The 57,114-nt window shown below is 63.2% G+C and carries 49 protein-coding genes, 1 tRNA gene and 2 pseudogenes (1 of these 52 only partly in view); 29 read left to right on the plus strand and 23 right to left on the minus strand.

Annotation, left to right across the window (positions count from 1 at the left end):
* Positions 1-122 precede the first annotated feature (122 nt).
* Positions 123-199: transfer RNA gene (locus N181_RS05930), tRNA-Met, on the plus strand.
* Positions 200-588: 389 nt separating this feature from the next.
* On the opposite strand, the gene N181_RS05935 is transcribed toward N181_RS05930, so the two are convergent.
* Entirely contained in the window at positions 589-1,290 is a 702-nt protein-coding gene (locus N181_RS05935) for a TetR/AcrR family transcriptional regulator (protein ID WP_141322299.1), read from the minus strand.
* 56 nt (positions 1,291-1,346) lie between these two features.
* Between N181_RS05935 and N181_RS05940 the strand changes: the two genes are divergently transcribed.
* The gene (locus N181_RS05940) at positions 1,347-1,499 is read left to right on the plus strand and encodes an SDR family NAD(P)-dependent oxidoreductase (protein WP_014329940.1); all 153 of its coding nucleotides are present in this window, start codon (positions 1,347-1,349) and stop codon (positions 1,497-1,499) included.
* Between the two features lie 277 nt (positions 1,500-1,776).
* The gene (locus N181_RS05945) at positions 1,777-3,060 is read left to right on the plus strand and encodes an aspartate aminotransferase family protein (protein ID WP_037401401.1); all 1,284 of its coding nucleotides are present in this window, start codon (positions 1,777-1,779) and stop codon (positions 3,058-3,060) included.
* A gap of 139 nt (positions 3,061-3,199) precedes the next feature.
* On the opposite strand, the gene N181_RS05950 is transcribed toward N181_RS05945, so the two are convergent.
* The 5 genes and pseudogenes from N181_RS05950 to N181_RS05970 all read right to left on the minus strand — a co-directional run bounded on the left by N181_RS05950 (position 3,200) and on the right by N181_RS05970 (position 7,434).
* Positions 3,200-4,447: a sensor histidine kinase gene (locus tag N181_RS05950; RefSeq protein ID WP_037401398.1), complete on the minus strand. Its 1,248-nt coding sequence runs from the start codon at positions 4,445-4,447 to the stop codon at positions 3,200-3,202.
* Between the two features lie 68 nt (positions 4,448-4,515).
* A pseudogene (locus N181_RS35330) lies at positions 4,516-5,145 on the minus strand (winged helix-turn-helix domain-containing protein); the annotation flags it as partial.
* A 106-nt stretch (positions 5,146-5,251) separates the two neighbouring features.
* Positions 5,252-5,803 carry a Spy/CpxP family protein refolding chaperone gene (locus N181_RS05960; RefSeq protein ID WP_037462585.1) on the minus strand — a complete coding sequence of 184 codons (552 nt, stop codon included), beginning with the start codon at positions 5,801-5,803 and terminating at the stop codon, positions 5,252-5,254.
* A 144-nt stretch (positions 5,804-5,947) separates the two neighbouring features.
* Positions 5,948-6,715 carry a pyrroline-5-carboxylate reductase gene (locus N181_RS05965; RefSeq protein ID WP_037401384.1) on the minus strand — a complete coding sequence of 256 codons (768 nt, stop codon included), beginning with the start codon at positions 6,713-6,715 and terminating at the stop codon, positions 5,948-5,950.
* Positions 6,715-7,434, minus strand: coding sequence for a GntR family transcriptional regulator (locus N181_RS05970; protein WP_037401380.1), 720 nt, complete (start codon positions 7,432-7,434; stop codon positions 6,715-6,717). The genes N181_RS05965 and N181_RS05970 overlap by 1 nt, the downstream gene beginning before the upstream one ends.
* Before the next feature lie 172 nt (positions 7,435-7,606).
* Here N181_RS05970 and N181_RS05975 point away from each other — a divergent pair, with 172 nt between their 5' ends.
* From N181_RS05975 to N181_RS06020, 10 genes and pseudogenes are all read left to right on the plus strand, one after another.
* A complete protein-coding gene (locus N181_RS05975; protein ID WP_037401376.1) occupies positions 7,607-8,440 on the plus strand; it encodes a substrate-binding periplasmic protein in 834 nt (277 codons plus the stop codon).
* Between the two features lie 73 nt (positions 8,441-8,513).
* Positions 8,514-9,293 (plus strand): amino acid ABC transporter ATP-binding protein, encoded by a 780-nt coding sequence (locus N181_RS05980; protein ID WP_037401373.1) that lies wholly within the window; start codon positions 8,514-8,516, stop codon positions 9,291-9,293.
* A 9-nt stretch (positions 9,294-9,302) separates the two neighbouring features.
* The gene (locus tag N181_RS05985) at positions 9,303-9,965 is read left to right on the plus strand and encodes an amino acid ABC transporter permease (RefSeq protein ID WP_037401371.1); all 663 of its coding nucleotides are present in this window, start codon (positions 9,303-9,305) and stop codon (positions 9,963-9,965) included.
* Between the two features lie 11 nt (positions 9,966-9,976).
* Positions 9,977-10,642, plus strand: a complete 666-nt coding sequence (locus N181_RS05990; protein ID WP_037401368.1) for an amino acid ABC transporter permease — start codon at positions 9,977-9,979, stop codon at positions 10,640-10,642.
* A 27-nt stretch (positions 10,643-10,669) separates the two neighbouring features.
* On the plus strand, positions 10,670-11,548 hold the full coding sequence (gene dapA, locus N181_RS05995) for a 4-hydroxy-tetrahydrodipicolinate synthase (RefSeq protein ID WP_037401366.1): 879 nt from the start codon (positions 10,670-10,672) through the stop codon (positions 11,546-11,548).
* 74 nt (positions 11,549-11,622) lie between these two features.
* The gene (locus N181_RS06000; protein WP_037401363.1) at positions 11,623-12,870 is read left to right on the plus strand and encodes an NAD(P)/FAD-dependent oxidoreductase; all 1,248 of its coding nucleotides are present in this window, start codon (positions 11,623-11,625) and stop codon (positions 12,868-12,870) included.
* Positions 12,871-12,911: 41 nt separating this feature from the next.
* A pseudogene (locus N181_RS06005) lies at positions 12,912-14,387 on the plus strand (aldehyde dehydrogenase family protein).
* Positions 14,384-15,430, plus strand: a complete 1,047-nt coding sequence (locus N181_RS06010; RefSeq protein WP_037401358.1) for a proline racemase family protein — start codon at positions 14,384-14,386, stop codon at positions 15,428-15,430. The pseudogene N181_RS06005 and the gene N181_RS06010 overlap by 4 nt, the downstream one beginning before the upstream one ends.
* A 12-nt stretch (positions 15,431-15,442) precedes the next feature.
* Positions 15,443-16,204 (plus strand): SDR family NAD(P)-dependent oxidoreductase, encoded by a 762-nt coding sequence (locus N181_RS06015; RefSeq protein WP_037401354.1) that lies wholly within the window; start codon positions 15,443-15,445, stop codon positions 16,202-16,204.
* 20 nt (positions 16,205-16,224) lie between these two features.
* On the plus strand, positions 16,225-16,980 hold the full coding sequence (locus N181_RS06020) for an SDR family NAD(P)-dependent oxidoreductase (protein ID WP_037401353.1): 756 nt from the start codon (positions 16,225-16,227) through the stop codon (positions 16,978-16,980).
* 58 nt (positions 16,981-17,038) lie between these two features.
* Here N181_RS06020 and N181_RS06025 read toward each other — a convergent pair whose 3' ends face one another.
* Positions 17,039-17,620 (minus strand): TetR/AcrR family transcriptional regulator, encoded by a 582-nt coding sequence (locus tag N181_RS06025; RefSeq protein ID WP_014329922.1) that lies wholly within the window; start codon positions 17,618-17,620, stop codon positions 17,039-17,041.
* Between the two features lie 110 nt (positions 17,621-17,730).
* Here N181_RS06025 and N181_RS06030 point away from each other — a divergent pair, with 110 nt between their 5' ends.
* Positions 17,731-18,765: a saccharopine dehydrogenase family protein gene (locus tag N181_RS06030; protein WP_037401351.1), complete on the plus strand. Its 1,035-nt coding sequence runs from the start codon at positions 17,731-17,733 to the stop codon at positions 18,763-18,765.
* A 21-nt stretch (positions 18,766-18,786) separates the two neighbouring features.
* Here the strand turns inward: N181_RS06030 and N181_RS06035 are convergent, their stop codons facing one another.
* Entirely contained in the window at positions 18,787-20,784 is a 1,998-nt protein-coding gene (locus tag N181_RS06035) for a putative bifunctional diguanylate cyclase/phosphodiesterase (RefSeq protein WP_037401387.1), read from the minus strand.
* Between the two features lie 310 nt (positions 20,785-21,094).
* On the opposite strand from N181_RS06035, the gene N181_RS06040 reads away from it, so the two are divergent.
* Positions 21,095-22,138 carry a class I SAM-dependent methyltransferase gene (locus N181_RS06040; RefSeq protein ID WP_037401349.1) on the plus strand — a complete coding sequence of 348 codons (1,044 nt, stop codon included), beginning with the start codon at positions 21,095-21,097 and terminating at the stop codon, positions 22,136-22,138.
* A 187-nt stretch (positions 22,139-22,325) separates the two neighbouring features.
* Here the strand turns inward: N181_RS06040 and N181_RS06045 are convergent, their stop codons facing one another.
* The 5 genes from N181_RS06045 to N181_RS06065 all read right to left on the minus strand — a co-directional run bounded on the left by N181_RS06045 (position 22,326) and on the right by N181_RS06065 (position 31,398).
* Positions 22,326-23,318 carry a tetratricopeptide repeat protein gene (locus N181_RS06045; protein WP_234818756.1) on the minus strand — a complete coding sequence of 331 codons (993 nt, stop codon included), beginning with the start codon at positions 23,316-23,318 and terminating at the stop codon, positions 22,326-22,328.
* 554 nt (positions 23,319-23,872) lie between these two features.
* A complete protein-coding gene (locus N181_RS06050; protein WP_014329916.1) occupies positions 23,873-25,210 on the minus strand; it encodes an HlyD family type I secretion periplasmic adaptor subunit in 1,338 nt (445 codons plus the stop codon).
* A gap of 7 nt (positions 25,211-25,217) precedes the next feature.
* Positions 25,218-27,551: a type I secretion system permease/ATPase gene (locus tag N181_RS06055; protein ID WP_037401343.1), complete on the minus strand. Its 2,334-nt coding sequence runs from the start codon at positions 27,549-27,551 to the stop codon at positions 25,218-25,220.
* 20 nt (positions 27,552-27,571) lie between these two features.
* On the minus strand, positions 27,572-29,575 hold the full coding sequence (locus tag N181_RS06060; protein ID WP_037401342.1) for a hypothetical protein: 2,004 nt from the start codon (positions 29,573-29,575) through the stop codon (positions 27,572-27,574).
* 101 nt (positions 29,576-29,676) lie between these two features.
* A complete protein-coding gene (locus N181_RS06065; RefSeq protein WP_060563296.1) occupies positions 29,677-31,398 on the minus strand; it encodes a hypothetical protein in 1,722 nt (573 codons plus the stop codon).
* Positions 31,399-31,906: 508 nt separating this feature from the next.
* Between N181_RS06065 and N181_RS06070 the strand changes: the two genes are divergently transcribed.
* Both N181_RS06070 and N181_RS06075 read left to right on the plus strand, forming a co-directional pair.
* Positions 31,907-32,434: a hypothetical protein gene (locus tag N181_RS06070; protein ID WP_014329911.1), complete on the plus strand. Its 528-nt coding sequence runs from the start codon at positions 31,907-31,909 to the stop codon at positions 32,432-32,434.
* A 1,329-nt stretch (positions 32,435-33,763) separates the two neighbouring features.
* Positions 33,764-34,540 (plus strand): helix-turn-helix transcriptional regulator, encoded by a 777-nt coding sequence (locus tag N181_RS06075; RefSeq protein ID WP_014329910.1) that lies wholly within the window; start codon positions 33,764-33,766, stop codon positions 34,538-34,540.
* 68 nt (positions 34,541-34,608) lie between these two features.
* Here the strand turns inward: N181_RS06075 and hppD are convergent, their stop codons facing one another.
* Positions 34,609-35,727, minus strand: a complete 1,119-nt coding sequence (gene hppD / locus N181_RS06080; protein WP_014329909.1) for a 4-hydroxyphenylpyruvate dioxygenase — start codon at positions 35,725-35,727, stop codon at positions 34,609-34,611.
* Between the two features lie 131 nt (positions 35,728-35,858).
* Here hppD and N181_RS06085 point away from each other — a divergent pair, with 131 nt between their 5' ends.
* Positions 35,859-36,338, plus strand: coding sequence for an Lrp/AsnC family transcriptional regulator (locus N181_RS06085; RefSeq protein ID WP_014329908.1), 480 nt, complete (start codon positions 35,859-35,861; stop codon positions 36,336-36,338).
* A 15-nt stretch (positions 36,339-36,353) separates the two neighbouring features.
* Here the strand turns inward: N181_RS06085 and N181_RS06090 are convergent, their stop codons facing one another.
* A complete protein-coding gene (locus N181_RS06090; RefSeq protein WP_086018606.1) occupies positions 36,354-36,812 on the minus strand; it encodes a MarR family winged helix-turn-helix transcriptional regulator in 459 nt (152 codons plus the stop codon).
* Positions 36,813-36,891: 79 nt separating this feature from the next.
* Here N181_RS06090 and hmgA point away from each other — a divergent pair, with 79 nt between their 5' ends.
* The 5 genes from hmgA to N181_RS06115 all read left to right on the plus strand — a co-directional run bounded on the left by hmgA (position 36,892) and on the right by N181_RS06115 (position 42,487).
* Positions 36,892-38,250: a homogentisate 1,2-dioxygenase gene (gene hmgA / locus N181_RS06095; RefSeq protein WP_037394095.1), complete on the plus strand. Its 1,359-nt coding sequence runs from the start codon at positions 36,892-36,894 to the stop codon at positions 38,248-38,250.
* Between the two features lie 78 nt (positions 38,251-38,328).
* Positions 38,329-39,345, plus strand: a complete 1,017-nt coding sequence (locus N181_RS06100) for a fumarylacetoacetate hydrolase family protein (protein ID WP_037394016.1) — start codon at positions 38,329-38,331, stop codon at positions 39,343-39,345.
* Positions 39,345-40,013 (plus strand): maleylacetoacetate isomerase, encoded by a 669-nt coding sequence (maiA, locus tag N181_RS06105; protein ID WP_050984023.1) that lies wholly within the window; start codon positions 39,345-39,347, stop codon positions 40,011-40,013. Before N181_RS06100 ends, maiA begins: the two co-directional genes overlap by 1 nt.
* Positions 40,014-40,158: 145 nt before the next feature.
* Positions 40,159-41,043 carry a formyltetrahydrofolate deformylase gene (gene purU, locus N181_RS06110; protein ID WP_060563297.1) on the plus strand — a complete coding sequence of 295 codons (885 nt, stop codon included), beginning with the start codon at positions 40,159-40,161 and terminating at the stop codon, positions 41,041-41,043.
* A 262-nt stretch (positions 41,044-41,305) separates the two neighbouring features.
* Entirely contained in the window at positions 41,306-42,487 is a 1,182-nt protein-coding gene (locus N181_RS06115) for an acetyl-CoA C-acyltransferase (protein ID WP_037394022.1), read from the plus strand.
* 207 nt (positions 42,488-42,694) lie between these two features.
* On the opposite strand, the gene lpdA is transcribed toward N181_RS06115, so the two are convergent.
* The 5 genes from lpdA to N181_RS06140 form a co-directional block, all read right to left on the minus strand.
* Positions 42,695-44,089 carry a dihydrolipoyl dehydrogenase gene (gene lpdA / locus N181_RS06120; protein WP_037394025.1) on the minus strand — a complete coding sequence of 465 codons (1,395 nt, stop codon included), beginning with the start codon at positions 44,087-44,089 and terminating at the stop codon, positions 42,695-42,697.
* Between the two features lie 4 nt (positions 44,090-44,093).
* On the minus strand, positions 44,094-45,374 hold the full coding sequence (locus N181_RS06125; protein WP_037394027.1) for a dihydrolipoamide acetyltransferase family protein: 1,281 nt from the start codon (positions 45,372-45,374) through the stop codon (positions 44,094-44,096).
* A 4-nt stretch (positions 45,375-45,378) separates the two neighbouring features.
* The gene (locus N181_RS06130) at positions 45,379-46,392 is read right to left on the minus strand and encodes an alpha-ketoacid dehydrogenase subunit beta (protein ID WP_037394030.1); all 1,014 of its coding nucleotides are present in this window, start codon (positions 46,390-46,392) and stop codon (positions 45,379-45,381) included.
* 1 nt (position 46,393) lies between these two features.
* Positions 46,394-47,626 (minus strand): 3-methyl-2-oxobutanoate dehydrogenase (2-methylpropanoyl-transferring) subunit alpha, encoded by a 1,233-nt coding sequence (locus N181_RS06135; RefSeq protein ID WP_060563298.1) that lies wholly within the window; start codon positions 47,624-47,626, stop codon positions 46,394-46,396.
* Positions 47,627-47,977: 351 nt separating this feature from the next.
* Entirely contained in the window at positions 47,978-49,309 is a 1,332-nt protein-coding gene (locus N181_RS06140; RefSeq protein WP_037394033.1) for an NAD(P)/FAD-dependent oxidoreductase, read from the minus strand.
* Positions 49,310-49,674: 365 nt separating this feature from the next.
* Between N181_RS06140 and N181_RS06145 the strand changes: the two genes are divergently transcribed.
* Together N181_RS06145 and N181_RS06150 are read left to right on the plus strand one after the other, a co-directional pair.
* A complete protein-coding gene (locus N181_RS06145) occupies positions 49,675-50,412 on the plus strand; it encodes an SDR family oxidoreductase (protein ID WP_037394036.1) in 738 nt (245 codons plus the stop codon).
* Between the two features lie 45 nt (positions 50,413-50,457).
* Complete coding sequence (locus tag N181_RS06150) at positions 50,458-50,868, plus strand: winged helix-turn-helix domain-containing protein (protein WP_050984025.1); 411 nt, start codon at positions 50,458-50,460, stop codon at positions 50,866-50,868.
* Here the strand turns inward: N181_RS06150 and modC are convergent.
* The 3 genes from modC to modA all read right to left on the minus strand — a co-directional run bounded on the left by modC (position 50,865) and on the right by modA (position 53,525).
* Positions 50,865-51,932 (minus strand): molybdenum ABC transporter ATP-binding protein, encoded by a 1,068-nt coding sequence (gene modC / locus N181_RS06155; RefSeq protein WP_037394039.1) that lies wholly within the window; start codon positions 51,930-51,932, stop codon positions 50,865-50,867. The genes N181_RS06150 and modC overlap by 4 nt on opposite strands.
* Positions 51,929-52,621 (minus strand): molybdate ABC transporter permease subunit, encoded by a 693-nt coding sequence (modB, locus tag N181_RS06160; RefSeq protein ID WP_174839372.1) that lies wholly within the window; start codon positions 52,619-52,621, stop codon positions 51,929-51,931. The genes modC and modB overlap by 4 nt, the downstream gene beginning before the upstream one ends.
* A 100-nt stretch (positions 52,622-52,721) precedes the next feature.
* Positions 52,722-53,525 carry a molybdate ABC transporter substrate-binding protein gene (gene modA / locus N181_RS06165; RefSeq protein ID WP_037394104.1) on the minus strand — a complete coding sequence of 268 codons (804 nt, stop codon included), beginning with the start codon at positions 53,523-53,525 and terminating at the stop codon, positions 52,722-52,724.
* A 195-nt stretch (positions 53,526-53,720) separates the two neighbouring features.
* Here modA and ung point away from each other — a divergent pair, with 195 nt between their 5' ends.
* From ung to N181_RS06185, 4 genes are all read left to right on the plus strand, one after another.
* Positions 53,721-54,446 carry a uracil-DNA glycosylase gene (gene ung, locus N181_RS06170; RefSeq protein ID WP_037394042.1) on the plus strand — a complete coding sequence of 242 codons (726 nt, stop codon included), beginning with the start codon at positions 53,721-53,723 and terminating at the stop codon, positions 54,444-54,446.
* A 90-nt stretch (positions 54,447-54,536) separates the two neighbouring features.
* A complete protein-coding gene (gene cobF / locus N181_RS06175) occupies positions 54,537-55,307 on the plus strand; it encodes a precorrin-6A synthase (deacetylating) (RefSeq protein ID WP_037394044.1) in 771 nt (256 codons plus the stop codon).
* 122 nt (positions 55,308-55,429) lie between these two features.
* Positions 55,430-56,794 carry a precorrin-3B synthase gene (cobG, locus tag N181_RS06180; protein WP_037394047.1) on the plus strand — a complete coding sequence of 455 codons (1,365 nt, stop codon included), beginning with the start codon at positions 55,430-55,432 and terminating at the stop codon, positions 56,792-56,794.
* A gap of 2 nt (positions 56,795-56,796) precedes the next feature.
* Positions 56,797-57,114: the 5' portion of a precorrin-8X methylmutase gene (locus N181_RS06185; RefSeq protein WP_037394049.1), read on the plus strand. The gene runs 315 nt beyond the window's last position; the window shows 318 of its 633 coding nt (coding positions 1-318); it begins with the start codon at positions 56,797-56,799; the stop codon falls past the right edge of the window.

Genomic DNA, 57,114 nt, shown 5'->3' on the forward strand with positions numbered 1-57,114 from the left:
AACGCGGCCCTCATGCTTTAAAGCAACAACGCGGGGTGCCGAGCCCCCGCCGGACCGCAGGCCAAGGCCGAGGACCGGCAAACAAAAAACCACCGGGCCCCCAGACCCGGACACACGGATAACGCGGGGTGGAGCAGCCCGGTAGCTCGTCAGGCTCATAACCTGAAGGCCGCAGGTTCAAATCCTGCCCCCGCAACCAAATCCAAAAACAAATAGGCCCGCTCGGATCACCCCGGCGGGCCTTTTGCTTTTGCCGGCCGTCGTCTCCAGTCCCCCGCACTCGGTCGTCGGTCGCGGCGCAAGGTCAAGCGGGCATCGCCACATCGTCAACGGCTTTCGATGCATATAGCATTCAAAGGGACGGAGGCGTTGTGCAAGTACCTAAAGCACGTCGCATTCAATCGTATTCATGCAACGTGCCTTAGATCTTTGTTTTTGCGCATGTCGTTGTCCCAAAACCGCTACGCATTTTCGGGCGACATCCTCTACAGCGCCGCGCGTCCAACCGGACGCGCTAAGGTCGCTGTAGCACTTTGAAATACTGCATGATTTTGTCCTTAAATCGATTCCGATTTCAGGAATCATGCGCTAGCGCGTCGTGCTCGCAATTCCTGCGATCACCTTCGCCAAGGTCTTTTCCAAGTCAGGGCGTTGCTCTGGGCATTTGGCAACGGATACGGCACATTCGCGAATGGCGCCGTTGATAACGACGGCATAGAGAGACGCGCTTTGCCTGTCGTGGCCGGATGCCGCGAGGTCGTCCGCGAACATTTCCTTGAACGTGCCGGAGGCGACCCCGACCACAGGTTGGAGGAGCGGACTGAGCGCAGGGGTGAGCAACATGTAGAAGCGGCCGACCTTGGGTTCGGCGCATATCGAAAACAACGCCCGGGCAGGGGCGAGAATTCTGGCGCCGGTCTCTGTTTCCGCATCGCGCAGTTGTGTTCCAAGCGCGATGACGCGCTGTGAGATCAACCTGTAGACGTCCCGAAGCATTTCGTCGATGCCGCCGGGAAAATAGGAATAGACGGTCGTCTTGGACGCGCCGACCAGCTTGGCGACGGCTTCGACGGAGCAGGCGGCAAGGTCGCCTTCGTCGAAGAGGGTGAGAACCGAATCCAGCAGTTCCTGGCGCGACCGCAGACGGTTCTTTTCGCGAAGACTCATGGGTTTGGATTGTGTCATTGACACCTTATAGACCGGCCTCAGGGTTGAGGAAAGGCTGGTGCGCATTTGCAATAAATGAACAAATAGTTCAGAAAAACTATTGTTAGTCTTGTTATCTGGCAATCGTTCACTTATGGTGCTCGCTGCAAAATGCCGATAAACGGCATACAGGGGACAGAATGAACACGTTGCGCCTGGCGGGTAAAACCGCCTTGATAACCGGTGCCGGCCAGGGCATCGGCGCGGCAATCGTCGCTCTCTTCGCCGCCAAGGGGGCAAATGTCATGGTCGCGACGCGAACGGAGAGCCGCGGCCGAGACGTGGTACCGTGACGGCGGTCTTTGCCATCCTGTTCTGCGCCGTGCTCGGCCACCGCCAGATTGATTTCAGTTCCCGCATGCTTGGGCTGCACGGCGCAAACGGCACCCGGCTGTCTACGACACCGTGTCGCGCGACTTTGGTACAGTCGCCTGACGATCATCGAACGTGCGGCCGTGCCCTCCGAACGAGATGGGCACGGCCGGCAAGAACATTGCGAGGTATATGCATGTCAGGTTTTACGGGCGTAACACCCCGCACCCCCAAGCTCTGGTGTCGGAAGGACGCGAGATGAGCGGCACTCAGGAAATCCTTGCGCGCCGCGAAAAGCTGCTCGGCAGCAACGTCTCGACCTTCTACGAGAAGCCGGTTCACCTGGTGAAAGGCGAGGGCGTCTGGCTGTGGGACGCCGACGGCCGTCGATATCTCGACTGCTACAACAACGTGCCGCATGTCGGTCATTGCCACCCGCGCGTGGTCGAGGCGATCGCCCGGCAGGCTTCAACGCTGAACACGCACACGCGCTATCTGCACGAGGGCATCCTCGACTACGTCGAACGGCTGACCGGAACGTTCGACAGGCATCTCGATACCGCCATCCTCACCTGCACGGGCAGCGAGGCCAATGACATCGCGCTCCGCATGGCGCAGGCGGTTACCGGAAACACCGGCGTGATCGCGACGAACCATACCTATCACGGCAACACTGCGGCCGTATCGCAGCTTTCCACGCGCATGCCGCCGGTCGGCGGCTACGGCGGACATGTTCGCCACGTCCCGGCACCGGACAGCTACCGGCCGCTTGGCGGCGCGCCGGGTTCGGCCTTCACCGACGCCTGGGCGGCGGCGCTCGAAGAGGCAATCGGCTCGCTGCAGGAATCGCCGTTCGGCTTCTCGGCGCTGATCATTGATCCCTTTTTTGCCAATGAAGGCTTCCCCGAACTGCCGGACGAATTGCTTGCGCGGGTCTCGGCCGTCGTGCGGAAGGCCGGCGGCCTCCTCATCTGCGACGAAGTGCAGCCTGGTTTCGGGCGCACCGGCACGCACATGTGGGGTCACCAGCGAGCCGGGATCGTTCCCGACATCGTGACGCTCGGTAAACCCATGGGCAACGGCCATCCCATCGGCGGCGTGGTTGCGAACGCCGACACGCTCAACGCCTTCCGCAAGGCCTTCCGCTACTTCAACACCTTCGGCGGAAATCCGGTTTCCTGCGCGGCGGCCATGGCGGTGCTGGACGTGCTGGAGGACGAGAACCTCATGGAAAACGCCCGGACCGTTGGAGCGCATGCCCGCTTCGGGCTGGAAAGGCTCGCAGAAAGGCACGGCCTGATCGGTGACGTGCGCGGCAGCGGACTCTTCTTCGGCTGCGAACTGGTGCTCGACCTGCCCGAAAAGACGCCGGCGAGCCATCTGGCGACGCGGGTCGTCAACGAAATGCGTGAGCGCGGCGTACTGATGGGCAAGCTGGGCATTCACCAGAATGCCACCAAGATCCGCCCGCCCATGCCTTTCAGCCGCGACAACGCCGATCTCATGCTGTCGACGCTCGACGACGTGCTCACGGGACTCTGATGGCCGTTTTGCCGATCTGGGTTTTGCCGACGAAGCCGAGACCGGTGGACTGCACGATCTCATGGCCGAGGCTGTGACGGCAGCAAAGCAGCGATCACTGGAGCTTGGACAGTAGACGGGCGGCCGGATCGCGTTGAAATCAGGCCGAGCGAAGTGGAAGCTTCACAACGAAGCAGGCGCCGCCGCCCAACTGCGATTCGTAGCGGACCGCGCCACCGTGGCGCTCGGCGATCTGGCGCACCAGCGCCAGCCCCAAGCCCCACCCGCCCGCGGCTTCGCTGCGTCCCGAGGGTCGATAGAAGGGCTCGAAAACGCGGGCGCTCTCGCTCTCCGGGACGCCGGGGCCGTGGTCGCGGACCGTGAGTTCCACCGCACCGCCAACCCGCGCTACAGTGGCGGAGACAGGCGGGCGGCCGTGGCGGAGCGCGTTCTGCATGAGATTGCGCACGAGCCTGCCGAGCAGGCGTGCATCGCCTTTAATGATCGCCGGCGTGCCGGAGACCTCGACCCCGTTGCGCGCCCCTTCTTCCGCGACCAGGGCCAGAAGGTCGACCAACTCGGGCGCATCGAGCTTCTCGACATGGTCGAGCCTGCTCGCCAGCAGGATCTCCTCGACCAGCGTGTCCAGCTCGGCGAGGTTGCGGACGATCTCCTCCTTGCGCTTCTCGTCGGGCGCCTGCTCATAGAGGTCGATCGCGACGCGCAGGCGCGCAAGCGGCGAGCGCAATTCGTGACTGGCATTGGCGAGCAGGGCGCGGTGCGACTTGATCAGCCGCTCGACATGATCGGCCGCCGTGTTGAAGCTCTTCGCCACCGCCGCCACCTCGTCGCGGCCGCCCGCCGGCACGCGGGCCACGAAATCGCCCCGCCCCCAGGCATCGACGCCCGCGCGTAGCCGCTCCAGACGGCGCGTCAGGTGGCGCACCACCGGATAGGCGGCGAGCCCGATGACGCCGGCGATCAACGCCAGGTAGGCGAGCGGATTGCGACCGGCCGGCCGGAAAGGCCGCGCCATCCGCGCTGCGACTGCGCGACCGTCGGGCAACTCCGTCACCATGGTGTGAACGTCGCCTCTGTCGTGGCGCCAGCGCCGCTCGAGAATGTCGCGCGGTAGCGGCCGTCCGGCGCCGGCGATCAGCCGGCCGCGCGGATCGTATACCGCTATGTCGGCATCGAAGGTCCGTGAAAACCGCTCCAGCGTCGCCTCGACCGACCGCCGGTCCATGTCGGCCGGAATGAGCGCCGCGACGAACCGCGCGCGTTGGCTCCGCCAACTCAAATCCTCCTCGCCCTGTCCCAGCCACACGAAGGCGGCGCTGGCGACGGCGACGGCGGCTAGGCTCGCCAGCAGCGTCAGGTAGATTTTCAGGAACAGCCGGCTGCGCATCGCTCTGGATCTCTGCTTGGATGCATGTCGTTATCCCAAAACCGCTGCACACTTTTGGGCGACATGCTTTATCTCTCGTCGTCCTGGAAGCGGGCGAAGACATAGCCGGCGCCGCGCACGGTGATGATCCGCCGCGGATGCTTGGGATCGCTCTCGATTACCGCCCTGATGCGCGAGACATGGACGTCGATTGAACGGTCGAAGGCTTCCAGTTCCTCGCCCTTGACCGCGTCCATCAACTGCTCGCGCGACAGCGTGCGGCCGGGATTTTCGGCAAGCGCCACCAGCAGGTCGAATTGGTAGCTGGTCAGTGCACATTCGCGGCCATCGATCCTCACCGAGCGGGATCCCGGATCGATCTCCAGCCGTCCGAAGCGCAGCACGCGCGAAACCGTGGCGCTACCGCTGCGACGGCGCAGGATCGCCTTAAGCCGCGCCAGCAATTCACGCGGATTGAAGGGTTTCGGCAGATAGTCGTCGGCTCCGAGCTCCAGCCCGACGATGCGGTCCGTCTCTTCGCCCTTGGCCGTAAGCATGAGGATCGGCACATCCGAGACCGCGCGCATGCGCCGGCAAGTCTCGAAGCCGTCGAGATCGGGGAGCATGACGTCGAGAATTACAGCATCCGGGGCACGGCGGCTAAGGTCGGTGAGGCCCGCCGTAGACGTCGCCGCGGTCTGGACCGTGTAGCCGTTTCCTACAGCTTTGCGCGTCTTATCAGAGGCGCGAAGCTGTTGAAGCGCTGCATGTTTTTATCCTTGAATCGGCTAGGATCTAAGGAAACATGCAGCAGCCGACTCAGTCTTACCACCGGCCGCGGCCCCTGCGCTCCTTCAAATGTTCGACGAGCTTGACGCGCTGCTCCGGCGTCAGCACTTCGGCGGCGTCGAGGAGCGCAGTCATCATCTTGCGCGAGGCCTCGTCGATGGCTGTGATGCGCTCGCCGCGCAGCTTCTCGGCGGCGGCGCGGTCGATGGTCGCCGCGCCGAGGAGTTCGATCACCTCCTCGCGCGTTTCGCGGAAGTCCCGGAAAGTCGGCCTGATCTCAGTTCGCGCCTTGTCGATGATGTCCCAAAGCTTGTCTTCCTGCTCGGGCGTCGCGTCGAGTTCGTCGAGCATGGAGCCGATCCGCCGTTCCATAGAGCCGCCACCTCCCATATGCGCGTGCATGATATGGCCGCCCATGCCGAAGCGGCCCATGCCGAAGCCGAAATCGTCGCTGCGCGCGGCTGCAAAGCCGACCGCGCTGACAACCCCGACGGCTGCGAGCCCGCCGATGGCGGCGCGCCGCCCCCATCCTTTCGGAGCGGGTTCGCCGGCGGTCGGGCTCGACAGGTTCTTGTCCTCGTTTTCCATGATCAGTCTCCTTTCACTCCGGCAGCACATGCTGCAATGGAGGAAAGCTAACAGGGCAACGTTTCGAGCCTTCCGGGTGAATGTAAAGAAATGTAAAGCCGAGCCCGTTCAGGACGCTCGTCGAGCAGGCGGTCGACTGACGCGCTATCGTCTTACGCGGCGTAGCACGGCTTCAAGGGCATTCGTCAGCGCTCGGCTTCCGCCGCCGCGCTCGAAATCGTCGAACACCTGCTCGTTCAAGCCGCCGGGGGTCGAGAACTCGCGCCTCAAGGCATCGAGGGGCGTTGCCTCGGCCCTGACCGCCGTCTGTGCCAGGCTGGCAAAGAGCGGCGCCAGGTAGGCGCGGACCTTCTCGCGGGCGACGCCCTTCTCGGCCACCCAGCCGGTCGCCCGGTCGAGAATACCGAAATAGGTCCCCATCAGCGCGCTGGCGACGGCGAGGAGGTCGTATTCCTCTTTCGTCTCGCATTCCACCGCGCTGCCGAGCGCCGCAAAGATGGCGGCAATGTCGGGATTGGGCGGGTAGATGGCGGTCACACCCGCGCGTTCGGCGACGAAGGGCAGAGGGATTGCCTGGCTCAACCGCACGTCTTCCCGGATCCAGGCCAGGAGCTTGGAACGATCGGTTGCCGCGATGACGCTGACGACCGTTTGGCCTGCCCGGAAGACGAGCGCCGTGACCACTTCCTCGGCGATCTGCGGCCGGATGGCAAGAAACAGCACGTCGGCGGCATCGACCACGTCCTGGTTGTCCCTGGCGATTCGCACCGACGGAAACCGGCCCGCGAGCCGGGCGGCGATCTCCCGATTGCGCGGCGAGACGACGATCTCCGCGACCCCGAGACTGGTGCCGACGATGCCTGTCACCATTGCCTCGGTGATCGCACCTGTGCCGACAAAACCGATCCGCATCATTCTGCCGCCTTGCGTCGCCCGAGCGAGACATCCGTCGTGTAGTTCTCGCGCATGAAGTTGATGAAGTTCTGCTGGAACTGCCGCGTGTGCGCATGCGCCAGTTCGTCGGCGAGATCGACATTCTTCGTCCGGATCGCCTCGAGCATCAGGTTGTGCTCGTCGGTCAGCAGATAGCCTTCATGCGTGCGCTCCAGATACTCGAAGTGCAGATGCAGCATGCGCTGGCCCTGATTGAGCAGGCGCTCGTAAAACGACGCCAGATAGGGATTCCGGCCGGCGTGAGCGATCGCCATATGGAACTGCTTGTTGGCTTCCGACATCCTTAGGTGATCGCCGGTATTGACGGCCGTCTCGAACTCCTTCTGTCGCCTGGCGATCGCCTTCAGGTCCGCCTCGGTGCGCAATTCTGCGGCAAGGCGGGTGTTCATGCGCTGGGCGATGTCCAGCGCCTCGACATATTTCGGGAAGGTGGCCACCTCGATCGGCGCGACGATCGTGCTGCGGTTGGACAGGGTCACGACAAGATCCTCGCCCGCGAGCCTGATCAAGGCCTCGCGAACCGGCGAGCGGGACATGTCGAAGCGTTCGGCGAGCGTGCTCTCGTCCAGGAGCTGGCCGGGAGCAAGCGTCAGTGACAGGATTTCGTTGCGCAGCGTCTCGTAGACGTTTTTCCAGCCAGTGCCCCTGGCTCGTTTCGTTTCAATTTCGTCAGACACTTGGCTCGCTTTCTCCGATGCTGACCCATAGGGCCAGAAAATCGCGACCTCGACAATGTAAATTTTCCTCTTGACTTTGTCGACACGTAGACGACAAAGAAAGACTAAGATCGGCTCAAGCCGACGAGAGGAACCGCGCGCGACGCGCGCCCGTCAAACAGAGGAAATGACGATGCTTTCGAAGATGCTTTCGCCCGTCCTGCGGGCGCTGCCTGCGCTTGCCCTGATCACCGGTCTTTCAATCACCGCCGCATCTGCCCAGGCTGCCGAAGGCTACTGGCAGGGCGTGCAGAAGGCGGGAGTGCTTCGTTGCGGCGCCGCCGTCGCTCCGCCTTACGTCATGCGCGACCCGGCGAGCGGCGAATACTCGGGCTTCTTTGCCGATCTCTGCCGCGAGTTCGCCGATGTCCTGAAGGTCAAGCCGGAATTCGTCGATACGACCTGGGACAACATCGTCGCCGGGCTGCAGGCCGGAAAATGGGATCTCTCGCTGGCGCTGAACAGGACACCGGCGCGCGCCATGGCGGTGCAGTTTTCCGTTCCGGCGATGGAGTACCAGATCTCGCTTGCCTACAATAAGGAGAACCCGAAGATCCCGGCCGGCGCGACCTCGGTCGCGGACATCGACAACAAGGACCTGACCTTGGCGGTCATGTCGGGGACCGCCCAGGACAAGGCGATCACGGCGGCCGTGAAGAACGCAACGATCCTGCGGCTGCCGGGCAATGACGAGACGCGCCTCGCGGTGGTCTCCAGACGGGCCGACATCCTCGTCGATGCCTCCGACACCAACCAGCTCTTCACCCAGTCGAATCCCGATTGGGCGGTCGCACTGAACCCGACGCCGGCATTGGCGAAGCAGGGCGTCGCCTTCGGCCTGCCGCATCAGTTGTCGGCATCTGACGTTGAAGTGGTCAACATATTTCTTGAGGAAAAGGTCGCGACCGGCCACGTGGAGGAACTGATCCGCAAGGCGGTCAATGAAGTGCTGAAGAGCGCGCAATGACGACAGTCTGGCCGGGTGCGGTGAACGGTTGCCCGGCCACTCTCATCCCTTCTTTTGACTAGCGAGATCGGCGATGACCATGTCCTTCAGTGCCCCACTTGTCAAAATCCAGTCCCTTCACAAGAGCTATGGACCACATATCCAGGTCCTCAAAGGGCTCGACATCGAAATGAAGCCCGGCGAAAGAGTCGTCGTTATCGGCCCCAGCGGCGGCGGCAAGAGTACGCTGCTGCGCGTCATGATGGGGCTCGAGAAGATCGATAGCGGCTCGATCAGCTTCGGCGGCAAGCCCTATATCTCGTCGGAGAGCGCCGACAGGAAAACCGAGATCGACACGGAGGTTCGCCGCTCGATCGGCATGGTGTTCCAGCACTACACGCTGTTCCCGCATCTCTCCGTCATCCAGAACCTGATTCTGGCGCCCTGCAAGGTCAGGGGCGAAAGCAGGGCCAGCGCCACCAAGCGTGCCCAGGCGCTGCTCGAGCGCTTCGGGCTTGGCGCCAAGGCGAATGCCTATCCGGCGCAGCTTTCCGGCGGGCAGAAGCAGCGCGTGGCGATCGCCCGCGCGCTGATGCTCGATCCGAAACTGATGCTGTTCGACGAGGTGACGTCGGCGCTCGATCCCGAACTCGTCGCCGAGGTCGAGCAGGTGATCCTACAGCTTGCCGCGCAGAGCATGCCGATGATGATCGTCACGCACGACATGTGGTTCGCCAAGAACATCGCCTCGCGCGTCATCTTCTGCGCCGGCGGCGTGGTCGTCGAGGATGGACCGCCCGAGCAGGTGCTTGGTGCGCCGAAGGAAGAGCGCACCCGCGATTTCATCGACCGCGTCTTCCATATCCGGCACTAGGAGGGGGTGATGGGATATTCGTTCGACTTCCAGTCCGTCTCCTTCGGGCCGCTCTGGGAAGGGCTGATCGTCACGCTTGAGCTGACGGTTGCCGCCAATCTGATCGGCGTCGTGCTCGGCTTTCCGCTGGCGCTTCTCATCATGAGCCGGTTTGCGCCGGTCCGGCTGCCGGCCATGCTGTTCGTGGAATTCTTCCGCTGTACGCCGGCGATCGTCCAGATCGTCTGGTTCTTCTACTGCGTGCCGATGCTCTTCAATGTCTTCCTCGGCTCGATGACGATGGGCATCCTGGCGCTCGGCCTCAATCTGATGGCCTTTAACGCCGAAGCCTATCGTGCCGCCATCCAGGCCGTGCCGCGCGAGCAGCTCGATGCCGGCATCGCGCTTGGTCTCAATCCGCTGCAGCGCACCCTTTACATCGTGCTGCCGACCGCGGTCCGGGCCTCGATACCCGTCCTGCTCACCAACGGCATCGGCATCTTCCAGCAGACGGCGCTGGTCGCGATCGTCGCTGTCCAGGATCTCATGTACCAGGCGAAGTCGCTGGCAACGGAGACCTACAGGCCGATCGAGACCTTCACCATCGTCGCGCTCGTCTACTTCGCCGTCTCCTTCCCCGTCAGCCAGGTCGTCGGCTTCCTGGAACGCCGCCGCCAACTGATGATGAGCTGAGGAGAAGACCCATGGCTCTCGATTTCTCCATCATCCTTCGCTTCCAGGAGGCGCTGGCGCTCGGTCTCTGGACCACGGTCAAGCTGACGCTGATCTGCGTCGTCCTCGGCTGCAGCCTCGGCTTCTTCATTGGGCTTGCCCGGACATCGCGCAGCACCCTGTTGCGTGCCGTCTCCAGCGTTTATGTCGAGTTCTTCCGCGGCACGCCGGTGCTCGTCCAGCTGTTCTGGATCTTCTTCTGCCTGCCGCTGATCCTCGGCGTCGAGCTCTCCAACCTCACCTCCGGTGTCATTGCACTCACGCTCTACATGGGCGCGATCACCAGCGAGACCTTCCGGGCGTCGCTGAAGTCGATCGGGCCGGAGCAGCTCGACGCCTGCGTCGCGCTCGGCCTGCCGCGCCGCGTCCAGGTGACGAACGTCATCCTGCCGCAGGCGGTGCTGCGCGCCATTCCGACGCTGCTGTCGAACTGCGTCAGCCTGTTCAAGGAAAGTGCGCTCGTTTCCGCCGTCGGCATGGCCGACCTGATGTTCGTTGGCCAGAACATCTCCAACAATACGGCGCGCCCTATCGAGGTGCTGACGGTCGTCGCCCTCATCTACTTCCTCATCGCCTTTCCGCTCACGCGTGCGGTGACGCTCGTCGAGCGGCGCGTGCTTGCCAAGCTGGCGATCTGAACCGAATTCTTGCAAAGGAGACATTCCATGAAACTCTCTGGCGTCATGCCCGCCCTCATCACCCCATTCGACGCGAACAACAGGGTCGACTTCAAGGCATTCGAAAAGCTTCTGGCTCATCTGCGCGAGGCCGGTGTCACCGGCTGGGTGCCGAACGGGTCGACCGGCGAGTATTTCAGCCAATCCAAGGAAGAGCGCCGCGATGTGCTGCAGTTCGTCAAGGATTTTGCCAAGCCGGGCGAAACGCTGATTGCCGGCACCAATGCGGCCGCCACCCGCGAGGTTATCGAGCAGACGGCGATCGCCAAAGAGATCGGCTATGACACGGTGCTGCTCGCTCCGCCGTTTTACACCCGGCCGACGCAAGCCGAACTCATCCGGCATTATGAAACCGTGCTCGGTGCCGTGGATGTGAACCTGGTCCTCTATTCCTATCCGGCCAAGGATGGTTCGGACATCAGTTTCGAGCTTATGGACCATTTCGCCGACAATCCGCGCGTCATCGGGATCAAGGAAAGCTCGGGGGTATTGCAGCGGGCGATCGATATCGCCAGCCGCTACGAAGGCCGCATTCAACTGGTTTCCGGCTCGGACGACATCGCGCTCGACTTCATGTTCTGGGGCGCGGAGAGCTGGATCTGCGGGCCGTCGAACTGCATGGCGAAAGCCTGCTGCGATCTCGACCGAACGTTCAAATCGGGCGACCTGGACAAGGCGCGGGCGCATATGAAAACCCTCTACCGGGCGATGAACATCCTCGAAAGCGGCAAGTTCGTGCAGAAGATCAAGTATGGCTGCGAGCTTCAGGGCCTGCCCATGGGTGAGTGCCGCGCGCCGCTGGGACCGCTGACCGAAGATGAGAAGGCCGAGTTCCGCGCCGCGATGGAGCCGATCCTGAACTGGTGACTTTGAGGGGAGCATGGAAGGTCCATGCTCCCTCGATGACATGTCTCCCGCGCCCGCCCGAGAGCAGAGAAATCATGAGCAATAACGAAGGTCGTGTCGTTGTCGTCGGTGCCGGCATTATCGGCACCACCATCGCCTACGAGCTGCAGCGCCGCGGAAAAGGCGTCGTACTCGTCGAGCGGGACCCTGATGGCAAGGGCGCCTCCTATGGCAACATGGCATCGATCGCGGTCACCGAATTCATGCCCGCCTCGCGACCGTCTGTCTGGGCGCAAATGCCGAAATGGCTGATCGATCCCGAAGGGCCGGTGCGTATCCGGCCTTCCTACATGCCGCGGCTCACGCCGTGGTTCTTCCGGTTTCTGGAAGCGAGCCGACCGTCACGGGTCAGAGAGTTGGAGGCCGCCGGGGCGGTGCTTTGCGGTCGTGTCTACGAGGATCTGACGCCTCTGCTGCAGGCGACCGGCCTGTCCGACATGCTGACCGAGGACGGATGCTTGAGCCTCTATGCGGATGAGGCCGAGTTCAGGGCGGACCGGGAGCACATCGAGGTTCTGGAACGCTTCGGCTTCCGACACGAAGTGCTCGGCGGCAACGCCATCCGCGACCTCGAACCGGCGCTGACGTCGAAGATCGCAAAGGCGGTGCTGTTTCCCGACAACCGGTCGATCCGCGATCCGTACCAACTGCTCCTGAAGCTGCGTGAGAAATTCCTGGCGCTCGGCGGCAGGATCGAGCAGGGCGAGGCCGCCGGTTTCGATAGTGGTGATCGCGTCAGCGCCGTCCGCCTCAAGGATGGCCGTTCGATCGCCGCCTCCGAGATCGTGCTTTGCGCCGGCGCCTATACCGGCAAGTTGGCGCGCCTTCTCGGCGAGCCGATGCCGCTCGAAACGGAGCGCGGCTACCACACGCAGATCATGGCGCCGGGTATTTCGATGCGCCACTCGATCATCTGGCCGGCGCGCGCCTTCATGGTTACCCCGACCGCTGGCGGCATTCGTGTCGGCGGCACGGTGGAGATGGCCGGGCTTGATGCGGCCCCGGATTACCGTCGGGCAAAGGTGCTGGTCAAACGGGCGCAGGAGGCCCTGCCGGAGCTTCGAGTGGAGAAGGCCACGGAGTGGATGGGCCACCGCCCGGCGCTTCCCGATACGGTGCCGGTCATCGGTGCTTCGGCAAAACATCGCGGTGTATTCTACGCCACCGGACATGGGCACCTCGGGCTGACCTATGCGGCGACGACCGGGAGGCTCATCGCCGATCTCGTCACCGGCGCTCAGCCGCCGATCGATCTGAAACCATACCGCATCGACCGGTTCTGACGGCAGAGCCGATCGACGCACAGGAACGAATGGAGCGAACAATGCGCAGCGAACTCTATATCGATGGAAAATGGACCGCGGCCGCGAACGGCAGGACGTTCGACGTCGTCAATCCGGCGACGGAAGAGGTGATCCACAGAATAGCCGCGGCAACGGCGGAAGACGTCGACGTGGCGGTGAAGGCCGCACGGCGTGCCTTCGACAAGGATGGCTGGCCGAAGCTGTCGGGAGCACAAAGGGCAAAATACCTGCGCGCCATCGCTGACGGCATTCGGGCCCGGCAGTCGGAAATCGCCCGGCTCGAAGTGATCGACAACGGCAAGCCGTTTCCGGAGGCGGATTGGGATGTCGCTGACGCGGCCGGGTGCTTCGACTTCTACGCGGGGCTTGCCGAACAGCTCGACAACAATCCGGAAGAGCCGATTGCGCTTGCCGACGCCCGCTTCACCTCAAAGGCGGTCAAGGAGCCGATCGGCGTTGCAGGCGCAATCATCCCCTGGAACTATCCGCTGCTGATGGCCGCCTGGAAGGTTGCGCCGGCCCTTGCCGCCGGCTGCACGGTGGTGCTGAAGCCGGCCGAAGTCACGTAGCTGACGGCGCTGGAACTTGCGGCGATCGCCGATGACGTTGGCCTGCCACCGGGCGTCCTCAACATCGTCACGGGGGCCGGCTCGGTCGCCGGGCAGGCGATCATCGATCACAGGCAGGTCGACAAACTCGCCTTCACCGGTTCCGGGCCGGTCGGCTCGAAGATCATGGCGGCGGCGGCCCGCGACATCAAGCGGGTCAGCCTCGAACTCGGCGGTAAGTCGCCTTTCGTCGTCTTCGACGATGCGGATATCGACGAGGCGGTCGAATGGATCATGTTCGGCATCTTCTGGAACCAGGGGCAGGTCTGCTCGGCGACGTCGCGCATCCTCGTCCAGGAAGGGATTTACGACCGCCTGTTGGCGCGGCTTGTCGAGGAGACGAAGAAGATCAGGATCGGCGACGGTCTCGAGGATGGCGTGCTGCTTGGGCCGCTCGTCTCGCAGCGCCAGCACGAGCAGGTCGTGGCGGCGATCGAGGCGGCGAAGACTGCCGGTGCGACGGTCGCCTGCGGCGGCAAGCGTCCTGAAGGCTTCGACACGGGCTATTATCTCGAGCCGACGGTGCTGACCGAGGTGCCCCTGGAGAGCAACGCCTGGCGCGAGGAGATCTTCGGTCCGGTCGTCTGCATCCGCCCGTTCTCGACTGAAGCCGAAGCGATCGAACTTGCCAACGATTCCCGCTTTGGGCTCGCCGCGGCGGTGATGTCGAAGGACGATGTTCGCGCCGAACGAGTGGCAAACGCCTTCCGGGCCGGCATTGTCTGGATCAACTGCTCGCAGCCGACCTTCACGGAAGCGCCCTGGGGTGGCTACAAGGAATCCGGCATCGGCCGCGAGCTCGGTCGCTGGGGCCTCGAAAACTATCTCGAGACCAAGCAGATCACCCGCCTTGCCACCGGCGAGAAATGGGGCTGGTATATCAAATGAATGGAAACACGAACTGGGATCGCTCGCTCGATCTCCTCGAGGTCCATTGCCAGGGCGAGATCGGCAAGGTGATCGTCGGCGGCGCGCCGGAAATCCCCGGCGCGACGATGCTCGACAAGATGAACCACATCAACAATGTCGACGACAGCCTGCGCCGCTTCGTGACCTTCGAGCCGCGCGCCAGCGTTGCCATGTCGGTCAATCTGCTCGTCGCGCCGACGCGTCCTGACGCCGATGCGGGCTTCATCGTGCTCCAAGCCGATCGCGCCCATCCGATGTCCGGCAGCAACTGCATCTGCGTTGTCACGGCCTTGCTCGAAAGCGGGCGCGTGGCGATGCAGGAGCCGGAGACGATCGTCCGGCTCGACACGCCCGCCGGGCTGATCGTTGCGCGCGCCGCCTGCCGCGATGGGCGCTGCCTGTCGGTCAGCCTCGACAATGTGCCGAGTTTCGCCGAGGCGCTGGACCGGGAAATCGAGACGCCGCGTTGGGGCCGCATCAGGGTCGATATCGCCTTCGGCGGCGTCTATTACGCGATCGTCGATGTCGACCAGGTCGGAAGCGAGATTGCGCCGGCCAATGCCCGCTATCTGGCCGAAACCGGGATCGAATTGAAGTCGCTTCTGGCCGAGCAGGTGACGGTGAAGCATCCGGTGCTGACCGGCGTCGACGAAATCGCCTATGTGATGTTCCGCGGACAGGAGCCGGACGGCGCAGTGCGCACCTGCACGACGCTGCCGCCGGGACGGGTCGACCGGTCACCCTGTGGAACCGGCAGCTCCGCCAACCTCGCGACACTCTACGCCCGTGGAAAAGTCGCGGTCGGCGACCGGCGGACGTCGCGCTCGATCATCGGCGGCGAGTTCGTGGCGGAAGCGATCGGCGTTACCGAGGTCGGCGGACGTCCCGCCGTGCTGCCGCGGATCACCGGGCGCGGTTGGATCTACGGCCGCGAGCAGCTCCGCATGTCCCAAGATGACCCGTTCAAGAACGGTTTTGCGCTCTCCGATAGCTGGGGACCGCAGGTCGACGCGCTGGGCTAGGGGAGGAGCGTCATGTCGTTGAAATCTCTTTCGGGTCAGACCGTCCTCGTCACCGGCGCTTCGGGCGGCATCGGCGCTGCCATCGTCGAACGCCTGGCGGCGGAGGGCGCCCGCCCGATCATCCACTACCGCCGCGACCGGGCGGGCGCAGAGGCGCTGCTCACCCGCATTTCCGGCGAGGGGGCCCTGGTTCAAGCCGACCTTTCGGCGACCGGAGGCGCCTTCGAACTCTGGCGCCAGGCCGAAGAGGCCGCCGGCCGCATCCATGCGCTCGTCAACAATGCCGGCATCCGCACCGAAATTTCGATCGACGCGGAGCCCAATGCCTGGAGAGAGGCCTGGCAAAAGGAATTCCAGGTGAATTTCTTCGCCGCGGCCGATCTCTGCAAGGAGGCGCTCAAGCACTTCAAGGCGCATGGCGGCGGCCGGATCGTCAACATGGCAAGCCGCGCCGGCCAACGCGGCTATGCGGCCGATGCCATGCCCTATGGCGCAACGAAGGCGGCGCTGATCAACCTCACCAAGTCGATCGCGCGCAGTTTCGGCGCCGATGGCGTCGTGGCGCTGGCGATCGCACCGGGCTGGGTTAAGACGGAGATGGCCGAGGACTTCGTCGAAAAATTCGGCAAGCAGGCCGCCGTCGCCGACATACCGATCGGCGAGATGGCTGAGGTCTCCGAAATCGCCGAGCTCGTCGCCTTCGCGCTGCGGCCTTCGCAGCCGTCACTGAACGGCGCGACGCTCGACGTCAACGGCGGCAGTTATATTCGCTGATCGAAATCCAGGAGAGGACGATGAAGAGATTCGAAGGCAAGGTTGCCGTTGTTACCGGCGGAGGCGGCGGCATCGGTTCCGCCATTTCGCGGCGGTTGGCGGATGAGGGAGCGCTGGTCGTCGTCTCCGATGTCAACGGCGAAGCGGCTGGCATTGTCGCAGCCGAGATCGTGTCGCAGGGCGGTTCCGCCATCGCCGTCGCCGCCGACATTTCTCAGAGAGAGCCCTGTTTCGGCCTGATTGCTGAGGCGTTCGACCAGAAAAAGCGCATCGACATTCTCGTCAACAATGCCGGTATCAACCGGCGTGGCAATCTCTTGTCGCTGACCGACGACGACTGGCACACGAGTTTCGCGGTCAATCTCGATTCGATGTTTTATCTGTGCCGCGCCGCCATTCCGCACATGATCGAGGCCGGCGGTGGCACGATCGTCAACACCGCCTCGCAATGGGGCCTTTATCCGGCGCCGAACCACATCGCTTATAACACGACCAAGGCGGCGGTCGCGGCCTTCACGCAGAACCTCGCTCGCGACTACGCTCCGCACAAGATCCGCGTGAACGCCGTCTGCCCCGGAGAAATCCACACCCCCATGCTCGAGGCGGGGGTCAAGCGGGCAGGCCGCACCATCGCCGATCTCGACAAGCTCGTTCCCTTCGGCCGCATCGGTAGACCGGAGGAGGTCGCCGCTCTAGTCGTCTTTCTCGCCTCGGATGAAGCCGCGTTCATGTGCGGCTCGCTCGTCGAGATAACCGGCGCCCAAGCGGTTGCCTGAACGGGGGATGGTCCCGCTCCGCGGTTCGAAAGCCGTGAGCGAATAACGGGTGAGTCGCTCAACTGCGGCTTGCCTGAAGCAGAGCGCTTGCCGCGCGTTGCAGCAGGGGCTTTGCTTCCCCGACGTCGAACATCTGCGCGCTGACAAACGCGCCATTGATGAGCACTGCCAGTTGCCCAGCGAGTTCTGCGGGCCTGACCGCGCCTAGTCGCTCAGCGATCACATGAAGTCGCCGCCGCAATTCTGCTTTGTGCGCGGCAGCGACTTTGCGAGCAGGATGATCGGTTTCGGGAAACTCCGCCGCAACATTGATCTGTGGGCAGCCTCGGTAGCCCGGGCGGTTGACGCGTTCACCAATCCAATCGAGGTGAGCGTCCAGCTCTCCTTTCGGATCGCCGCCGTGCATGTGGGAGACCTTGTCCCATGTATCCCAGAAGTCTTTATCCTCGCGCTCGAGGAAAGCCGCGACGAGATCGTCTTTCGTGCGGAAATGCCGATATAGGCTCGTCTTGGCAACCCCGGCCTTTTCCACGACCAGATCCACGCCAACCGCGCGGACGCCTTGCTGGTAAAACAGGGTCGACGCCGTCTCGAGGATGCGCTCCCGGACCTCTTGCACGTTCACCTCCGATTTCTTCACGCGGCCTCCGCTCGTGTCATCGCTGTCATCACGATTCCTTCTAGCAAAAAACCGCTTGACGCGCTACAGACCTGTACGTATTAAAACAGACAGGTCTGTATCGTGGAGGAATGAAGTTGTCCAAACAGCAAAATGGGAACGTGGCTATTGCGGTATATGGCGCCAGCGGGCACACGGGGAAGTTCGTGCTGTCGGAACTGGCCCGGCGAGGCCTGAAGGTAGTTGCCGTCGGGCGGAGTGCCGCGAAGTTGGTGCAAACCGGCATTCAAGCCGCCGAAATACGAGAGGCGTCCATCGAAGACGCCAATTCGCTCGACAGGGCATTTTCGGGGGTGGCAGCCGTGATCAACTGCGCCGGCCCGTTCCTGGATACGGCCGATCCGGTGGCCGCAGCAGCCTTGCGGGCGGGTGCCCACTATCTCGACGTGACGGCTGAACAGGGAAGCGCGTTATCAACCTACGAGACGTTCGATAACGACGCAAGGCAAGCCGGGCTGGTGTTCATACCGGCTATGGGGTTCTACGGCGGTTTTGCGGATTTACTCGTTTCGGCACTGTTGGGCGATTGGGTTGCGGTCGACGACATTCGGATCGGCATCGCGCTTGACAGCTGGCATCCGACGATCGGTTCCCGCAATACCGGAAAGCGCAACACTGCGCGGCGGCTGGTGGTCGCCAACGGGCAGTTGTCGCCGATACCGATGCCGGCTGCAGTGCAGGAGTGGAAATTTCTCCAGCCATTCGGTCCGCAGCAAGTCATCGAACAGCCGTTTTCCGAGATTTCCGTCGTCAACCGGCATCTGCGTAGCATCGAAGTCCATACATACCTCAATGAGACGGGGCATCGGGACGTCCATGACCCGAACACTCCGCCGCCCGTGCCGGCCGACGAAACAGGTCTTTCGGCCCAGCGCTTCATGGTCGAGGTGGTGGTTCGCAAGGGAAACGAAGCGCGGCATATTTCCGCTTTCGGTCGCGATATCTACGCCTTTACCGCGCCGCTCGTTTGCGAGGCAGTTCAGCAACTCCTTGCGGGTAAGGCGCGTGTACACGGGGCGCAGGCGCCTGGCGCCGTTTTCGATGCGCTGGAGTTCCTCGACGCGCTCGCGCCTGACCATTTGTCTTTCGAGACATTGGGCGTCTGATGCATGCCGCCCAAAAGTGCGTCAGCGCGGCTTTGCCCGAGCCGCTGGCCGGATGTTCGGCGCCGCGGACAGCCGGAACGTCTGCGCCGGTGCCGGGCGACCGACATGGAATCCCTGCACCTGGTCGATCCGGAATTGCCGCATCAGTGCCAATTGTTCCTCGGTCTCCACGCCCTCCACAAGGATCATGTGGCCGCGATTTCGCACGAGTCCGATAATGTCCTGCAGCATTGCCTTGCCCCTCGCGGTGTCGCAATCGTGCAGGAAGGAGCGATCGATCTTCACCGTATCGAAATCGATCAGGCGTAGCCACGACAGGCCCGCGAAGCCCGTTCCGAAGTCGTCGAGCCATATCCGGACGCCCAGGGTCTTGAGATCGCTGATGCAACGAAGGATATCGGAGTGCATCTCCATCTCCAGCCCCTCAGTGATCTCGAGAGCCAGCCTGCCGCCGGCCACGCCTGTTTCACCAAGAATAGCCGCCACAGAGGCCGCGAAACCCGGCGATTTGAGCTGGATCGGGGAGACGTTGACACTGACGACGGGGACGTGCTCGTCCGCCAGAAGTTCGCGGCACACCGTCCTGATCGCCCAACGCCCGAGGTCGAGGATGGCGCCGGTGCGTTCCGCGATGGGGATGAAGAGGCTCGGAGGAACCGAGGTGCCATCCAGCATTCTCAGGCGCATGAGCGCCTCGACGGCGTCGACGCGGCCGGATGCGACGTTTCGGATCGGCTGATAGACGAGCGAAACGAGATCCTGGTCGATGGCGATTTTCAACAGGGCGGCGATGTTCTCGCTCTCGTCGTTGCTGTGCGGGTCATTCGGATCGAAGAGCCGGGCGCAGTTCCGGCCGCTCGCCTTTGCGCCATAGAGCGCCCGGTCCGCTTCATGGATCAGCCTCTCGAGCTTCGAGCCTGTCTGATTGCGGCTGAACGCCGCCCCGACGCTGACGGTGACGACCGACATGCCGTCGCGCCGCTGCCCGTGCTCGAGAGCAAGGTCTTCGACGCCGCAGCGGATCGTCTCGGCAAGCGCGGCGGCCTGTTCGCTGGTCTCCATGCGGGCCAGGACAATGAACTCTTCGCCGCCATAGCGGCCGATCGAGCCGTTATACGGCTCGATCGAATCCTTGAGGGCACTGGCGACCAGAACGAGACAGCGGTCACCTTCCTGGTGCCCGTAGAAGTCGTTGTATTTCTTGAAGAAGTCGACGTCGATGAGGAAGGCGGCGAAACTCGTCCCCTTCTTCTGCCAGTCACTCCAGTAGTCGCGGAGCTTCTGATCGACGGCGCGACGGTTGTCGAGGCCCGTCAGCGAGTCGGTATTCGACAGACGCAGCAAAGCCCTGCCGCGCTCGGAAGCCTCTTTCTGCTGGATGCGCGCTTCGAAGGCGTTGAGAAAGACCTTGTAGCGCTCCCGGTTGAGCTTCCAGTTCACATAGGAGGTGAAGACGAAGCAGGAGATGTTGAAGGTGCCGAAGGCGAGTCGATAGGAGATCTCCGCCGGAGAGAAGGACAGCACCGCCGCAAAGAAGATCAGCAGGATGGTGACCGACGCGAACAGCGAAATGCGGAACTGGAAGCTGAAGAATAGATTGACGCTCATCATGAAGATGGCGCCGAATACCATGTAATAGGAGATGCTCTGAGTATCGGCGGTCATCATCGCCGGATAGAGCCATCCCGCATAGGCAAGCACGAGTGCCGCGGCCGCCGTGACGTCGATCGCGTTCGCGCTGGCGTCTAGGCGAATCTGCATTTCGATCAGCATCAGCGCGACGAGGGCGATCGTGAATCGCGCCGCGATCGTATAATGCGCGACGTCCGGAACCAGCAGAATGTCGGTGATCGAAAACAGCAGATAGACCGCGACCGCAGTCCAGAACCCGTGTCGGGTCGCCTGCTTTCGGGCGCCTTCGCCCTCATTTTCATAGAGAGCGCGAAGCTCAGTCGAGGCCGGTCGCGGCGGCTCGCTGTGGAGGTCGATCTCAATTGCGTCGGCCAGCGTGTGCTTCATGCACCGATCCATTGCGTTTGCGTCTTCTTGTAAAGCCCGAAGTCTCTCTGCGACGAGCGCCACGGGGACGTCCTGCAGTTGCCGCCTGCTTGGGTAAGATACTTAGGGCTTGCAGCATTGTTCGGCACATTAGTTCAGGTCCATTAAGTTTTGCTGAATTTGATGTGGGTCAAACACGCACGTAATAGTGTAGTGAAATCGGTCAATCAGACGGGTTGTTAACCATATTATTCGAATGTTCGAAATTGGATTTGGCGCGCTCGGAGTTCTTGCGCATACTGTTAACAATCTATTAACGGATGAGTCTCGCGTGACCCAAATTCAGATTGCCCTCGATGGCGAAAGCCTGATTACCCCCACCTCCATTACGACCGAACTCTCAACAGCCAAGACGGACCGCCATGAGGAGCAGCTGGCAACCGGCGAAGCCGAAGTCGCTCTGGCGCTGATGATTGCCCAGCAACAAATCGAGCAGCGCCGCGATGCGCCGGTGATCATCCACCAGCTGATCGGCGCCCTTCATGAGGTGCGCCGCAAGTTCGACCAGAGCGTCTGGCAAGAGCTGATCCCGCTCGTGCAGAACCATCCGGTGTCGAACTACTTCCATGAGGATCCGTTCACGCGCTGGTCTTTCCGGAAGCCGCGCGGCTATTCCGGCGACGCGCAACTGATCGACTTCATCTATGGTCATCCGAGCGTTTCCGACGAGATCGCCAAGGCCTCGCCGCTCGGACGGACCCTCTACGACTACACGAAGGATGCGCCGTCGTCCGTCGCGGTGCGGGAGCGACGCGACCTCTTGACCCGGCATGTCGACGCGATCGCCACCGAACGTGGCCCTGAGACGGAAATCCTGACGATCGCGGCGGGGCACCTGCGCGAGGCCGACCGCTCGGTGGCGTTGCGGGAGCGGCGGATAAAGCGTTGGGTCGCCCTCGATCAGGACCCCTTGAGCGTCGGGTCGATGGTTCGCGATTTCAGAGGAACATGCGTCGAGGCGATCGACGGTTCCGTTCGCGGCCTTCTGACAAGGTCCCAGGAACTGGGTCAGTTCGACTTCATCTATGCCGCCGGCCTCTATGATTACCTAGCCGACAAAGTGGCCGTGAAACTCACGCAACGATGCCTCGAAATGCTGAAGCCCAATGGCGTCTTCCTTTTCGCCAATTTCGCGCGCGACATCAGCGATGACGGTTACATGGAGACGTTGATGAACTGGGCGCTGCTATTGCGCTCGGAAGCGGACATGTGGGGCATCATCAATGCGAGCGTCGATCGCAACGCGGTCAATGCCCGATTGGAATTCGGCGCCAACCGAAACATCGTCTACGGCATCCTGCAGAAGCGTTCCTGAGCATCACGCATTGGAAAGCATGGAACGTTCTCCATCCCGCGACGCTACTGCATGATTCCTTAAATCGGAATCGATTTAAGGACAAAATCATGCAGCATTTCAAAGTGCTACAGCGACCTTAGCGCGTCCAATTGGACGCGCGGCGCTGTAATGCCGGGATGGAGAAACTGCGGGCCGCTCCCGCGTGTCAGTGCTTCTGCTTCGATCCTTTGCAGTCGAGCAGGATGGGTCTCGCATGCAGATGGGCAGAGGCGCCGCCAGGCAGAGACGGCTTGAGCAGCGCTGCCGACGGCAGGAGCGGCGCAGATGTCGCGGAGGCCGACGGGGTTTCGCCGGATCGACGGCCGACCTGAACAACCGGTGCCTGGCGCGGCCGCTTGGTGGTTCTGAGTGCTTCGATCGCCGAGCGCAATTTCAGGCGCGACACCGCTTCCCGCGACCTGAGCTTGCACCGAAGATGCTCCGGATCATCGGAATTGATCTCTTCGAAACTCAGGAACGTGGCGATCGCGGCGTCTCTGTGGCCCGCGGCCAGAAGGCAGACGGCCAATTTGTACCGGACAAGGCCGAGATGCGCGTGTCGGGCAAGCAGTTCCCCGTAGGTCTTGCACGCCTCGCGATAGCAGGCTTGCGCCATCTGGGCGTCGCCCAGCCGGTGCTGGATCTTGCCCGCCTCCGGCATGATCGACAGCAGCCCGCGATAAAGATGCTCCGCCTCGGCGTGGTCTCCCCGGTCGGTGCAGAGTTGTGCCAGGCCGTAGCGGGCGTAGACATGCTTGGGGGCGGCATGGATCACCTGCCGATAGCCTGTCTCCGCCGCGTCCAGCTTGCCGCGGCTGTGCAGGTCCACGGCGCGCTCGAAGACGAAATCGATGCTGCGGCGATTTAGGCAGTCGTGCAGATTGCGGCCGGTCCGCGTCTTGACGACGAGGCAGCGGACACCCCGTTCCGGGACGGCCAAGTCGCTCTCGCCGCAGCCGGCGTCCTCGCGGACAAACTGTTCTTCGGCAAAGGCGTCAAGCAATGCTTCGGTCCGGACCGAGGCAAGGTCAAGACAATCGAACCGTAGGCTCGCCCAGTTTTCGCGACGGATGATGTCGGCGGACGCATCCACCGCCTCCTTTTCGAGGCCCGGCCGGCAAAGCAGACCGGTTCGGCCGGAGCCGCGATTGCCGATCATCAAAATTTCATCGCAGAACAGACCACTGCTTTTGTCGCGGTAGGTTGATACACGAAGCGGAAGAAAGGCGCAGTAAGCCTCGTCGTCGGGTCGTTTCAAGGCCAGGATGAACCACCTCTGCTGTCGAGGCAGGTATTGATGCAACCAATCCCAGGATAGATAAGGGTGGGAGTCGGGATCGTTACGATAAAGATCCTCCCAGAGGTTTCGAATATTCTCAAAATCCTCAATACGCTCAATAATTTCTATAAACATGGTCCCTCGCTTAAAATAAATAATGAAATAAATTTCAATTATGCATCAGAAATTACAAATAGATAAGCTAGCAATAAGATTGGAAGTATAGCAATTTTGGGTTATTTCGCAATGGGTAGGCACGCTGAAGATGTGGTCGGTCAGCACACCTGCTCACCCGTCTGCCTCGTGCATCGGAAGCGCAGGCCGGGAGAAGTCTTCCATTCGACGGCCGGTCATTCCGCCAACCGCCTGACGCTCGCTGCCTCAGGCGGCCGGGGTCGTGAGCGCCGGCGGCACCGCTCGCCGGCCGGCTTGCTTCATCGCTCCATGAAGGCACGCGCCATGCTGTCCCGGATCGGCTTCGTCAGGTAGTCGAAGAAGGTCCGCTCGGCCGTCTGGATGAGAATCTCGGCAGGCATCCCGGGTGTTGGGACGAAGCCGGAGATCCTCGTGACCTCGCTCACCGGCAGGCTCACTCTGGCGAGATAGACTTCCTGTGTACCGTTGGTCGCCGGGTCCGGCATGGAGTCGGCGGAAACATAGTAGACCTCGCCGTCCAACACCGGCGTCGTCCGCTGATTGAGGGCGGTGAGCCTAACGGTTGCCTTTTGGCCGATCTTGACACTGTCGATCTGGGTGCGGATGACCTGTGCTTCAATGATCAGCGGCACGTCCGACGGCAGGATTTCCATGATCGGCTTGCCGGTTTCGATGACGCCGCCGGCGGTATGATAGTACAGCCTTACGACGGTGCCGCTGACCGGAGCGTTGATCGTGGCGCGGCGCAGCACGCTGGCCGCCCCCGTCAACTGCTCGCGGACGGAGTCGAGTTCGGCCTCCACCTTCTGAAGTTCTTCCAGGGCCGCCTCGCGGTAGGTTTCCTCCGTCTGACGGATCTGCTGCTCCTGTTTCAGGATTTGCGCGCCGGTTTCCGAGACCTCGGCGGTCAGTCTGCCGGCCTGTCCCTTGGCGTCGGCGATCGCCCGCTGGATGCTCTTGATTTCCGTCTTGCGAATCAAGTCCTTGTCGAGGAGCGACTTTTTGCCGACATATTCCTCCTCGAGGAGGGCATGCTGCTGACGAACCGCCTCGAGTTGTAGCTGGTACCCTCCGACACGGAAGCGGAAGCCCTCGATATTCTGCTTGTACAGTCCGATTTCGCTGTCCAGCTTGCTTTTCCAGGCGCGGAAATTGAGCTCCTGGCTTCGAATGATCGGTTCGACCTCCGGATCCTGCATATGGGGGGCAAGAATTGCCGGCAGTTCGATCGTGTCGGCACCCTCCACCTGAGCCATCAGCCGGGCGACGATCGCCTCGAGCCTCGCCCGGCGCAGAAAGAGTTGGCGCTGATTGGCGAGTGCTGCCGTCTCGTCCAGCCGCAGCAGCGGCTGGTCGGCGACGACGTGATCCCCCTCGCTCACCAGGATATCCTTGATGATCCCGCCTTCGAGATGCTGGATGATCTTGTTCTGACCGGTCGCGACGAAGCTGCCCTGGGCGATGATGGCGGCGGCCAGCGGCGCCGTGACGGACCAGAGGCCGAAACCCCCGAACGTGACCGCCATGAGCGCCACGCCGGCGATGGTCTGCTTCCAGATCGACCGCGGTACCTCTGCATACCATTCAAGATCGTAAACTTTGACTATGTCTGACATGGTTTGCCTACGTCAGCTGGTTGTGGTCGAGCGGGTTGCCCTCAAGATTCATGCCGCGCGTGGAAAGGGCTTTCAGGACATCCTGGCGCATGCCGAAAAGCGCCACGGTGCCGTTCACGAGGAGCAATACCTTGTCGACGCTGTTCAGGAGGGCGGGCCGCTGGGTAATGGTAATGACAGTGATTTTCTGCTTCTTCGCATGGGCAAGCGCCCGCGTCAGTGCAGCCTCGCCGGCGCTGTCGAGATTGGAATTCGGCTCGTCCAGCACGACCATGCGCGGATTGCCGAAGAAGGCCCGGGCGAGCGCGACGCGCTGCTTTTGTCCGCCGGAGAGCGGTGATCCGTCCGCCGCCACGAAGGTTTCGTAACCGTGCGGCAGCAATGCGATCATGTCATGCACGTCGGCGAGCTTGGCGGCAGCGTAGATGTCGGCGTCCGTGGCGTCCTCCTGCATGCGGGCGATATTGGCCTTGATCGTACCCGGAAAGAGTTGAACGTCCTGCGGCAGGTAGCCGATGCTTTCGCCGAACTGGCGCTGATCCCAGTTCCTCAAGTCCATGAGATCGAGCCGGACATTGCCGGATGTCGGCAGGATGGACCCGACGAGCATCTTGCCGAGCGTCGTCTTGCCGGCTCCGGAACTGCCGATCACGGCAAGCGAGTCGCCCGGACTGAGCGCGAAGGTCACGCCGTTGAGGACAACACGCTTGGTGCCATTCGGGACGAAAAGCAGCCGCTCGACGTCGAGGCGACCTTCAGGGCGCGGCAGCTTCAGCCGCTCGAAGTTCAGCGGCGAGCTCTGCAGCAGCGAAGCGATGCGCCCATAGGCGGCGCGCGACTGAATGACCTGGTGCCAGCCTTCGATCGCGCCTTCGATCGGCCCGAGCGCGCGGCCGGCGACAATCGATGCCGCGATCACCATGCCGCCCGTGAGCTCGCCGTTAAGGGCGAGATTGGCGCCCCAGCCGAGCATCGTGACCTGGGTGAGCAGCCGAACGGCCTTGGAAAGCGAGGCAAGAGCGATGTTGCGGTCTTGCGCCAGCACTTGAGCTCTGAGCGACCCTGCCATGTCCTTGCCCCAAATGCGGACCGCTTCGGGGATCATCGCGAGCGCGTTGATGATCTGCGAATTGCGCGACATCGAGTCGAGATGCAGGTTGGCCTTGCTCTGGAAGGTGTTGGCCTCGCCAAAGGGGGCTGCCGTCGCCTTCTGGTTCAATACGGTGACAACGAGCAGAAGCAGGGCCGAGGCGATGACGATCGAGCCAAGATGCGGGTGGATCAGGAAGACCGCCAGGACGAAGAACGGGGCGATCGGGGCGTCGAGGAAGGAAAGCAGCGTGCTCGACACGAGGAAGGAGCGAAGCTGCTGCAGATCCCCAAGGGTCTGATACTCGCGCCCGTTGCTGTGCAGCGAGGCGCGGGCAGCCGCACTGAGGATCGGCGCGCCGAGCTGAGCGGCAACCTCCACCGCCGTCCGCATCAGGATCATGCGGCGGATTCCGTCGAATATGGCTTGCAGAATGACCGCAGCGACGATCAGTCCGGTCAGCATGACCAGCGTGTCGATCGAGCGGCTGGTCAGCACCCGGTCCGAGATCTGAAACAGATAGACGGGTATGGCGAGCACCAGCACGTTGGTGGCGAGTGTGAAAACCATCACGACCATCAGGTTCTGCTTGATCGCCCGAAGACCGGCCTTGAGGCTGACGGAAAAATCGACTGGCCCGAGGCGTTTATGGAAGACCCCTCCGCCTCCGCCTCCACCTCCGCCACCATGGCCCCCGCCGCCGCCGGAGCCACCCTTGTCGGGGACGCGCGGCTCGGCCTTGATAGGGCCGCGGTCGCCGTCGATCACCACCATGCCCGATATCGAAGACTTGTCCTTGACTTCGGCCCTGGGCTCGATGGCCGGCTTTTCGAAGCGCGGTTCGGGCTTGCGGGCCTCCTGCACAGGGGCAGGCTTGCCGGCATCGCCCTGCGGACCGGGCACGATTTCCGCGGTGTTCGCGTTGACGGCCGTCAGCGGGGGCGTCCGTGTCTGTTGGGTAACCTCGGCCGGCGCCGCGGCACGCCGTTCGGATGCGACGGGTGCGGCCGTCACCTCACGATTGGTTTCCTGGCTGGTTCTTGCGGCCGCCGCGCCGCGAAGATGGTCAATCACCTCGTCGAGCTCCTTAACAGTGCGATCCAAAACATTTTCCCGGCGGTCGATTCTGCGGAGCAATTGCTGCCGGGCAGCCTCGACATCCAGGCCCCGCGGCCGGGACTCCGCCTCGTCCGCAACCTCGTCTCCACTTGTCGCGAATTGCTCCCAGGATTGATCGCGGTCGTCGGTCATCGTCGCCTCCCGCGCTCCGATCAGGCCAGCATGCTATGCATGGGATCGGCATTCGTCGTATCGAGGGGAGGCGGCGCGTGATCCGGCGGCTGTGGCCCGTGGTCGGGGGTGTCGTCACCGAGGAAAGCAACCGCTTCGCTGACGAGTGCGTCAGGATTCTGGCCCCCGAGGTACGGTTCGGTCTTGATCAGGTCGGCCTGGACCAGGATCTCGTCAGAATAGGCGTTGCCGCCCGCGTAGATGGTCTTGCCGGCGTCGACATCGAGGATCCCGGCGTAGTTGACCAAGGTGTTCGAACCCGTCGAAATCGTCCAGTCCGCATCCGAACCGAGTCCGAGCTTGTTCATAGCGAGCGCGATCTGATCGCTGTCGCCCAGGATATTGGTTTGCTTGACGTAGTTCAGGCTGACGAGGTCGCCTGAAATATAGAGCACCCGCAAGCCGTTCATCCCGGCGAAGGCGCCATCCTCCAGCACGCCGTCCGGCAGCGATTTTTTGCCGCTTGCGAGATCCCCGAAGGCATCGAGGTAGGATTTCGGCAACGGTTTGACGCTGTTCGCGCCGCCGGCTTCCACGATGCTCGCTTCGTTCCAGAGCAGGTTTCCGTCGGTGGAAGCGGAGCCCTTGCCGGTCGTGCCGAAACCCTCGACGGCGCCGACCAGGTCGTTGTCGAGCAGAATGTTCAACTGCTGGATGATATTGGCGTCGTAGACATTGCCGCCGATAAAGATGAGATCGTAGTAGTGTCCGAGCTCCGCGAGCGAGACGTTATTGATGGCCGTATTGTCGCCGGTGATGATTGAAGCCGTCGAGCCAGCGGCCGCCAAAATGGCCGTGTCTTCATCGGACATGAAGGTGAATTGCTCGAACCAGTTGGTGATCAAGAGGTCGCCCTTGATCTCGGTGATTGCCCAAGCCTTCGGGAAGTCGCCGGGTCCGGCCTGCTCTGCCTTGCTGGGCTCGGGGTCGAGATGCTTGAACATCGCGATGTTGAAGGCCTCGTTCGGTTTGCCCTGATCGAGGTTCCAGCCGTTGAGGGCGGTGCTCAAGAGATCGTTGTCGCACAGGACATTGATCTGGACGATCGCGTTGAGTTCGACATGGTCGCCGGCGACGGCGAGCACATGCGACTGCAGCCAGTTGGTCGTCAGCGTGACGGAGTTGACCAGCGTGTTGCCACCCGCTTCAAGTTCGACCGACGCCTCGATCGAGACCTTGCCCTGGCCTGCCGTAACGTTGCCGCTGGCCTGGTTGGAGGTAGCCGGCTTGTCGTCCGGCGTATCCTCCGGTGGCGGCAAGTAGTCATCGAGGCTCGGTGCTTCCTCGACGAGTTCTCCGTTGACGAAGATGCCTTCGAGGGTCTCGGCTTTCGCGACAAATGTGCCTTCCTGTCCGACCTGTTCATCGGAAAAGGCATCAAGCTGCTGCGCGGCGGCGCTGATGAAGGTGGCAATCTCCTCTGGAGAGCCAGGAATCTCCTCGCCGCCAAGCGGGGAGATCCGCTGCGCCGCTTCGATGAGATCATTCATCAGGGCGCTGTTGTCCACCTTCACGGAAAACTGCAGGCCGTGACCGCCAAGGCTGACGGAGTCGTTGTCCGACAGCCAGATCTGCTGCGATGCGTAGACAGCTGTCGAGCCGGGCGGATCGATTTGAAAGTCGACAGTGCTGCTGGAGGACGAATTCGAGCCGTACCGGGTGAAAACGTGCGGGTTGTCGATTTCGTTTACCGGCTGCGAAACCGGTATTTCCGGGGGACGAAGGCCGGGATAGAGGCCTGGGGTCGGCCCGGCGTCAACCGGATCGTCCGGACGATAGGGAATACGAGGGTCGAAATCCTTGAGCTCGTAGGGTGCCTTGACCGTGACCGGCACGGAAGGGAGCTCCGGCGGATCCTCCTGCGCTTTCTGAAGAGCCTTGAATTCGTTATAGGCGTCGCGCAGGCGAATTTCTTCGAGAGTAGTTGCGAACAGGCCGATGAAATGGGCGATCGCCTCGGTCGTCTTGTCGAAATACAGGGTCATTGTCAGCCCCCATTTTTTATTTCGGTGCTGTTGGACTGCGCGGGTGAACCCGCGCAGTCCAGTTCAATGCCCGATTGCGAAGTTGCGAACCGGTAGTGCTGTTATGCGGCGTCTTCGTCTTCGCCGATGGCCGTCGAGCTGTAGTTGCCGCCGACGACCGTCATGTCGATGGTGTTGCCCTGCAGGTTGGCACCAAGCACGATCTGCTGGTTGAAGGCGTTGGTGTCGATCACCGCATCGGCCGATGCCGAGGAGATTCCTTCGAGGAAACTATCGTCCCCATTGTAGGAACCCCAGGTGCCGGCCGAGCCTGCACCGCCTGCGCCGCTCGTTGCGATGCCGCCAGCTGCGCCTGCGCCGCCTGCGCCGCCGGTTGCCGCTCCGCCTGCACCGCCGCCGGCCAAGGCATCGCCAGCCCATGCACCCGCAAGAGCAAGACCGCCATCACCGGCGCCGCCGGTGGCCGCTCCGCCGGTCCCGGTTCCGCCCGTGGCACCGCCCGTGGTTCCGCCGTTCGCCGTGGCACCGCCGCCGCCGCCGCCGCCGCCGCCGTTACCGGCGCCGACACCGGAACCCGTGCCGATACCAAGGCCTGCACCGAGCGCACCGCCGCCGTCACCGGCATCGTCCGCGCTTCCGCCGTTGGCGTTGCCGGTCCGACCGAGAGCGACGCTGTTGCCGCCATCGTTGTCGCCGCCGTCGCCGCCGAAGTTCAGGACCGGGATCGCGAAGGAGTCATCGACATCTGAGCCGTCGCCGCCGTCGCCCGCGTCCTCGGCTTCCGCCTCGTCGCTTTCGACGTCACCCGTTTCGCCACCGTCGCCGGCTTCGTTATCGCCACCTTCACCGCCTTCTGCTGCACCGACGCCGAGACCGAGGCCGAGGCCGAGGCCGAGACCGAGGCCGGTACCGCCGTTGCCGCCATCGCCAGCCTTGGCGTAGCCACCGTCAGCGTCGCCGCTGCTTCCGCCTGTGCCGACGCCGACGCTCGCCGCGAGACCACCCTCGCCGTCTCCGCCATCCGCGTCGCCGTCGTTGTCAGCGTCGCCGCCGTCAGCGTCGCCGCCCCCGGCGAAGCCGCCGACCGCAAAGCCACCGTCGCCACCGTCGCCGCCGTCGGCATCAGCATCGCCGCCTTCGCCGCCGTCACCGGCCGCCGTGATGCCGTCGTCCGACTTGGCGTAGCCGCCCTTGGCATCGCCGCTCTGGTTCAGCTCGCCGTCGTTGGAGACGTTCTCCAGCTTGTCGTCATCCGACATGATGGCGGACTGGCTGAAGACGTTACCGACGTCATTGCCTGCGCCGTTGAGCGACTCGTCCAGGATGTCCTTGAAGCTGACGGTAGCCATGCCCTCGATGTCTGAATTATCGATGTCGACGAAATCGTCATCCGAGGGCTTGTAGCCATCAAGATCGATGTCGACATCGACGTCGACTTCAGTCTTGCTGTCGACGTCGACGTCAACTTCGGTCTCGTTCTTGTTGACGTTGGCGTTGAGGTTGGCGTTGCCGTTCAGGTTGCCGTTACCGTTGACGTTGGCGTTGCCGTTACCGTTACCGTTCAGGTTGCCGTTACCGTTCAGGTTGCCGTTGCCGTTACCGTTCAGGTTGCCGTTGCCGTTCAGGTTGCCGTTGCCATTGCCGTTCAGATTGCCATTATAGGACTCACTGGACTGCTCCTGCTCCTGCTCTTGCTCTGACTCCTGCTCTTGTTCCTGCTCCTGCTCCTGCTCGGACTCCTGCTCCTGATCCTGATCCTGATATTGGTCCTGATCTTGGGATTGGTCTTCCCACGGCCACAAGAAATTCTTGTCCTTGCCCATAGTGATCTTCCTTGGGTTGAGGCCGCGACAGCCAAGCCGCCTTTTTCTCTCACGCGGCTACGGGGTGGTGCGGTCCAGTGTTGAAATAAATAAAGCTACGTCACTCAAGAATTTCGATCACCGGACGGCCAAACGCGACCGGGGATCAGACGTTCAAAATGTCGTGGTAGGTGCCCTCCTTCACGCTGGAGCAGCTTGTCGGGCCTCTCGAAGGGGACCTGCGCATCTGGCGCCGTGTCGGTCCCCAGGCTCGAGCCTCACTGCTCGTCGTTTTGCCCGGGCAGTCTGTTGCCAAGTTGAAGGAAATGTAAGCTGCCAGTTCGAGCTAGCCCGCAGGGTAGTCGTTGCGAGTGCTTGTCAGCCTCAGGTTGACTGCGTGAAGAAATAATTTGCGCGAAATGATGAATCTATGGAATGGATTTGCAACGCTACTACCTTAGGGCTACTTGCAGCAGGCAGGCTTAGGGCCCAAACCTAATCAACCGGAAGAAATGGAACGGAAGCGGATATGAGCGATCCTGACGGCGGTGTTCGGCAACGGCAAGCTGGGCCGATGAAGAGGTTTCATGAGATCCTTCTTTTGATCGGGCAGTTGAACTACACGTGGACGAACACGGAAAGCCTGCTTATCTACCTGATCGCGGGGCTTGCGAATGTGGACAAGGAAACCGCGGTCATTATTTTCCTGACGCTGAACACGACGCGGGCCCGCATCGAGCTCGTCGAGCGGCTCGCCAAGATGGCCAAGACGCCATCCGAGCGCAGGCAGGAGATCCTGGCGGTGACACAGCAGCTCGGCAAGCAGGCGAAGCTCAGGAACAAGTACAGCCATTGCATCTATTCCTTCGACGAGACCGGGGACCAGGCAAGCACCCAGCTGATGGCCATCTTCGACAGCAAGGATACGATCAAGTACGGCAAGATCGAGCAGATCGACGACGTGGAATTGGCGAGGATCAGCGAGGCGATCGACCAGATCATGAAGATCAACAAGGGAATCTGGGGTATCGTCGAGCGGCATTCGTTCCCGCGTTAACGGGCGGCATGGATAACTGCCTCACGCTATGTCCAAGATCGGAGCGGATTCAAATGCCGCGACAGTCCGCGCGCCCGGCCTACAGAGCACGCGTCTCTATCTGAGGCACGAAGGACGCTGAAGCACTATGAACCGCTGCACGTTTTATCCTTAAGTCGATGCGATTCAAGGAAACATGCAGTAGATGCACGGGCCGTCACGCCCGCGACAATTCTTTCTTGGCTGTGTGGCTCAATCTGGAGAGAATTGTGAGGAGAGGGAGCCAGCACCGAAACCCTTTCATCTCTTTTAGGATTCTTATGGTGCTGGCTCATCTTCAATCAGAGAAGGTGATACCATTCATCTGCGGGTCTCGATATTTCTATTTCTTTTTCCAATATAATTGTGCGGCAGGGGTTCGGTCCTGTCGTAAACTGTTACGTCAAAATATAAAATGTCATACGATTTGTCATGCGAACGCAATATGAATACTTCCGAACCTACGCAGGACACTGTCCGGGACGCACAAAACACCGTGCGACGATTGCAGTGTGATCCGGAATGTGGGGAAGCGATAGATACCAATTATGGTTAGTCTGGGCAGCCGCTTGATCGATAGCGCGCGTTTTGACGGTGGCATCGCGCGAAGGCCTTGCAGTGGGCGGGCCGGGCGCTGGGGAAGAAGCATAGCCGCTTGGCGGTGTCCCGTCCCGGGATGCGTTTTCATCCCATGCGTTAAGACAATGTTAACATTGTGAATCCGTCGCCGCGTTTCGCACCCGTCGCGTTGCACCGATCTTGGATCCCGCCAGGGCGGAATTTCGAAGCGAAGCGCCAGGCTGATAGCCATCGAGTGGGCTGGATGAGATGCGCGCAGGGGCTTGGCACAAAGGCGTCGATCGACTGCGCGCCAGGCCTCATATAACCCGTTGTTGGTATCGCCCGTCGACGAGAACGGGCTAGAACGTGCGGGGCCGCGATCTACATCCTAGGCTTGAATGTCGTCACGACCCCGCCGTTTCCGCCCCAGCCCCTTGGTCCGCCGAACCCCTGAAAAGCAAAGGGTGGTCGAAGTAAGCGGAAAATGCACCGCTGCCGTTCGAGTTGTCCAAGGCTTTCGCGTGGATAGACCCAAAATTGGCGCGTTTGCGGACAGGTCTAGATAGCGTCACCGCGCCAATCTAACCAATTTGGGCTGTTTCCTATCCCCCATATTTACGATACATTAGTTATTACGAATTCTGCCGCCGTGGGGAATTCGCTTTTTATTCGAATAAATTTTTTAAACGCAGGCGTTCACGAGGGGCCTCACACCCATAAGAATTTCAGGGAACGCCCAAGGAGGGATAAATGTATCGTGAGAGTTCAACCCTGAGCAATTTTGAAGATAGCAACAAGGTTTTAGCAAAGAAAAACAAGATCGTAATGCTCGCCAAGGCGGACCTGCTTGCCGAATGCCTGACGCAAGCAATCTGCACCCGCTTTCAAGGCCATGAGGTAGTGAGCCTGTCAGAAGCCGACAGTCTGCTCGATGGCAATCTCGTCGATGTCGCACTGGTGATGCTTTACCGCATGCCGGCAAGCACTTTCCCGTCGATCATCAGAATGATCCATGAGTTCCACCCCAGGGCATCGATCGGGGTGGTGGTGGACAATGCGGACGAGCTCGATACGTCGATCGCCGGCTTCGTCGATGAGGGGCTCATCCATGGCGTGCTGCCCTTGAATCTGCATCTCGATGTCTGCCTGACCGCCATCGATCTCCTGATGAAGGGCGGCGAGCATTTTCCCGCTGCGTTGCTCAGGCGACTGGCACCGCGGGGATTCGCGGGAGGCAGTTCCGCTGTTCAACGGCCGTCGGCCGTCGAGGCGATCGACCCGGAGCGGAGGGGCGAGAGCGGCAGGGGCGTGCTGACGACGCGTGAGGTCCAGATCCTCGACCTGATCTGCATGGGCACACAGAACAAGATCATTGCCGACCGGCTCGGGCTTTCGGAAAACACCGTCAAAGTGCACGTCCGCAACATCTACAAGAAGATGAACGTGCGCAACCGCACCGAAGCGGCATCGCGCTATTTCCGGCACGAAGGCGATCTGGGCTCGCCGCGGGGACGCTGGTCCAATTGATGCGTGAAACAAAATTCGCGCCGCGTACCCGGCGGGGTACGCGGCGCTTCGCTTGAACGGTTTTGCCCTTATTCGGCCGCGGCCGGTGGGGTGTCGAGTGCGCCGCGGCGGATCTGGTCGGCCTCGATCGACTCGAACAGCGCCCGGAAATTACCCTCGCCGAAGCCTTCGTCTCCCTTGCGCTGGATGAATTCGAAGAAGATCGGCCCGATGACGGTTTTCGAAAAGATCTGCAGCAGGATCTTCGTCATGCCGCCGTTCACCACGCCCTCGCCATCGATCAGGATGCCGTGCTTCTTCATGCGCTCTATCGGCTCCTCATGGCCGTGGACGCGCTCATGCGACATCTCGTAATAGGTGTCGGGCGGGCCGGGCATGAATTTCAGGCCGTTCGCCGCCAGCCTGTCGGTGGCGTCGTAGATCGCCTCGGTGCCGACGGCAATGTGCTGAATGCCCTCGCCCTTGTACTTCCTCAGATATTCTTCGATCTGGCTCGTATCGTCCTTCGACTCGTTCAACGGGATGCGGATCTTGCCGCAGGGCGACGTGATCGCCCGGCTCAAGAGCCCGGTGATGCGGCCGTCAATGTCGAAGAAATGGATCTGCTTGAAGTTGAACAGCTCGCGATAGAAGGCCCACCACTTGTCCATCCTGCCGCGATAGACGTTGTGCGTCAGGTGATCGAGATAGTAGAAGCCGACGCCGGCGGGCTTCGGATTGCGTTCGCCCAGCCATTCGAACTCGGCGTCGTAGGCAGATCCTTTCCCGCCATAGGTCTCCACAAAATAGAGCAGTGAGCCGCCGATGCCGACGATCGCCGGCACATCGAGGCTCTTGTCGCTGCCGGTATAGGGTTCTGCGCCCTTGGCGACCGCGTGCTCGAAGGCGTACGTCGCATCGACGACGCGCCAGGCCATCGACGGGGCGCAGGGCCCATGCTTGTCGACGAAGCGCATCGCATGCGAGCCGGGTTCGGCGTTCAGGACGTAGTTGATGTCACCCTGCCGCCAGACCGTGATGTTCTTCGTCCTGTGCCTGGCGACCGGCGTGTAGCCCATGCGACGGAAGAGCTCCTCCAGCTTCTCCGGCTCCGGATGGGCGAATTCGACGAATTCGAAGCCATCCGTTCCGGCGGGATTGTCCGCCGAGATCGTTGCAGGCGGTGCATCATGTGGAAACGGACCCATCGAAATTCTCCTCTCATTCCTCCGAACTTTGTTGGAGTATGGCGCAGATCTGATGCATGATGCTTGTATTCTTGCGCGGTTTTAGGAGAATCGTGCATGAATTGTGCGATAGATGGCGTAGAGGTGCATGAATGGAGCAGCTTGACGGATTTGACCTGAAGATCCTCGGCGAACTGCAGCGCGACGGGCATCTGACAAACAACGACCTCTCCGAGCGGATCGCGCTCTCCCCGTCGCAATGCTCCAGGCGGCGCTCGCGGCTCGAGGCGGAGGGCTTCATCACCGGCTACCAGGCACAGATCGACCGGCAGAAGCTCGGGCTCGATCTGATGGTGGTGATCTCAGTCACGCTGGCCACCCACAACCGCGACAATGCGAAGCGCTTCGCCAAGCTGATCTCCGGCCTGCCCGAGGTGCTGGAGGCCTATGCACTGACCGGCGAGATGGACTACCACCTGCGCGTCGTGACACCCGACCTTTCCGGCCTTTCGCGTTTCGTCAACGACGTGCTCCTGCCGCATGACAGCGTCCAGCACGTGAAGACCTCGATCGTGCTGGAGACGCTGAAGAGCTTCGAAGGCTTGCCGATCCCGGAGCGGATGAAGGGGTAGGTTCGAGCCGTTTTTTTACGGAATGGGCACGGATTTCCTCATCGCTCGCTCCACGGCGCTGAGCCCCTTCGAGAGGGCCTTCATATCTACCTCCCCGAGCATCGAAAGCAATTCGTCTTGATAGGCTGTCGCGAGCTCCGTCAGTTCTCGATAGGCGTGCTGGCCGGCTGGCGTCAGCGCCAGGTGTTCGAACCGCCGGTCGCGGCCGTCCGCCTCGCGCTTCAGCCAGCGGCGCTGCTCGAGGCCAAAGACGGCGCGGCTCACCTTGGTCTTGTGCATGGTTGAGTGGGTGCCGATCTCGGTCGCCGTCATGCTGCGGCCGGAACTGCCGAGCGCGGCCAGCGTTCGCCATTCCGGCCGGGTCAGCTGGTAGCGCGCCTTGTACTGTGCGGCAAAGCGCAGCGCCACGAATTCCGCCGCCCGGTTCAGCCTATAGGGCAGGAAGGCCTCCAATTCGAACGCCTCGGTCAACACGCTTCTCCGCCGTTGATAGTTACAAAATCAATAGTTACGATTGCAACTAATATGCCGCGTTGAAGAGGAGATGCAAGCCATGGACCAGGCGGATAAGCGCCGCACAGGAGCGGCCGGCGAGGAACAGGCGCTCGCCTATATGCCGGGCTTCGGCAACGATTTTGAGACCGAAAGCCTGCCCGGAGCCCTGCCTCAGGGACAGAACAGCCCGCAGAAGTGCAACTACGGCCTCTATGCCGAACAGCTTTCCGGCTCGCCCTTCACGGCGCCGCGCGGCACCAACGAGCGTTCCTGGCTCTACCGAATCCGCGCGAGCGTTCGGCACACCGGCCGCTTCACGAAGGTCGACTATCCGCATTGGAAGACGGCGCCGCATGTCGTCGAAAATTCGCTGGCGCTCGGGCAATTGCGCTGGAACCCGCTGCCGGTCCCGACGGAGGAACAGAACTTCCTTCAGGGCATCCGCACCATTACGACGGCGGGGGATGTGCTGACCCAGGTCGGCATGGCGGCGCATGCCTATGTCTTCAATGCCGACATGGTCGACGACTATTTCTTCAATGCCGATGGCGAGCTCTTGATCGTGCCGGAAATGGGCGCGATCCAGGTCTTTACCGAGCTTGGCAAGATGGACGTGGCGCCCTCGGAAATCTGCCTCGTGCCACGCGGCACGATGTTCAAGGTCACTCGGCTCGGCGAGGAGAGGGCCTGGCGCGGCTACATCTGCGAGAATTACGGTGCCAAGTTCACGCTGCCGGATCGCGGGCCGATCGGCGCCAATTGCCTCGCCAATCCGCGTGATTTCAAGACGCCGGTGGCCGCGTACGAGGACAAGGAGACGCCGTGCCGGGTGCAAGTGAAGTGGTGCGGTTCCTTCCATACGGTGGAGATCGGCCACTCGCCGCTCGACGTCGTCGCCTGGCACGGCAACTACGTGCCCTATAAATACGACCTCAAGACTTTCTCGCCGGTCGGCGCCATCCTGTTCGACCATCCGGATCCGTCGATCTTCACGGTGCTGACGGCGCCATCGGGGGAGGAGGGCACGGCGAACGTCGATTTCGTCCTCTTCCCGCCGCGCTGGCTGGTCGCCGAGCACACCTTCCGGCCGCCCTGGTACCACCGCAACATCATGAGCGAGTTCATGGGGCTGATCTATGGGCGCTACGATGCGAAGGAGGAGGGTTTCGTGCCCGGCGGCATGAGCCTCCACAACATGATGCTGGCGCACGGACCGGATTTCTCAGGCTTCGAGAAGGCTTCGAACGGCGAATTGAAGCCGGTCAAGCTCGACAACACCATGGCCTTCATGTTCGAGACCCGTTTCCCGCAGCAGCTCACCAAATTCGCAGCCGAGCTCGACACGCTGCAGGACGATTACATCGACTGCTGGACCGGCCTCGACCGGAAATTCGACGGGACGCCCGGAATCAAGTGACTTTCGTCGAAGAACCGTGACATGCTCTCCAAATCCGCGCCGTCCGGCGCGGATCAACGACATCTATCGGGAAACACCATGAAACTCGCGACGCTGAAAGACTCCACCCGCGACGGCAAGCTCGTCGTGGTCTCGAAAGACCTGACCCGTTGCTCCGAGGTGGGGCATATCGCCCGCACGCTGCAGGTGGCGCTTGACGACTGGGCGCATGCGGGGCCGCGGTTGGCGCGCGTCGCCGAGGGGATCGAGACCGGATCGCAGCCGACCATGCGTTTCCACGAACATGATGCCGCATCGCCCTTGCCGCGGGCCTTCCACTGGGCGGACGGCTCCGCCTACGTCAACCATGTCGAGCTGGTCAGGAAGGCGCGCAATGCCGAGATGCCGGCGAGCTTCTGGACCGACCCGCTGATCTACCAGGGCGGCTCCGACAGTTTTCTGGGACCGCGTGATCCGATCGTCATGGCCGACGAGGCCTGGGGCATCGATATGGAGGGCGAGGTGGCGGTTGTCGTCGACGACGTGGCGATGGGCGCGACGCCCGACGAGGCGCGCGAGGCGATCCGGCTTGTCATGCTCGTCAACGACGTTTCGCTGCGCGGCCTTATCCCGGGGGAGCTCGCCAAGGGCTTCGGCTTCTACCAGTCGAAACCGTCCTCCGCCTTTTCGCCGGTCGCGGTGACGCCCGACGAGCTCGGCGACGCCTGGGATGGCGGCAAGCTGCACCTGCCGCTTCGCGTCGACCTCAATGGCAAACCCTTCGGCCGCGCCAATGCGGGTATCGATATGACCTTCGACTTTCCGCAGCTCATCGCCCATGCCGCTCGCACGCGGCCGCTTTCGGCGGGCACGATCATCGGCTCCGGAACCGTCTCCAACAAACTCGATGGCGGACCGGGCAAGCCGGTTTCCGAAGGCGGCGTCGGCTATTCCTGCGTCGCCGAACTGCGGATGATCGAAACGATCGAAACTGGCGCGGCGAAAACGCCTTTCCTGAAATTCGGCGACGTCGTCCGGATCGAAATGAAGGATGCCGCCGCCCATTCGATCTTCGGTGCCATCGAGCAGAAGGTGGAGAGACACGAGCGCGGCTGATGGCAGGAGATCGATCGGAGGCAGACGTGACGACGGAAACAGTCCTCTACGACTATTGGCGCTCTTCGGCGAGCTACCGGGTGCGGATCGCCCTCAATCTCGTCGGCGAAAGCTATCGCTCCGTTCCGGTCGATCTTCTCGCCGGGGCGCATCGCGCGCCGGAGCATCTCGCCCGCAACCCGCAGGGGCTTGTGCCGGTGCTGGATATCGATGGCGAGCGCCTTACCCAGTCGCTCGCCATCATCGAGTACCTCGCCGAAACAAGGCCTGAGGCCGGCTTCCTCCCTGCCGACGTGATCGGCCGACAGCGGGTGCGGGCGCTCTCCTATGCGATCGCCATGGAGATCCATCCCGTCTGCAATCTCGGGGTGGTAGCCCATGTCATGGAGGCTGCTGAGGACGGCGAGGCGGCGCGCCGGGCCTGGATGCAGAAGTTCATCGGCGAGGGTCTTGCCGCCTTCGAGGCGCTGCTCGGTCACCCCTCGACCGGGAGCTACTGCCACGGAGAGAGCCCAACCATGGCGGATATCTGTCTCGTGCCGCAGATCTACAATGCGTGTCGCTGGGAGGTCGACCTTTCCGGCTGCCCCCGGATTGTCGCCATCGATGCGCGCTGCGCCGAAATCGACGGCTTCGGGCAGGCGCATCCCGACCGGGTAAGGCCGTAGACACTCGATCACGGTCCGGCCGTGTTCCGTTCCGTCCAGCCGATGTCGCGAATGGATCGGCAGGCCCGATATCGTCACGCTAGTTTTCGCGTGACTGCCCCGGAGAAGAGGGCGCGGAAACACCTCAAGAACGAGAGACCCATCGATGAAAAGCTATGTGCTGACCGTCACCTGCAAATCCACCCGCGGCATCGTTGCTGCCGTGACCGGCTATCTCGCGGAGAAAGGCTGTTACATCAGCGATAGCTCGCAATTCGACGACCTCGAAACGGGCCTGTTCTTCATGCGGCTGACCTTCATCAGCCAGGAAGGCGCCAAGCTCGAGGAGCTGCGCGAAGGCTTCGCCCCTGCTATCAAGCAGTTCGGCATGACGATGGAGATCCGCGATTCCGAAGAGCGCACCAAGGTGCTGTTGATGGTGTCGCGTTTCGGCCATTGCCTGAACGACCTGCTCTACCGCTGGAAGATCGGCGCGCTGCCGATCGACATTGTCGGCGTCGTCTCCAACCACTTCGACTACCAAAAGGTCGTCGTCAACCACGACATCCCGTTCCACTGCATCAAGGTGACCAAGGAGAACAAGCCGAAGGCCGAGGCGCAGCTTTTGGACTTCGTCGAGCAGACCGGCGCCGAGCTGATCGTGCTGGCCCGCTACATGCAGGTCTTGTCCGACGCGCTCTGCAAGAAGATGTCGGGGCGGATCATCAACATCCACCACTCCTTCCTGCCGTCCTTCAAGGGCGCCAACCCCTACAAGCAGGCCTATGAGCGCGGCGTCAAGCTGATCGGCGCGACGGCGCACTACGTCACCGCCGACCTCGACGAGGGGCCGATCATCGAGCAGGACATCGCCCGCATCACCCACGCGCAGTCGGCCGAGGACTATGTGTCGATCGGCCGCGACGTCGAGAGCCAGGTGCTGGCCCGCGCCGTCCACGCCCATATCCACCACCGCTGCTTCATCAACGGCAACCGCGTCGTGGTGTTTCCGCCGAGCCCGGGGAGCTATGCGTCGGAACGGATGGGTTAATTCGTCGTCGCCACTCGCGCCTCGCGGCCCGCATTGCCTCGCTGGATCAGGCGGCTATAGTCGCTATGGATCATGGGCGTGGATGCAGATTCGCCCCTCACCCTAGCCCTCTCCCCGCTTGCGGGGAGAGGGGATTTGGGCGGCGCGGCTTGTCCCTTCTCCCCGCGTGCGGGGAGAAGGTCGCGGCAGCGAGATGAGGGGCGAAAAACCGCACATCCCTCGCTGGAGGGAGGGAGACCCGCTCGGCCATGGGAGGACTAAGATGAGCAATAGCGACCCGGTGGTTATCGTTTCGGCGGCGCGTACGCCGATGGGCGCCTTTCAGGGCGGCCTCAAGGATCTGACGGCGCCGGAACTCGGCGCCATAGCATTAAAGGCGGCGCTCGATCGCGCCGGCCTCGACGCGGTCGACGAAGTGCTGATGGGCAACGTGCTGCCCGCCGGTCTCGGGCAGAATCCGGCCCGGCAAGCGGCGCTCGGCGCCGGTCTCGGACAAGGGACACCGTCGACGACGGTCTCGAAGGTCTGCGGTTCGGGCATGAAGGCGCTGATGCTCGGCCATGACGCTCTTCTTTCCGGCAGCGCATCCATCGTCGGCGTTGGCGGCATGGAGTCGATGACCAATGCTCCCTACCTCCTGCCGAAGGCGCGCGGCGGCTTCCGGCTCGGCCATGGCGAGGTCAAGGACCACATGTTCCTCGACGGGTTGGAGGACGCCTATTCCGGCCGCCTGATGGGCACCTATGCCGAGGACACCGCCCAGCACTATCAGTTTTCCCGCACCGAGCAGGACGCTTTCGCGCTGCGCTCGCTGGAGCGGGCGCTGAAGGCGACGGAGGACAGATCCTTTGCCGATGAGATCGTAGCAATCGCCGATGGCGGCAAACGCGGGACCGCCAACCTCGATCGCGACGAGCAGCCGACCAAGGCGGATCCCGCAAAAATCCCGAAGTTGAAGGCGGCCTTCCGCGATGGCGGCAGCGTCACGGCCGCCAATTCCTCCTCGATCTCCGATGGCGCCGCGGCGCTGATCCTGATGCGCGCCAGCGAGGCGGAAAAGCGCGGGCTGACGCCGCTGGCGATTGTCGCCGGCCATGCGGGCCACGCCCAGGAGCCTGCCTGGTTCACGACGGCGCCGATCGGCGCCATCGACAAGCTCATCGACAAACTCGGCTGGGAAAAGGGAAGCGTCGGCCTTTACGAGATCAACGAGGCCTTCGCCATCGTCGCCATGGCGGCGATCCGCGATCTCGGCCTTTCCGACGACATCGTCAACATCCACGGCGGCGCCTGTGCGCTTGGCCACCCGATCGGTGCTTCGGGCGCTCGCATCGTCGTCACGCTCATCCATGCGATGCGCGCGAACGGCGTCAAGCGCGGCATCGCCTCGCTCTGCATCGGCGGCGGCGAGGCGACGGCGGTGGGGCTGGAGTTGCTGCAGTAGGGTTTTTGCTAGCTGGCCGAGTATGCCCTCGCGCAAAGACCCCTCCCCAACTCCTCCCCACAAGGGGAGGGCTCGACCCCGTCGCCTGCGCAGTGTCATCCGCAAATGTCTGAGCTCTCGGAACTGGGGAGATAGGAATGGGCGGGCGCGTCATCGAAAGCCCCTCCCCCTGTGGGGAGGGGTTGGGGAGGGGTTAGTCCTCGCCCCTCAAATATGCAGCGCGTGCCCCAGCCCCTTCAAGGCCGCCTCCTGGAAGGCTTCCGACTGGGTCGGATGGGCGTGGATGGTGCCGGCGATATCCTCCAGGCGTGCGCCCATTTCAATCGCCAGCGCAAAGGCGGACGAAAGCTCGGAGACGGCATGCCCGACGGCCTGGATGCCGAGGACAAGATGGTTGTCGGCGCGCGCGACGATGCGGACGAAACCGTCCTCGGCAAGCGTCGTCATGGCGCGGCCATTCGCCTGGAAGGGGAACTGGCCGATCTTGATCTCGATGCCAGCCGCACGCGCCTCCTCCGGCGAGAGGCCGGCGCTGACGATCTCCGGATCGGTGAAGCAGACGGCCGGGATGCAGCGCTTGTCCCAGCTTCGCTTCTGGCCGGCGATGATTTCGGCGACCATTTCCCCCTGTGCGATGGCGCGGTGGGCGAGCATCGGTTCGCCGGTGACGTCGCCGATCGCATGGATGCCGCGCATCGAGGTGCGGCATTGGTCGTCGATACGGATGAATTTGCCAGAGCGGTCGAGATCGATCTCCTCCAGCCCCCAGCCCTCTACCACCGGCCGGCGGCCGACGGTCACCAGCACCTTTTCCGCCGGCACCTCGAAGGCGCGGCCGTTTTCCTCGGCAAAGAGTCCGCGCCGGTCCGCCGACAGGCGCTTCGCTGCGGTGCGGGTGAAGACCTCGATGCCGAGCTCACCGAGGCGCTTCATCACCGGCTTCGAAAGATCGGCGTCATATTGCGGCAGGATGCGGTCCATGGCTTCGAGCACGGTGACCTTTGAGCCAAGCTTGGCGAAGGCGGTGCCGAGTTCGAGGCCGATATAGCCGCCGCCGATGACGGCGAGCGTCTGCGGCACCTCCTTCAAAGCCAGCGCCTCGGTCGAGGAGATGACATTGTCGCCGAAAGGCAGGTCGGGAAGCGCGACCGGAGCCGAGCCGGTGGCGATGACGATCGCTTCGGCTCGAATGCGCTGGACGCCGATTTCGGTTTCCACGTCCACCGTCTTGCCATCGACAAAGCGCGCTTGACCGATGACGGCCTTGACGCCGGCCTTCTTGAGGAGACCCGTCACGCCGCTGTTCAGGCGGCCGACGATCCCGTCCTTCCAGGCGACGGTCCGCTTGAGGTCGATCGCCGGTGCTTCGAGCGAAAGGCCCAGTGGGCTCTTGCCGGAGGCAGCGGTGCGAAGCTTGTGAAACTCCTCGGCCGCATGAATCAGTGCCTTCGAGGGAATGCAGCCGACATTGAGGCAAGTGCCGCCGGCTTTCGCCTTTTCGACGATCACGGTGTTGACGCCGAGCTGTCCGGCGCGGATGGCGCAGACATAGCCGCCGGGGCCGGCGCCGAGCACCAGGAGCTTGCAGGAAATTTCCTTCATGGCGTCACCCTTCAACGAAAATCAGCGCCGGCGTTTCGAGCAGCGTCTTCAGCCGCTGCACGAAGGTGGCGGCATCCCAGCCGTCGATGACGCGGTGGTCGAAGCTCGACGACAGGTTCATGATCTTGCGCGGCACGAATTGCGCCCCATCCCAGATCGGCCGGGTGGCGATCTTGTTGACGCCGACGATCGCCACTTCCGGATGATTGATGACCGGCGTCGAGGCGATGCCGCCGAGCGCGCCGAGCGAAGAGATGGTGATCGTCGAGCCGATCAGCTCGTCGCGCGTCGCGGTGCCGGTGCGGGCCGCGTCGGCCAGCCGGTTCAACTCCGCCGCGCAATCCCAGATCCGCCGTGCTTCCGCATGTCGGACGACCGGAACGGTCAGACCGGCGGGCGTCTGGGTGGCAATGCCGATATGGACGGCGGCGTGGCGATGGATGATGCCGGCGTGGTCGTCGAAGGTGGCGTTGACGCCCGGCTGTTCGGCGACGGTCCTGACCAGCGCGCGCATCAGGAAGGGCAGGATCGTCAGCTTCGGCTGGTCGGGTTTGCGGTCGCGGTTCATCAACGCCCGCAAATCTTCGAGCGCCGTCACGTCCACTTCCTCCACATAGGTGATGTGGGGGATGCGCGACGTCGAGAGCGACATCTTCTCGGCGATCCGCCGCCTGAGGCCGGCCATCTTGATTTCTTCGACCGCCGTCTTGCGGACCAGGCCGACCTGGGCCGGTGACGGTTCGGCGCCGCGCCTGACGAAGAGGTCGAGATCCTCATGGGTGATCCGGTCGGCAGGGCCCGTTCCGGTCACTTGCCTGAGATCGACGCCGCTCTCCCGGGCGCGCAGCCGTACCGCCGGCGAAGCGAGCGGCTTCTTCGCGGTATCCGGCGCCTCGCGCGCCGCTGGCGGTTGCCGGGGCTCGGCCTTCTCAAGCTTGGGCGGCGCCTTGGCTGTCGGCGGGGCGGAGACGGCAACAGGCTCTTCCAGCACGGCTTCGGCAAGCGCCTCCGGAACGCTGTCCGGGGGCGGCTCGCCATCTTCGCCGGCGGTCTCGATCCGGACCAGCGGCGCCTTCACCGCGACCGTATCGCCGATCTCCGCACCGAGCCAGAGCACCTTGCCGGACACCGGCGAGGGGATCTCGACCGTCGCCTTGTCGGTCATGACGGCGGCCAGCACCATGTCTTCGCGGACCGGGTCGCCCGGCTTGACGTGCCACTCGACGAGCTCGGCCTCGGCGACCCCTTCGCCGACATCCGGCATCTTGATGATGAATTCGCCCATCGCCTTACGCCTCCATCGCTTCGGTGAGGGCGCGGCCGACGCGCGCCGGACCGGGGAAATAGTCCCATTCCTGGGCATGCGGGTAGGGCGTATCCCAACCGGTCACCCGAACGACCGGGGCTTCGAGGTGGTAGAAGCAGTGCTCCTGGACGAGCGCGACGAGTTCGCCCCCGAAGCCCGAGGTCAGCGTCGCCTCGTGCACAACGACGCAGCGCCCGGTCTTGGTGACCGACTGCACGATCGTTTCGAGATCAAGCGGCAGGAGGCTGCGCAGATCGATGACTTCCGCGTCGATGCCGGTTTCCTCCACGGCCGCGAGCGCCACATGCACCATCGTTCCATAGGCGATCACGGTCACCGTCGAACCCTTGCGGCGGATTTCCGCCTTGCCGATCGGGATCGAATAGTGCCCCTCCGGCACGTCGCCGAGCTCGTGCTTCGACCACGGGGTGACCGGGCGCTCGTGATGGCCGTCGAAGGGCCCGTTGTAGAGCCTTTTCGGCTCCAGGAACATCACCGGATCCGGATCCTCGATCGCCGAGATCAGCAATCCCTTGGCATCATAGGGGTTCGACGGCACGATGACCTTGAGGCCGCAAACGTGGGTGAACAGCGCTTCCGGGCTCTGGCTGTGGGTCTGGCCGCCGAAGATGCCGCCGCCGGTCGGCATGCGCACCACGATCGGACAGGTGAAGTCGCCATTCGAGCGATAGCGGATGCGCGCCGCCTCCTGGGTGAGCTGGTCATAGGCCGGATACATGTAGTCGGCGAACTGGATTTCGACGCAGGGCTTCAGCCCATAGGCCGCCATGCCGATGGCGGTGCCGACGATGCCGGATTCGCTGATCGGCGCATCGAAGCAGCGGGTCTTGCCGTATTTCGCCTGTAGCCCCTGGGTGCAGCGGAAGACGCCGCCGAAATAGCCGACATCCTCGCCGAAGACGACGACATCCTCGTCGCGCCCCATCGAGACGTCCATGGCGCTGCGCACCGCTTCGATCATTGTCATTCTGGCCATGTCAGTACCCTGCCTTCTGCCGCTGGCGGCGGATATGCGGCGGCATCTCGGCATAGACGCCCTCGAAAATGTCGCGCACCGACGGCCTGCCGCCGGCATGCAGCGTGCCGTGGCTTTCGGCCTCCTTCTGGGCCTGGATGACCTGATCCATGATCTCCGCTTCGGCCTGAGCATGGCGCTCATCCGACCAGGCGCCGCGCAGGATCAGGTGCTTCTTCAGCCTGAGCACCGGGTCGCCGAGCGGCCAGGCTTCCGATTCCGTCTTCGGCCGGTAGGCGCTCGGATCGTCGGAGGTCGAATGGGCGCCGACACGATAGGTCACGTATTCGATGAGCGTCGGGCCGAGATTGCGGCGGGCGCGCTTGGCCGCCCAGCGGGCGACCGCGTAGACGGCGAGATAGTCGTTGCCGTCGACGCGCAGCGCCGGAATGCCGAAGCCCAAACCACGGGCCGCGAAGGTGCCGGAGCCGCCGCGGGCGATGCCCTGGAAGGTCGAGATCGCCCACTGGTTGTTGACGATGTTAAGGATGACCGGCGCCTTGTAGGTGGAGGCGAAAACCAGCGACGAATGGAAATCCGACTCGGCCGTCGAACCGTCGCCGATCCAGCCGGCGGCAATCCGCGTGTCGTTCTTGATGGCCGAAGCCATGGCCCAGCCGACCGCCTGGACATATTGCGTGGCGAGATTGCCGGAAATGGTGAAGAAACCGTGTTCCTTGGAGGTGTACATGACCGGCAACTGCCGTCCGTGACAGGGATCCAGTTCGTTCGAGAAGATCTGGTTCATCATGTCGACCATCGGGTAGTCGTCGGCGATCAGCAGCCCCGCCTGCCTGTAGGTCGGGAAATTCATGTCGCCCTTGCGAAGCGCCCTGCGGAAGGCGCAGCTCACCGCCTCCTCGCCGAGATGCTGCATGTAGAAGGATGTCTTGCCCTGGCGCTGCGCCATCAGCATGCGGGCGTCGAAGGCGCGCAGCAGCATCATGTGCCGAAGACCGGTCAGCAGTTCCTCGTCCGAGAGGAGTCCGGCCCAAGGACCGACAGCCTCGCCCTCGCGGTTCAGCACCCGGATGATCGAATAGGCAAGATCGCGGATCGCCTCGGGCTCCACGTCGACCTCGGGCCGCGGCACGGAACCCGCCTTCGGAATCTTGACGTTGGAGAAATCGGGCTGATCGCCGGGCCGGACGGCCGGCTCGGGGACATGCAGACTCAGTCGACTGAATTCATCCATGCGGGTACCGGCCTCCCTTCCGGATTGCACATCGAGCATTGATCAACCGCTGAGCGAAGCGCCTCGCAGTCATGCAACGTCGATCACGACGGCGATGGCCCGCGGGCGCACCTTACGCCCCGGGCCGACAAGGCCGTCGACAACCCTCGTTCTCCCAAGGGGTTATGGCCACAGACTGCCACGACTTCCGGGTTTGATGAAGGGTTTTCGGCGCGCAGACGGGTGCGCGGACAAAGAAAGACAGATTCGTGCCGGCGCCCGCGCCGGGTCGATCGCCGAGCCGTGACGGTGCCCCGGCGGCACGTAATTTTCTTTCGCGACTACCCCGAGGAAGGCGGACTAAAAGCGCCGTCAGACGGGCGGTGCGATCTCGATCGGCGTGCCGTCCGAGAATCGCGACAGGCGAAATTCGGTGGGATCCACGATCGGCCTGTCTCCGGTGACAAGATCGGCCACCAGATGTCCGGCGCCGGGGCCGATGCCGAAGCCGTGGCCGGAGAAGCCGGTGGCGATCACCAGGCCGGGCACGGTCTCCGCGTGGGAAATGATCGGCACCACATCGGGGGTGACATCGATCAGGCCCGCCCAGATCTGGGCCGGCTCGACCTGTCGCAGCGCCGGAAGCGCCCGCCTTGCTTCCTCAAGGGCGCGCAGCACGGGGCGGGGGTCTGGTTTCGGATCGAGAATCCGGTGCCGTTCGAAGGCGCCCGGGCGGTCGAGCGGAACGGGCGTGATTTCGAACAGTTCGCGCCAGCTCTGGGCGTTGACGCCCACTTGGACCGAATCTGGGTCGGCCCTCCGCACCGGTCGGAAGTCACGGAAGAAGGCGAGGCTGTCGGGGACGAGCGAATGCAGGTTCACACCGGCGGTAGCGATCGTATAGCCGCCGTCGAGGCGCTTTCTATAGGCATAGGTCGACGTGGCGCCAGCGCCATCCGGCCCGCCTTCGACGGGTGCGGTTCTGAGCACCGTGTTGCGCACCTTCAGTTGCGGCAGGCGGATGCCGAGGCCCTTGCAGAAGAGCCGCGACCAGGCGCCGCCGGCAAGCACGACGGTCGCCGTTTCGATGCGGCCCCGCTCGGTAATGACCGCGCTCACCCGTCCGCCGCTTTTTTCGACGCCGCGCACGGCGCAACCGGTGACGAGCGTCGCGCCGGCGCGACGGGCTCCTGCCGCGATTGCCGGCACCGCCTTCTGCGGCTCGGCCCTGCCGTCGCTCGGCGTGTAGAGTGCGCCCTGGTAACGCATTGCGGCGCCGGCCATCAGAACGTCGGTTTCGTCCGGACCGACCTGCCGGCTGTCGACGCCATGCGGTTTGGCAAGTGTCAGCCAGGCGTCGCGATTGGCGATATCCTGTTCCGTTTCCGAGATGTAGAGGATGCCGCTGCGGCGAAATCCGGTCTCGCCGCCGACACGCTGATCGAGCGTGTCCCAGATCTTCAGCGCGGCGATCGCCAGCGGGATCTCGCGCCGGTCGCGACCCATGACCCGCACCCAGCCCCAGTTGCGGCTCGATTGCTCGCCGCCGAGGGCGCCCTTCTCGCAGAGCACCACCTTGACGCCGCGCTCGGCGAGGAAAAGCGCCGTGCTGACGCCGATGATGCCGCCGCCGATGATGACGACATCGGCTTTGCGTGGCAGCGACTGGTCTGTGACGACGGGATCAAGGGCGGGGCCGGGCATCGCGTTCCTCGCAATGGCAGAAGAGGCTATCGCTGCATTGATTGGCTGTCGGGATCAAGGGTGCACGCGGCCGCTTCCTCTGTCATTCACAGCTCTCCGATCGGCAGCGGTTCCGCATGGGCGATTTGCATATTCTGTCTTTTGCCGATAAAAATACGAATTGACGTCTTGACAGTCGGGTGGGCTTCGATGTCTGTTGGGAGCCAGAGGCGAGACGCCGCGTGCGCCAACGCTGACGAATTTCACCGCTACAGCGCCGCGCGTCCAATCGGACGCGCTAAGGTCGCTGTAGCACTTTGAAATGCTGCATGAGTCCTTAAATCGATTCCGATTTAAGGACTCATGCAGTAGCGATGAGGCAGACAATGAGCGGACTTCTGGCAGGCAAGCGCGCTGTGGTCACGGCCGCTGCACAGGGTATCGGCCGTGCGGCAGCCGAAGCGTTCGGCCGGGAAGGGGCCTCGGTCATCGCGACCGACATCAACGAGGACAAGCTTAAGGAACTCGCCGCCGGGGGCATCGCGGTGGCAAAGCTCGACGTCTTGAGCGAAGCGGCGATCGCCGATTTTGCGGCGCGCACCGGTGCGGTCGACGTCCTCTTCAACTGTGCCGGCTTCGTCCATGCCGGCACGATCCTGGAGACGAGCGAGAAGGACTATGATTTCGCCTTCGACCTCAACGTCAAATCGATGTTCCGGATGATCCGTGCCTTCCTGCCGGGCATGCTCGAAAAGGGCGGCGGCTCGATCATCAACATGTCGTCGGTCGCCGGCGTGCCGATGGGTGTGCCGAACCGCTTCGCCTATTCCGCCAGCAAGGCGGCGGTCATCGGCCTGACCAAGTCGGTAGCGCTCGACTACATCGGCAAAGGCATTCGCTGCAATGCGATCGCCCCGGGCACCGTGCAATCGCCGTCGCTCGAGGAACGGATGCGGGCGCAGGGCAATTACGAGGAGGCGCGTGCCGCCTTCATCGCCCGACAGCCGATGGGTCGACTCGGCATGCCCGAGGAAATCGCCGCGCTCGCCGTTTATCTCGCCAGTGACGTCTCGGCTTATACGACCGGCCAAGTGCATGTCGTCGACGGTGGCATGAGCCTCTGAACGCGGGTCTTTCCGTCCTCTGCCGCAATCTCTATGCTGCGGCGCATGCCTAAAGCCGACACCGAGCTTCGCCCCGTCCTGCGCATCGATTTCCCGCCCGAGGATCGCCTCGGGCGCGGCAAGATCATGCTTCTCGAACTGATCCGCGAGACCGGGTCGATCTCCGCTGCCGGTCGCGCCATGGACATGTCCTACCGGCGCGCCTGGCTGCTGGTCGATGCGCTCAATCGGATGTTCCAGGAGCCTGCGGTCGAGTCGCAGCGCGGCGGCAGGCAAGGTGGGGGCGCCGCGCTCACCGCATTCGGCGAAACGCTGATCGAGCGCTTCAGGGGGATGGAAGCGAAGGCCCGCGCCGCGATCGCCGACGACCTCGACTGGCTCGAGGCGATGCGTTCCAACGAAGCGCAGCACCAGACGGATGCTTCATCTGCGAAACGGTCTGCGCAACCGTCCTAATAATCCAGCGCCACGGTCTTGATGATGGCGTGCACGGGCTTGCCCGGCTCGAGCCCGAGTGCCTCGCGGGAGAGGGCGGTGATGCGGGCGACGATGATGGTGCCGCCGCAATCGACGCGCACGTCGACGCTGCCCTCCTGGGTCCTTGAAAGATCGACGATCGTTCCCTGAAGGACGTTGAGGGCGCTGATCCCTTCCGGCCTCGTCGTGGCGAGCATCACGTCACGTCCGGCGATGTAGACACGGAGCCGCTGGCCCGGTGCCGTGACGAGATGCGGTATGCGGATCAGGCATTCGCCCGCCCGCAACACCGTCAGCCTATGCCCGACGTCATGGCTGTCGACCACGCCTTCGATCAGTGCGCCGGTCTCGCGCCGCTCGATCGCGTCCGCCGGCCGGCTGAGAATGGCGGCGGCCGTGCCGGATGCCTTGACCCGACCGTTTTCGACCACCACGACGCGCTCTGCCAGCCGCGCCACCTCCGCGACGGAATGGCTGACATAGACGATCGGTACCTTCGTCTCGTCGCGGAGACGCTCCAGATAGGGCAGGATCTCCGCCTTTCTCGCCTCGTCGAGCGCGGCGAGCGGCTCGTCCATCAGCAGCAGCCGCGGTGCGGCAAGCAGCGCCCGGCCGACCGCGACGCGCTGGCGCTCGCCGCCCGAGAGTGTCGAGGGGCGCCGCTCGAGCAGATCCCCGATGCCGAGCATCTCGATGACCTTGGCGAACTCGGAGGCGGACTTGCCTGCATTGGCGAACCAGCGCCCATAGGCGAGATTCCTGCGGACGCTCAAATGCGGAAAGAGCCGGGCTTCCTGGAACACGTAGCCGAAGCGCCGGCGGTGGATGGGGGTGAAGAGCCGCTTTTCGCTGTCGGCGATGAGGTCGCCATCGAGCAGGAGGCGGCCGGCATCGGGCCTCAGAAGTCCGGCGATGATGTTGATCAGCGACGTCTTGCCGGAGCCGGAACGGCCGAAAAGCGCCGTCACGCCGCCCTCCGAGCGGAAGGCGGCGTCTATCACGAAAGAGCCGATCCGGTGGCGCGCTTCGACCTCGAGGCTCATGCGGCGACCGTCCGTCGCGCCGCGGCGGCGGCAAGGGATTCCGACAGCATCAGCGCCGCCATCGAGATGACGATCGAGATGATGGCGAGCCGCATGGCGCCCGCATCGCCGCCCGGAACCTGGGTGAAGCTGTAGATCGCGGCGGACAGTGTCTGCGTCTCGCCGGGGATGTTCGAGACGAAGGTGATCGTCGCGCCGAACTCGCCCATCGCCTTGGCGAAGGAGAGGATCATGCCGGCGACGATGCCGGGGAGGATCAACGGCAGGGTCACGGTCAGGAACACCCAAGCAGGATTTGCCCCGAGCGTCGCTGCGGCATCCTCCAGCTTGCGGTCGACCGCTTCGATCGACAGCCGGATGCTGCGCACCATCAGCGGGAAGCCCATGACGGCGCAGGCGAGTGCGGCGCCCGTCCAGCGGAAGGAGAAGACAAGGCCGAAGTTGTCGGCGAGAAAGGCACCGATCGGGCCGCGGCGCCCGAACAGGATAAGCAGCACGAAGCCGGTGACCACTGGCGGCAGGATCAGCGGCATGTGGACGAGGCCGTTCAGCACTGACTTACCCCAGAAGCGCCCGCGCGCAAGCGCCATGGCGGCGAGAAGTGCAAATGGCAGGCTCGAAAGCATCGCGACGGTCGCGACGCGCAGGCTCAAGCGGACGGCCGTCCATTCCGCGTCGCTCAGAGCCATCCAGTCCAAGTTCGTGCTCCCGCATTGCATGAGGTGCCGCGTCGTTACATGACCGACGCGAACACGTTCTGCCCGGTCTGCGGCCGGTGGCGCAAGGCCCTTATTCGAGGACGATGAATCCTTGTGTCTCGAAAAGCGCCGCGGCCTTGGGCGACTTGACGAATTCGAGATAGGCGTCGGCGTCCGCATTCTTGCTGTCAGTGGTGATCGCGATCGGGTAGATGATCGGCGGATGGCTGTCTTCCGGGAAGGTTCCGACCACCTTCACGCCCGGATCGGCCGCTGCGTCGGTCTTGTAGACGATGCCATAGGGTGCCTCGCCGCGCGAGACGAGAAGGAGGGCGGCGCGTACGCTTTCGGCTCCGGCGACCTTCTCGGCGACCGTCGGCCAGATGCCGAGCTTTTCGAGCGCCGCCTTGCCGTATTTGCCGGCCGGCACCGAATCGACGGCGCCCATCGCCAGCCGCCCGTCGCCGAGGAGAATAGCGAGATCGAGGCCAGGCTTGATCTCGACAGGGTCGGCGTCCGTCTTGGCGGAGACGAGGACGATGCGGTTGCCGAGCAGGTTGGAGCGAGTATCGGCCTTGATCAGCTTCTTTTCGGCAAGGTAGTCCATCCAGGCGAGATCGGCCGAGATGAAGATATCCGCAGGGGCGCCCTGTTCGATCTGTTTTGCGAGCGCCGAGCTTGCCGCGTAGGAGGCGGTTGTCTCCTTGCCGGATTCCTCCTTCCAATTGGCGTTGATCGCGTCGAGCGCATTCTTCAGGCTCGCCGCAGCGAAGATCGTGACCTTCTCCTCCCCCTGAGCGGGTGCGCCTAGGGCGCCCGCGAAAGTCATGCCGAGCGCCAGCACCAAACCCGTCAGGCCGAAACCCTTCAGCCACTCTCTCCGTCCCTTGAACATGCCTGTCTCCATTTCTCGTGATATTTATCAGGATATAACGGTTCTCGGTCTTCGTTAGCGCTATATCCGAAGAAATACAATGCTCCGCGACTGGGGTAATCAAAGCGGTGAACTGAAGGGACAAATACAGCGCGGGTGCTTGCGATGGGCGCTCATGGGTCTAAATTCCGAGGCGGAACGACGCGAGGCGAATCCATGGATGCGACGATCAGGCTGGAGGAGAGCTGGAAGGCCGTGCTGACGCCGGAATTCCGGCACGGCTACATGGCCGATCTCAAGCGCTTTCTGCTGGACGAGAAGCAGCAGGGCCGGCAGACCTTTCCAAGGGGTGGCGAGTATTTCCGGGCGCTCGACCTGACGCCGCTCGACAAGGTCCGGGTCGTCATCCTCGGCCAGGATCCCTACCATGGCGACGGCCAGGCGCACGGGCTTTGCTTCAGCGTGCAGCCGGGGGTGCGCACCCCGCCGTCGCTCGTCAACATCTACAAGGAGCTTCGCGACGACCTCGGCATTCCACCGGCCCGGCACGGCTTCCTTGAAAGCTGGGCGCGCCAGGGCGTGCTGCTCCTGAACAGCGTGCTGACGGTCGAGCGGGGCCGGGCGGCTTCGCATCAGGGCAAGGGCTGGGAACGCTTTACCGACGCGGTCATCCGCGCCGTCAACGAGCAGGCGCAGCCGGTCGTCTTCATGCTCTGGGGCTCTTACGCGCAGAAGAAAGCGGCCTTCGTCGATCGCTCCCGGCACCTGGTGCTGACCGCGCCGCATCCGTCGCCGCTCTCGGCGCATTCAGGCTTCCTCGGCTGCAAGCATTTTTCGAAGGCCAATGCCTTCCTGCAGTCGAAGGGCCTCGATCCGATCGATTGGCGGCTGCCGGACGATCCGCCTCTCGCCGTCGATCGGCAGACCGCGGCGCCCTGCTGACGCCCTCGGCGCGTCTCCCGTCGCCAATGGACCTTGCGCCGCCGGTGCCGATCCGCCAAAGACTGGCCGACGCGTAGCGGGAGAGACGGCATGCGGCATATCCTGATCATCGGCATCGGGGCGGGCAATCCCGAACACATCACGGTTCAGGCGATCAACGCGCTGAACCGCGCCGATGTGCTGTTCATCCCGACCAAGGGGGCGAAGAAGACGGAGCTTGCCGAAGTGCGCCGCGAAATCTGCGCCCGCTACGTGACGCGCAGCGACAGCCGCACCGTCGAGTTCGCCGTGCCGGTCCGCCGCACCGAGGGACGCAGCTACGTTCAAAGCGTCGATGATTGGCATGCGAGCATCGCCGCGACCTACGAGGCGCTGCTCGAGGGCGAGCTTGCGGAGGGGCAGAGCGGCGCCTTCCTCGTCTGGGGCGATCCGATGCTCTATGACAGCACCATCCGCATCGTCGAAAGGGTCCGCGCACGGGGCCAGCTGGCCTTCGACTTCGGGGTGATCCCCGGCATCACCAGCCTTCAGGCGCTCTGCGCCAGCCATCGCATCCCGCTCAACCTCGTCGGCAAGCCCGTCGAGATCACCACCGGCCGCCGGCTGGCCGAAAGCTTCCCGCAGAAAAGCGAGACGGCTGTCGTCATGCTCGACGGCGAACAGGCCTTCCACAAGATCGATGATCCGGATGCCGAGATCTATTGGGGCGCCTATCTCGGTACGCCGGATGAAATCGTCATTTCCGGCCGTCTCGCCGACGTGAAGGAAGACATCCTGAAGGCGAGGGCCGAGGCGCGCGAGCGCATGGGCTGGATCATGGACATCTATCTTCTGCGCAAGGGTGCGGACTTCGACGAGTAGCCGCTCGAACCGGCACGATTTGGCTAGGCTTTGATCTCTCTCAAAGAAGGCGGCTGTGATATAGGCTCTGTCACAGATGCGGAGTGTGAGGCCGCAATGTGCCCCGAGGATATTGGAACAGGATGACGAGCTGCGCTGCGCCCAGGTCACAAACGGAGCCCGGCCAATCGATGCGCCGCGGCGCCTGTCCGTCGCTCGCCGCGCCGATGCAGACGGGAGATGGTCTGCTCGTGCGGCTGCGTCCGGCGACCGATGGTCTGACGCCCGCCCAGGTTCGAGCGCTGGCCAGAGCGGCCGCGGCCTGCGGCAGCGGAATCATCGAAGTAACCGCTCGGGGAAACCTGCAGGTCCGCGGCCTGACCGCATCAAGCGTTCCGGCCCTTGCGGCCGCGATCGGCGAGGCGGGAATTGCCGTTGCGACCGGGGTCGCGATCGAAACGCCGCCGCTTGCCGGGTTCGATCCGGGCGAAATCGCCGATCCTCGGCCGCTGGCCGCGGCCCTGCGCGCTGCGATTGCCGACCGGCGCCCGGCGCTTGCGCTCGCGCCGAAATTGTCGATCGTTATCGATGGGCGTGGCCGCTTCCACCTGCGGGACGTTGCGGCCGACCTGCGGCTTGAAGCGTTGATGAGCGACAATGGCCTTCGCTGGCTGTTATCGCTCGGTGGCTCGGCGCGCCCGGAACGGTCCGTTGCGCTGCTGGAGACCGAACGGGTTGTCCCCGCTGTGATGGAAATCCTGGCGGAACTCGATGGCCTTGGTGCCGCCGCACGCGGCCGGGACCTCGATGCGGATCGCATCCGGCAGCGCTTCTCCGCTGATCTCGGCGCCTTCCCGACGGAGCGCGGCGCCCTGCCATTCTTGCCGGCGGGCATTCACGATTTCGGCGACGATCGCATCGTGCTCGGTATCGCCCTCGCTTTTGCCCAGACCGACAGCGCCGACCTCATTGCCTTTCTGCACCGCGCCGAGGAACTGGGCGCGACGGAAATCCGCCTCGCGCCGCGCCATGGCATCCTCGTCCTCGGTCTATCGAGCGAGGCGGCGGTTGTCGCTCAAGGCATCGCACTTTCCCACGGCTTCCTGGTCGCCGCCGACGATTCGCGCAATCACATCGCGACCTGCGCCGGGCTTGCCTGCGCCTCGGCGCTGATGGACACCAAGGCGGCGGCCAGGCTATTGGTCGAAGTCGGCGCCGAGCTTCTCGACGGCTCGCTCACGATTCATCTCTCCGGCTGCACCAAGGGATGCGCCAGGCCCACGGTGTCTCGCCTGACGCTGGTCGGTGCGCCATCAGGATATGCGCTTGTCGTAAATGGCACTGCTTGCGTCGCGCCGAGCGCCTACAGGGATGAAAACGGAATAGGAACCGCGCTGGCCGGGCTCAACGCGCTGGTGCGGGAAAACAAAGACGCTGGCGAATCGGCGCTCTCCTGTCTTACACGGCTCGGGACCGCGCGCATCGTCGCCGCGTTTGAACAGGGATAGAAATGCCTGATTACGATTATATCCGCGATGGCAACGCCATCTACGAGCGTTCCTTCGCGATCATCCGCGCGGAAGCCGATCTTTCCGGCTTCTCGGAGGAAGAGGCCGACCTTGCGGTGCGCATGGTGCATGCCTGCGGTTCCGTCGAGGCGGCGCGTCAGTTCGTCTTCTCCTCCGATTTCGTCTCCGCCGCGCGCGACGCGCTGAAGAACGGCGCACCGATCTTCTGCGATGCGGAAATGGTCGCCCATGGCGTCACCCGGGCGCGGCTGCCGGCCGGCAACGAGGTGATCTGCACGCTGCGTGATCCGCGCACGGCG

The organism is Sinorhizobium fredii USDA 205 (genome assembly GCF_001461695.1).
Classification (GTDB): Bacteria; Pseudomonadota; Alphaproteobacteria; order Rhizobiales; family Rhizobiaceae; genus Sinorhizobium; species Sinorhizobium fredii.

Excerpts from the sequence above, each read along its gene's own strand:
- N181_RS05940 (WP_014329940.1), top strand. The coding sequence starts at position 1,347 with ATGAACACGTTGCGCCTGGCGGGTAAAACCGCCTTGATAACCGGTGCC.
- N181_RS05945 (WP_037401401.1), top strand. The coding sequence starts at position 1,777 with ATGAGCGGCACTCAGGAAATCCTTGCGCGCCGCGAAAAGCTGCTCGGC.
- N181_RS05950 (WP_037401398.1), bottom strand. The coding sequence starts at position 4,447 with ATGCGCAGCCGGCTGTTCCTGAAAATCTACCTGACGCTGCTGGCGAGC.
- N181_RS05960 (WP_037462585.1), bottom strand. The coding sequence starts at position 5,803 with ATGGAAAACGAGGACAAGAACCTGTCGAGCCCGACCGCCGGCGAACCC.
- N181_RS05965 (WP_037401384.1), bottom strand. The coding sequence starts at position 6,715 with ATGCGGATCGGTTTTGTCGGCACAGGTGCGATCACCGAGGCAATGGTG.
- N181_RS05975 (WP_037401376.1), top strand. The coding sequence starts at position 7,607 with ATGCTTTCGAAGATGCTTTCGCCCGTCCTGCGGGCGCTGCCTGCGCTT.
- N181_RS05980 (WP_037401373.1), top strand. The coding sequence starts at position 8,514 with ATGACCATGTCCTTCAGTGCCCCACTTGTCAAAATCCAGTCCCTTCAC.
- N181_RS05985 (WP_037401371.1), top strand. The coding sequence starts at position 9,303 with ATGGGATATTCGTTCGACTTCCAGTCCGTCTCCTTCGGGCCGCTCTGG.
- N181_RS05990 (WP_037401368.1), top strand. The coding sequence starts at position 9,977 with ATGGCTCTCGATTTCTCCATCATCCTTCGCTTCCAGGAGGCGCTGGCG.
- dapA (WP_037401366.1), top strand. The coding sequence starts at position 10,670 with ATGAAACTCTCTGGCGTCATGCCCGCCCTCATCACCCCATTCGACGCG.
- N181_RS06000 (WP_037401363.1), top strand. The coding sequence starts at position 11,623 with ATGAGCAATAACGAAGGTCGTGTCGTTGTCGTCGGTGCCGGCATTATC.
- N181_RS06010 (WP_037401358.1), top strand. The coding sequence starts at position 14,384 with ATGAATGGAAACACGAACTGGGATCGCTCGCTCGATCTCCTCGAGGTC.
- N181_RS06015 (WP_037401354.1), top strand. The coding sequence starts at position 15,443 with ATGTCGTTGAAATCTCTTTCGGGTCAGACCGTCCTCGTCACCGGCGCT.
- N181_RS06020 (WP_037401353.1), top strand. The coding sequence starts at position 16,225 with ATGAAGAGATTCGAAGGCAAGGTTGCCGTTGTTACCGGCGGAGGCGGC.
- N181_RS06030 (WP_037401351.1), top strand. The coding sequence starts at position 17,731 with ATGAAGTTGTCCAAACAGCAAAATGGGAACGTGGCTATTGCGGTATAT.
- N181_RS06035 (WP_037401387.1), bottom strand. The coding sequence starts at position 20,784 with ATGAAGCACACGCTGGCCGACGCAATTGAGATCGACCTCCACAGCGAG.
- N181_RS06045 (WP_234818756.1), bottom strand. The coding sequence starts at position 23,318 with ATGATCGGCAATCGCGGCTCCGGCCGAACCGGTCTGCTTTGCCGGCCG.
- N181_RS06050 (WP_014329916.1), bottom strand. The coding sequence starts at position 25,210 with ATGTCAGACATAGTCAAAGTTTACGATCTTGAATGGTATGCAGAGGTA.
- N181_RS06055 (WP_037401343.1), bottom strand. The coding sequence starts at position 27,551 with ATGACCGACGACCGCGATCAATCCTGGGAGCAATTCGCGACAAGTGGA.
- N181_RS06060 (WP_037401342.1), bottom strand. The coding sequence starts at position 29,575 with ATGACCCTGTATTTCGACAAGACGACCGAGGCGATCGCCCATTTCATC.
- N181_RS06065 (WP_060563296.1), bottom strand. The coding sequence starts at position 31,398 with ATGGGCAAGGACAAGAATTTCTTGTGGCCGTGGGAAGACCAATCCCAA.
- N181_RS06070 (WP_014329911.1), top strand. The coding sequence starts at position 31,907 with ATGAGCGATCCTGACGGCGGTGTTCGGCAACGGCAAGCTGGGCCGATG.
- N181_RS06075 (WP_014329910.1), top strand. The coding sequence starts at position 33,764 with ATGTATCGTGAGAGTTCAACCCTGAGCAATTTTGAAGATAGCAACAAG.
- hppD (WP_014329909.1), bottom strand. The coding sequence starts at position 35,727 with ATGGGTCCGTTTCCACATGATGCACCGCCTGCAACGATCTCGGCGGAC.
- N181_RS06085 (WP_014329908.1), top strand. The coding sequence starts at position 35,859 with ATGGAGCAGCTTGACGGATTTGACCTGAAGATCCTCGGCGAACTGCAG.
- hmgA (WP_037394095.1), top strand. The coding sequence starts at position 36,892 with ATGGACCAGGCGGATAAGCGCCGCACAGGAGCGGCCGGCGAGGAACAG.
- N181_RS06100 (WP_037394016.1), top strand. The coding sequence starts at position 38,329 with ATGAAACTCGCGACGCTGAAAGACTCCACCCGCGACGGCAAGCTCGTC.
- maiA (WP_050984023.1), top strand. The coding sequence starts at position 39,345 with ATGGCAGGAGATCGATCGGAGGCAGACGTGACGACGGAAACAGTCCTC.
- purU (WP_060563297.1), top strand. The coding sequence starts at position 40,159 with ATGAAAAGCTATGTGCTGACCGTCACCTGCAAATCCACCCGCGGCATC.
- N181_RS06115 (WP_037394022.1), top strand. The coding sequence starts at position 41,306 with ATGAGCAATAGCGACCCGGTGGTTATCGTTTCGGCGGCGCGTACGCCG.
- lpdA (WP_037394025.1), bottom strand. The coding sequence starts at position 44,089 with ATGAAGGAAATTTCCTGCAAGCTCCTGGTGCTCGGCGCCGGCCCCGGC.
- N181_RS06125 (WP_037394027.1), bottom strand. The coding sequence starts at position 45,374 with ATGGGCGAATTCATCATCAAGATGCCGGATGTCGGCGAAGGGGTCGCC.
- N181_RS06130 (WP_037394030.1), bottom strand. The coding sequence starts at position 46,392 with ATGGCCAGAATGACAATGATCGAAGCGGTGCGCAGCGCCATGGACGTC.
- N181_RS06135 (WP_060563298.1), bottom strand. The coding sequence starts at position 47,626 with ATGGATGAATTCAGTCGACTGAGTCTGCATGTCCCCGAGCCGGCCGTC.
- N181_RS06140 (WP_037394033.1), bottom strand. The coding sequence starts at position 49,309 with ATGCCCGGCCCCGCCCTTGATCCCGTCGTCACAGACCAGTCGCTGCCA.
- N181_RS06145 (WP_037394036.1), top strand. The coding sequence starts at position 49,675 with ATGAGCGGACTTCTGGCAGGCAAGCGCGCTGTGGTCACGGCCGCTGCA.
- N181_RS06150 (WP_050984025.1), top strand. The coding sequence starts at position 50,458 with ATGCCTAAAGCCGACACCGAGCTTCGCCCCGTCCTGCGCATCGATTTC.
- modC (WP_037394039.1), bottom strand. The coding sequence starts at position 51,932 with ATGAGCCTCGAGGTCGAAGCGCGCCACCGGATCGGCTCTTTCGTGATA.
- modB (WP_174839372.1), bottom strand. The coding sequence starts at position 52,621 with ATGGCTCTGAGCGACGCGGAATGGACGGCCGTCCGCTTGAGCCTGCGC.
- modA (WP_037394104.1), bottom strand. The coding sequence starts at position 53,525 with ATGTTCAAGGGACGGAGAGAGTGGCTGAAGGGTTTCGGCCTGACGGGT.
- ung (WP_037394042.1), top strand. The coding sequence starts at position 53,721 with ATGGATGCGACGATCAGGCTGGAGGAGAGCTGGAAGGCCGTGCTGACG.
- cobF (WP_037394044.1), top strand. The coding sequence starts at position 54,537 with ATGCGGCATATCCTGATCATCGGCATCGGGGCGGGCAATCCCGAACAC.
- cobG (WP_037394047.1), top strand. The coding sequence starts at position 55,430 with ATGACGAGCTGCGCTGCGCCCAGGTCACAAACGGAGCCCGGCCAATCG.